The organism is Cryobacterium sp. M91 (genome assembly GCF_002929615.1).
GTDB lineage: Bacteria > Actinomycetota > Actinomycetes > Actinomycetales > Microbacteriaceae > Cryobacterium > Cryobacterium levicorallinum.
The window spans coordinates 1-57,671 of sequence record NZ_PJJT01000079.1 but is presented as its reverse complement, the minus strand read 5'-3'; the positions used below and the strand labels follow the sequence as shown (position 1 = coordinate 57,671).

General features: G+C 64.5%; 45 protein-coding genes, 2 tRNA genes and 2 pseudogenes (1 of these 49 running past the window's edge). 27 read left to right on the top strand and 22 right to left on the bottom strand.

Annotated features, from left to right (window positions below; translation table 11 throughout):
- Together CXY80_RS06740 and CXY80_RS06735 are read left to right on the top strand one after the other, a co-directional pair.
- Positions 1-539: the end of an ABC-F family ATP-binding cassette domain-containing protein gene (locus tag CXY80_RS06740; RefSeq protein WP_092451093.1), read on the top strand. It extends 1,057 nt beyond the left edge of the window; the window shows 539 of its 1,596 coding nt (coding positions 1,058-1,596); the start codon falls outside the window, past its left edge; it ends in the stop codon at positions 537-539.
- 161 nt (positions 540-700) lie between these two features.
- Entirely contained in the window at positions 701-1,699 is a 999-nt protein-coding gene (locus tag CXY80_RS06735; RefSeq protein ID WP_233195090.1) for a DMT family transporter, read from the top strand.
- A gap of 110 nt (positions 1,700-1,809) precedes the next feature.
- On the opposite strand, the gene CXY80_RS06730 is transcribed toward CXY80_RS06735, so the two are convergent.
- Together CXY80_RS06730 and msrB are read right to left on the bottom strand one after the other, a co-directional pair.
- Positions 1,810-2,424 carry a nitroreductase family protein gene (locus CXY80_RS06730; RefSeq protein WP_255411837.1) on the bottom strand — a complete coding sequence of 205 codons (615 nt, stop codon included), beginning with the start codon at positions 2,422-2,424 and terminating at the stop codon, positions 1,810-1,812.
- A gap of 37 nt (positions 2,425-2,461) precedes the next feature.
- Positions 2,462-2,863 carry a peptide-methionine (R)-S-oxide reductase MsrB gene (msrB, locus tag CXY80_RS06725; RefSeq protein ID WP_092451091.1) on the bottom strand — a complete coding sequence of 134 codons (402 nt, stop codon included), beginning with the start codon at positions 2,861-2,863 and terminating at the stop codon, positions 2,462-2,464.
- 181 nt (positions 2,864-3,044) lie between these two features.
- Here msrB and CXY80_RS06720 point away from each other — a divergent pair, with 181 nt between their 5' ends.
- From CXY80_RS06720 to groL, 5 genes are all read left to right on the top strand, one after another.
- A complete protein-coding gene (locus CXY80_RS06720; protein ID WP_092451090.1) occupies positions 3,045-3,317 on the top strand; it encodes a DUF3263 domain-containing protein in 273 nt (90 codons plus the stop codon).
- A gap of 84 nt (positions 3,318-3,401) precedes the next feature.
- Entirely contained in the window at positions 3,402-3,965 is a 564-nt protein-coding gene (locus CXY80_RS06715; RefSeq protein WP_092451088.1) for a LytR C-terminal domain-containing protein, read from the top strand.
- 284 nt (positions 3,966-4,249) lie between these two features.
- Positions 4,250-4,453, top strand: coding sequence for a cold-shock protein (locus CXY80_RS06710; protein ID WP_035834941.1), 204 nt, complete (start codon positions 4,250-4,252; stop codon positions 4,451-4,453).
- A 65-nt stretch (positions 4,454-4,518) separates the two neighbouring features.
- Entirely contained in the window at positions 4,519-5,568 is a 1,050-nt protein-coding gene (locus CXY80_RS06705) for a DUF3048 domain-containing protein (RefSeq protein ID WP_104132044.1), read from the top strand.
- A gap of 140 nt (positions 5,569-5,708) precedes the next feature.
- Positions 5,709-7,337, top strand: a complete 1,629-nt coding sequence (groL, locus tag CXY80_RS06700; RefSeq protein WP_092451084.1) for a chaperonin GroEL — start codon at positions 5,709-5,711, stop codon at positions 7,335-7,337.
- Between the two features lie 137 nt (positions 7,338-7,474).
- Here the strand turns inward: groL and CXY80_RS06695 are convergent, their stop codons facing one another.
- The 6 genes from CXY80_RS06695 to CXY80_RS06670 form a co-directional block, all read right to left on the bottom strand.
- Complete coding sequence (locus tag CXY80_RS06695) at positions 7,475-9,046, bottom strand: GMC family oxidoreductase (protein WP_104132043.1); 1,572 nt, start codon at positions 9,044-9,046, stop codon at positions 7,475-7,477.
- Between the two features lie 8 nt (positions 9,047-9,054).
- Entirely contained in the window at positions 9,055-10,551 is a 1,497-nt protein-coding gene (locus CXY80_RS06690; protein ID WP_104132042.1) for an aldehyde dehydrogenase family protein, read from the bottom strand.
- Positions 10,548-12,683: a choline BCCT transporter BetT gene (gene betT / locus CXY80_RS06685; RefSeq protein WP_092451078.1), complete on the bottom strand. Its 2,136-nt coding sequence runs from the start codon at positions 12,681-12,683 to the stop codon at positions 10,548-10,550. The genes CXY80_RS06690 and betT overlap by 4 nt, the downstream gene beginning before the upstream one ends.
- Positions 12,684-12,888: 205 nt before the next feature.
- A complete protein-coding gene (locus CXY80_RS06680; RefSeq protein ID WP_092451076.1) occupies positions 12,889-13,179 on the bottom strand; it encodes a WXG100 family type VII secretion target in 291 nt (96 codons plus the stop codon).
- Between the two features lie 130 nt (positions 13,180-13,309).
- Positions 13,310-15,037: a HAMP domain-containing sensor histidine kinase gene (locus CXY80_RS06675; protein ID WP_104132041.1), complete on the bottom strand. Its 1,728-nt coding sequence runs from the start codon at positions 15,035-15,037 to the stop codon at positions 13,310-13,312.
- A gap of 48 nt (positions 15,038-15,085) precedes the next feature.
- A complete protein-coding gene (locus tag CXY80_RS06670; protein ID WP_092112483.1) occupies positions 15,086-15,778 on the bottom strand; it encodes a response regulator transcription factor in 693 nt (230 codons plus the stop codon).
- Between the two features lie 143 nt (positions 15,779-15,921).
- On the opposite strand from CXY80_RS06670, the gene folP reads away from it, so the two are divergent.
- Entirely contained in the window at positions 15,922-16,836 is a 915-nt protein-coding gene (folP, locus tag CXY80_RS06665) for a dihydropteroate synthase (protein ID WP_092451072.1), read from the top strand.
- Positions 16,836-17,552, top strand: a complete 717-nt coding sequence (locus CXY80_RS06660; RefSeq protein ID WP_104132040.1) for a pyrimidine reductase family protein — start codon at positions 16,836-16,838, stop codon at positions 17,550-17,552. The genes folP and CXY80_RS06660 overlap by 1 nt, the downstream gene beginning before the upstream one ends.
- Positions 17,553-17,773: 221 nt before the next feature.
- Here CXY80_RS06660 and CXY80_RS06655 read toward each other — a convergent pair whose 3' ends face one another.
- From CXY80_RS06655 to CXY80_RS06645, 3 genes are all read right to left on the bottom strand, one after another.
- Positions 17,774-19,417 (bottom strand): DNA repair helicase XPB, encoded by a 1,644-nt coding sequence (locus CXY80_RS06655; RefSeq protein WP_092451068.1) that lies wholly within the window; start codon positions 19,415-19,417, stop codon positions 17,774-17,776.
- A gap of 91 nt (positions 19,418-19,508) precedes the next feature.
- Positions 19,509-21,371, bottom strand: a complete 1,863-nt coding sequence (locus CXY80_RS06650; protein WP_104132039.1) for a helicase-associated domain-containing protein — start codon at positions 21,369-21,371, stop codon at positions 19,509-19,511.
- Positions 21,371-21,643 (bottom strand): multidrug ABC transporter ATPase, encoded by a 273-nt coding sequence (locus CXY80_RS06645; RefSeq protein ID WP_134443801.1) that lies wholly within the window; start codon positions 21,641-21,643, stop codon positions 21,371-21,373. The genes CXY80_RS06650 and CXY80_RS06645 overlap by 1 nt, the downstream gene beginning before the upstream one ends.
- A gap of 93 nt (positions 21,644-21,736) precedes the next feature.
- Between CXY80_RS06645 and CXY80_RS06640 the strand changes: the two genes are divergently transcribed.
- Entirely contained in the window at positions 21,737-22,117 is a 381-nt protein-coding gene (locus CXY80_RS06640) for a cold-shock protein (protein WP_092451191.1), read from the top strand.
- Positions 22,110-22,799, top strand: coding sequence for a DUF3027 domain-containing protein (locus CXY80_RS06635; protein WP_104132038.1), 690 nt, complete (start codon positions 22,110-22,112; stop codon positions 22,797-22,799). The genes CXY80_RS06640 and CXY80_RS06635 overlap by 8 nt, the downstream gene beginning before the upstream one ends.
- A gap of 175 nt (positions 22,800-22,974) precedes the next feature.
- Here the strand turns inward: CXY80_RS06635 and serC are convergent, their stop codons facing one another.
- On the bottom strand, positions 22,975-24,093 hold the full coding sequence (gene serC, locus CXY80_RS06625; protein ID WP_104132036.1) for a phosphoserine transaminase: 1,119 nt from the start codon (positions 24,091-24,093) through the stop codon (positions 22,975-22,977).
- Between the two features lie 133 nt (positions 24,094-24,226).
- Here serC and CXY80_RS06620 point away from each other — a divergent pair, with 133 nt between their 5' ends.
- From CXY80_RS06620 to CXY80_RS06595, 6 genes are all read left to right on the top strand, one after another.
- On the top strand, positions 24,227-24,946 hold the full coding sequence (locus tag CXY80_RS06620; protein ID WP_092451056.1) for a metal-dependent transcriptional regulator: 720 nt from the start codon (positions 24,227-24,229) through the stop codon (positions 24,944-24,946).
- Positions 24,947-25,279: 333 nt separating this feature from the next.
- Positions 25,280-26,032 carry a C40 family peptidase gene (locus CXY80_RS06615; protein ID WP_233195088.1) on the top strand — a complete coding sequence of 251 codons (753 nt, stop codon included), beginning with the start codon at positions 25,280-25,282 and terminating at the stop codon, positions 26,030-26,032.
- 342 nt (positions 26,033-26,374) lie between these two features.
- Positions 26,375-26,872, top strand: a complete 498-nt coding sequence (locus CXY80_RS06610) for an HNH endonuclease (protein WP_092451054.1) — start codon at positions 26,375-26,377, stop codon at positions 26,870-26,872.
- A 172-nt stretch (positions 26,873-27,044) separates the two neighbouring features.
- A tRNA-Arg gene (locus tag CXY80_RS06605) sits at positions 27,045-27,116 on the top strand.
- A gap of 652 nt (positions 27,117-27,768) precedes the next feature.
- Positions 27,769-31,668 carry a Pls/PosA family non-ribosomal peptide synthetase gene (locus tag CXY80_RS06600; RefSeq protein ID WP_233195094.1) on the top strand — a complete coding sequence of 1,300 codons (3,900 nt, stop codon included), beginning with the start codon at positions 27,769-27,771 and terminating at the stop codon, positions 31,666-31,668.
- Between the two features lie 7 nt (positions 31,669-31,675).
- Complete coding sequence (locus tag CXY80_RS06595; protein WP_104132035.1) at positions 31,676-33,004, top strand: M1 family metallopeptidase; 1,329 nt, start codon at positions 31,676-31,678, stop codon at positions 33,002-33,004.
- Positions 33,005-33,257: 253 nt separating this feature from the next.
- Here CXY80_RS06595 and CXY80_RS06590 read toward each other — a convergent pair whose 3' ends face one another.
- Positions 33,258-33,899, bottom strand: a complete 642-nt coding sequence (locus CXY80_RS06590; protein WP_104132034.1) for a 4'-phosphopantetheinyl transferase superfamily protein — start codon at positions 33,897-33,899, stop codon at positions 33,258-33,260.
- Positions 33,900-33,946: 47 nt separating this feature from the next.
- Between CXY80_RS06590 and CXY80_RS06585 the strand changes: the two genes are divergently transcribed.
- The 3 genes from CXY80_RS06585 to CXY80_RS06575 all read left to right on the top strand — a co-directional run bounded on the left by CXY80_RS06585 (position 33,947) and on the right by CXY80_RS06575 (position 39,025).
- Positions 33,947-34,963, top strand: a complete 1,017-nt coding sequence (locus tag CXY80_RS06585; protein WP_104132033.1) for a magnesium and cobalt transport protein CorA — start codon at positions 33,947-33,949, stop codon at positions 34,961-34,963.
- 67 nt (positions 34,964-35,030) lie between these two features.
- Entirely contained in the window at positions 35,031-38,810 is a 3,780-nt protein-coding gene (locus CXY80_RS06580; RefSeq protein WP_092451047.1) for an ATP-binding protein, read from the top strand.
- Positions 38,807-39,025, top strand: a complete 219-nt coding sequence (locus tag CXY80_RS06575) for a hypothetical protein (RefSeq protein ID WP_092451045.1) — start codon at positions 38,807-38,809, stop codon at positions 39,023-39,025. Before CXY80_RS06580 ends, CXY80_RS06575 begins: the two co-directional genes overlap by 4 nt.
- A 169-nt stretch (positions 39,026-39,194) precedes the next feature.
- Here the strand turns inward: CXY80_RS06575 and CXY80_RS06570 are convergent, their stop codons facing one another.
- The 4 genes from CXY80_RS06570 to CXY80_RS06555 form a co-directional block, all read right to left on the bottom strand.
- Positions 39,195-41,189 carry a leucine-rich repeat protein gene (locus CXY80_RS06570; protein WP_104132032.1) on the bottom strand — a complete coding sequence of 665 codons (1,995 nt, stop codon included), beginning with the start codon at positions 41,187-41,189 and terminating at the stop codon, positions 39,195-39,197.
- A gap of 123 nt (positions 41,190-41,312) precedes the next feature.
- Complete coding sequence (gene mscL / locus CXY80_RS06565; RefSeq protein ID WP_233195086.1) at positions 41,313-41,804, bottom strand: large conductance mechanosensitive channel protein MscL; 492 nt, start codon at positions 41,802-41,804, stop codon at positions 41,313-41,315.
- Between the two features lie 3 nt (positions 41,805-41,807).
- Entirely contained in the window at positions 41,808-42,152 is a 345-nt protein-coding gene (locus CXY80_RS06560; RefSeq protein WP_092451042.1) for an FmdB family zinc ribbon protein, read from the bottom strand.
- Between the two features lie 109 nt (positions 42,153-42,261).
- A complete protein-coding gene (locus CXY80_RS06555) occupies positions 42,262-42,840 on the bottom strand; it encodes a 5-formyltetrahydrofolate cyclo-ligase (RefSeq protein ID WP_104132031.1) in 579 nt (192 codons plus the stop codon).
- A 34-nt stretch (positions 42,841-42,874) separates the two neighbouring features.
- On the opposite strand from CXY80_RS06555, the gene galU reads away from it, so the two are divergent.
- From galU to CXY80_RS06535, 4 genes are all read left to right on the top strand, one after another.
- Positions 42,875-43,768 carry a UTP--glucose-1-phosphate uridylyltransferase GalU gene (galU, locus tag CXY80_RS06550; RefSeq protein WP_104132030.1) on the top strand — a complete coding sequence of 298 codons (894 nt, stop codon included), beginning with the start codon at positions 42,875-42,877 and terminating at the stop codon, positions 43,766-43,768.
- Between the two features lie 51 nt (positions 43,769-43,819).
- Positions 43,820-44,479, top strand: coding sequence for a GNAT family N-acetyltransferase (locus CXY80_RS06545; RefSeq protein ID WP_092451036.1), 660 nt, complete (start codon positions 43,820-43,822; stop codon positions 44,477-44,479).
- 105 nt (positions 44,480-44,584) lie between these two features.
- Positions 44,585-45,514 (top strand): hypothetical protein, encoded by a 930-nt coding sequence (locus CXY80_RS06540; RefSeq protein WP_092451034.1) that lies wholly within the window; start codon positions 44,585-44,587, stop codon positions 45,512-45,514.
- A 65-nt stretch (positions 45,515-45,579) separates the two neighbouring features.
- Positions 45,580-45,655: transfer RNA gene (locus tag CXY80_RS06535), tRNA-Ala, on the top strand.
- A gap of 86 nt (positions 45,656-45,741) precedes the next feature.
- Here the strand turns inward: CXY80_RS06535 and CXY80_RS20700 are convergent.
- Positions 45,742-46,860, bottom strand: a complete 1,119-nt coding sequence (locus tag CXY80_RS20700) for a tyrosine-type recombinase/integrase (protein WP_369828651.1) — start codon at positions 46,858-46,860, stop codon at positions 45,742-45,744.
- Positions 46,861-47,582: 722 nt separating this feature from the next.
- On the opposite strand from CXY80_RS20700, the gene CXY80_RS06520 reads away from it, so the two are divergent.
- Complete coding sequence (locus tag CXY80_RS06520; protein ID WP_104132027.1) at positions 47,583-48,779, top strand: Fic family protein; 1,197 nt, start codon at positions 47,583-47,585, stop codon at positions 48,777-48,779.
- Between the two features lie 2,212 nt (positions 48,780-50,991).
- Positions 50,992-51,341: pseudogene (locus tag CXY80_RS06515) on the top strand (transposase); the annotation flags it as partial.
- A 1,397-nt stretch (positions 51,342-52,738) separates the two neighbouring features.
- On the opposite strand, the gene CXY80_RS20695 reads toward CXY80_RS06515, so the two are convergent.
- Positions 52,739-53,434 carry a GntR family transcriptional regulator gene (locus CXY80_RS20695; protein WP_146070695.1) on the bottom strand — a complete coding sequence of 232 codons (696 nt, stop codon included), beginning with the start codon at positions 53,432-53,434 and terminating at the stop codon, positions 52,739-52,741.
- Between the two features lie 339 nt (positions 53,435-53,773).
- On the opposite strand from CXY80_RS20695, the gene CXY80_RS06505 reads away from it, so the two are divergent.
- Entirely contained in the window at positions 53,774-54,076 is a 303-nt protein-coding gene (locus tag CXY80_RS06505; RefSeq protein ID WP_104132025.1) for a hypothetical protein, read from the top strand.
- Between the two features lie 572 nt (positions 54,077-54,648).
- Here CXY80_RS06505 and CXY80_RS20055 read toward each other — a convergent pair.
- From CXY80_RS20055 to CXY80_RS06495, 3 genes and pseudogenes are all read right to left on the bottom strand, one after another.
- Positions 54,649-54,975, bottom strand: coding sequence for a hypothetical protein (locus CXY80_RS20055; protein ID WP_233195084.1), 327 nt, complete (start codon positions 54,973-54,975; stop codon positions 54,649-54,651).
- 126 nt (positions 54,976-55,101) lie between these two features.
- Positions 55,102-55,911, bottom strand: a pseudogene (locus CXY80_RS20690) (zinc-ribbon domain-containing protein); the annotation flags it as partial.
- Positions 55,912-56,269: 358 nt separating this feature from the next.
- The gene (locus CXY80_RS06495) at positions 56,270-57,022 is read right to left on the bottom strand and encodes a helix-turn-helix domain-containing protein (RefSeq protein WP_104132023.1); all 753 of its coding nucleotides are present in this window, start codon (positions 57,020-57,022) and stop codon (positions 56,270-56,272) included.
- Positions 57,023-57,671: the final 649 nt, after the last annotated feature.

Sequence of the window (57,671 nt, the reverse complement as noted above, 5' to 3'; positions counted from 1 at the left end):
GCATTGTCGTGCTCGGCAGTAACGGCAGCGGAAAGACGACCCTGCTGCGGGTGCTCACCGGCGAGGAGAGCGCCGACCACGGTGACGTCGCCTGGGCCAGCGGCGCCGGCGTTGTCTCGTACAACCAGATTCTCGCCGAACTCGACGAGAGCGACACCGTCAGTCATGCCGTCAACGCCATGCCCGGCAGCCTCGCCCTCACCGCGACCAAGAAGTCGGTCAACCGTTTTCTGACCATGTTCCAGTTCAGCGAGGCCGACCTCAAACAGAAGATCGGTGCTCTCTCGGGCGGTCAGCGCGCCCGCGTCGCCATGGCGCAATGCCTGCTCTCCGGAGCGTCGGTGCTGCTGCTCGACGAGCCGACCAACCACCTCGACATGTCGAGCACCCAGGTGATGGAACGCGCCCTCGTGCACTTTCCCGGGGCCGTCGTGGTGGTTAGTCACGATCGCTTCTTCACCGACAAGATCGCCAACCGCCGCCTGGTCTTCGGCAGCGAGGGTGCAGCCCCCGGCGAAATCGAGGTGCGCGCCGCCTGACGCGCCAAGCCTCGCCCCGCGCGCTGTTTTCGACCGGGCCCGGAAACCGGGCCCATGATAGATCATGGGCCCGGCGACCTAAGGTGGGCCCCGGGCGAATCGGAGCCCGACCAGGCAGCACCGGGCAGAACCCGCACGCACCCATCTCGTAGTATTGCCAAGTGACAGAGGACAGCGCACGGACCCGAACGGATGCTTCGGCCGCGCCAGCGGCATACTCTGTGCCGATTTGGCTGGCGCTTCTGTTCTCGGTGCTGATCGGGGCCATGTATGCCGTGCAATCGCGCGTGAATGGCGAACTCGGGCATCAAATCGGCGACGGATTCACTGCCGCCGTCATCTCCTTCGGCTCCGGGCTGGTCATTCTCAGCCTTGGCCTCGTCGTGTTCCGAAGCGGGCGCCGCGGCCTGCAACTCGTCACTCGCGCGGTGCGAGCGAAAACCCTGTCCTGGTGGCACCTGTTCGGCGGCCTGGCCGGCGCGCTGTTCGTACTGTCGCAGGGCCTTGTCGCCGCGCCACTCGGCATCGCCCTGTTCACTGTCGCCGTTGTGGCCGGTCAGACCGTGAGCGGTGTGCTCATAGACCGGTTTGGCATCGGTCCGGGTGGGCGCCGACCGCTGCACGCGTCCAAAATAGTTGGCGCGGTGCTCGCCTTGGTCGCCGTAGCCTGGACGGTGAGCGGCGAATTGGGCGGCAGCGACGCGCTCTGGCTGCTCGTGCTACCCCTCGTGGCGGGTATCGGCCAGGGCTGGCAGCAGGCCGTGAACGGTCAGGTGCGGGTCACCGCGCAAAGTGCGCTCACGGCAACTTTTCTGAACTTTCTCACCGGATCCGTCGCGCTCGTACTCGCGGCGCTCGTGCACGGTGTGCTGGTCGGTTTCGCCCTCGATCTGCCGGGCAACCCGTGGCTCTATACCGGCGGGCTCATCGGCTGCATCTTCATCGCCGGCGCCGCGCTCGTCGTGCGTACCACCGGCGTGCTCATGCTCGGCCTGTGCATCGTCGCCGGCCAGCTGCTCTGCGCCCTTGCGCTGGATCTGCTCGCGCCCACTCAGGGGCATCCGGTCGGCGTAACGACCCTGGCCGGAACCGCGCTCGCCCTCGTCGCCGTGGTCATCGCCGCGGTGCGCTGGCACCGGCCCGGCCACGCCCGCACCTGACCGCAGCCCTTGAACGTCCTGTTCCTTCCGCCCGGGCCCGGAAAGGGGCCCCTGATAGATCACGGGCCGGCGCTCCAAGGTGGGCCGGGGAAGAAGCGTACGGCCCCGAGCTACAGCACCCCCAAAAACTCCTCCGGATCAATCGACAGCCGCACGCACGGTTTCGACTCCTCGGGAATTCCCCCAACGTAGAGCCAGCCAAGCAGCTCTTCCCCGTCGGCAAGGCCATGCAACGCTCGCACCGGCGCCGATCGCACCAACGGCCCGGTGCGCCACATCGCCCCCCAGCCGGCGTTTTCGAGCAGCAGCGTGAGAAGGTGCGCGACGCCCGCAGCCGCGGCATCCTGTTCCCAGCCAGCCACCTTGAAGTTCACCTGCCGTGACGCGACGATCGCGATCAGCAGCGGTGCGCGCAGCGGCTTGGCGGCCAGCTTGATCGCTTCGAGCCCCTCACAAGCGGATGCCGCCACAAACGCCGCTCCGAGCCGGTCGCGGGCGTCGCCGCGCAGCTCGAGCAGCCGCCACGGACGCAACGCGCCGTGATCCGCCACCCGCGCGGCCGCCGCCACGAGCGGCAGCAACTCCGCCCGGCTGGGGGCGAGTGTCGTCACCTTGGAGTAACTGCGCCGGTCAGCGACAGCTTTGAAGACCGCCGCGGTATCCGTTCTGAAACCGGTCGTGTCCCGGCCGGGAAGACCAGGATTCGCTCCGGCCGAACCTGCCACTTTCGAACTGGCAACCGCACCCGTCATCGACACCGCGCTACTCAGCGGGCGTGAAGTTGAGCGACAGCGAATTCATGCAGTACCGGTCGCCGGTCGGAGTGCCGAAACCGTCGGGAAAAACGTGGCCGAGGTGCGAGCCACAGTTCGCGCAGCGCACCTCGGTGCGCACGCTTCCCAAGGAGCGGTCCTCAAGCAGTTCGACCGCTTCGGGCCGAACCGACTCGTAAAAGCTCGGCCAGCCGCAGCCGGAATCGAACTTGGTGCCACTCTGAAACAGCTCGGCGTTGCAGGCGCCACAGGTGTAGAGGCCGGCCCGACCCTCGTCGAGCAGCTCGCCGGTGCCGGGGCGTTCGGTGCCGGCTTCGCGCAGCACCGCAAATTTCTCCGCGCCCAGTTCGGAGCGCCATTCGCTGTCTGACTTCTTGATTTCGTAGTCCATGTTCAGATCCCTTCGTTCCGGCGACCGGGCACTGGCCGCGTCTACTAAGCCTAAACTCGCTTGGCCCCGCGCGCATTCCACACGGCGTGTCCCACCGCGGCAGGGCGTGCCGGAGGCAACATTCAGCCGCCCGCAAATAGGATGAGCCTGACGGACAGCCAACCGGGGGAGGGATGCAGCAATGACTGAGCACGCCCCGACAACCCAGTTGAGCGAACGCGACCAGGCCGTGCTCGCCTTCGAACGGCAATGGTGGCGGCATGTCGGCGCCAAGGAGGAGGCCATCCGGGCCACCTTCAGCCTGTCGACCGCCCGGTACTATCAGTTATTGGGCGCACTGGTCGACTCACCGTTGGCGTTGGCTTTTGATCCCATGCTGGTGAAACGATTGCAGCGGATGCGTTCCGTCCGATCCGAGGCACGCGCCAGTCGTTCGCTGCCCACCCGCGACTAGGCACCCACCCGCTTTTCGGCCAGCACGGAACCTTGCGCTGCAGCTCGATTCCGGCCCGGCCGGCCAACCAAGGATTCCACCACCATGGCGAAAAAATTTGCGAAAGACCGTTTCGACACCCACACGCATGCCCTCGACCGGGTGGGAGCCCACCGCGCCCCCGGCAAGAGTGGACGCGGCTGGATCGGATTCTGGTGGGCGCTGGGGGCCACCGGGCTGTTGATCGCCATCGGTGCAGTCGGCATCCTAGCAATCAATAATCGCCTCGACTTCTCCAACATTCCCGGGCTGCCCGCGAGCAGCGCAACCGCGACGCCCGCAGCGACCGCCGTCCCCACTGCCGTTGCCACCGTCGACCCGGCGCAGACCATCAACGTGCTCAACGGGTCCGCGAACGACGGCGTCGCAGCATCCGTCAGGGACACACTCACCGCTGCAGGCTGGGTGGTCAATGCCACCGGGAACGCCAGCACGGACACTGAGGCGACCACAGTGATCTACTACGCCGATGCGAGCCAGGAAGGCGCCGCCCGCGGCGTCGCTGCCTCCCTTTCGGGAGCGCAGATCGTGGTCTCCACCAATTTCGTTGATTCCGGCGCCAGTATGACCGTCGTCGTCGGCAACGACTATGTTTCACCGGTTGACTGAGCAAAACGCGAAAGCCGTGGTCGTAGCGGCCACGATTTGATTCGTCAAGCCCCTAGTCTTCTGTTCCGATTTCAGTAATGTGCGTTTTGGTCACACATTTTGTTCGGGCAATACCCGCCCGGATCAAGAAAGCTCGCCCAAGGAAACTTGCACCAGTAGGTAACTTGTAACAGATGTCTTGCTCTCGGGGATTTGCTGCTCGCACAGGATGAACGCAGTCTCTGCGGCACGGCCCGGAACAGCCAATGGGCGGTTGCCGTTGAAAACTGAGCAAGGAGTGACACATGGCGAACGGAACCGTAAAGTGGTTCAACGCTGAAAAGGGTTTCGGCTTCATTACTGTCGACGGGGGAGGGCAAGACGTCTTCGTCCACTACTCCGCTATCGACATGAGCGGGTACAAGGTTCTTGAAGAAGGCCAGCAGGTCGTCTTCGAGGTCGGTGCCGGAGCGAAAGGCCCGCAGGCTGAATCGGTGCGACCGGCCTAACCCGCCTCGCAGTTCACACTAACGCCGCCCGCTGCAACGGGCGGCGTTAGTGTTTACCGGTGACTATGAAAAATACGGCCCGCACCGCTCGACCGCTTCGGGCAGCGGGGCTGCTCGCCCTCGTGCTGCCGGCACTGCTCCTGAGCGCGTGCAGCGGCAGCACCCCGGCCCCCTCCTCGACACCGACCAGCACGGCCTGGACCTCTGACTATGTCGCCCCGGCGGCGACCGAGATCGCACCGCTAACCGGGCTGAGCGTCGAAGGCGGCTCGTCGGCCCACCCGTCCCTGGCGGCCAAGATTGACAACCACGTTGCGGCCCGGCCGCAGGTTGCCATTGACCGTACCGACGTCGTGTTCGAAGAACTGGTCGAGGGCGGCATCACCCGCTATGTCGCGGTCTGGCAGTCAAGCATTCCCGATCAGCTCGGACCGGTGCGGTCGATTCGGCCGATGGATCCCGACATTATCGCGCCGTTCGGCGGCCTGGTCGCCTACTCCGGCGGCCAGCAGCGATTCGTCGACGCGATGAATGCGACCGGCCAGATCAGCGCCATCTTCGACTACGACACGAGCGGCTTGTTCTCGCGGTCCTCCGCTACTTCAGCCCCGCACAACGTGATCCTCGCCGCGTCGGAATTCGTCAACCGCAATGCCTCCGTCGCCCCGCCCGCCCAGCAGTACGCCTACGCGTCCACCCTCGCCGCGGCATCCGCTGCCACGGACGGTACGCCGATTTCGGTGATCAACACCAGATTTTCCAACTCCAGCGCCCGCAGCTGGACCTGGAACGCCGAGGCGGCCGCCTACCTGCGCGCTCAGGATGGCGCGCCCGACCTGACCCCCGAGGGGGCCCAGCTCAAGGCCACCAACGTGGTCGTACTGCGGGTCGATGTAACCGTCTCCGACAGTATCCCCAAGACCGAGTTGATCGCCTCCGGTGAAGCGTCAATCTCGTCCGGCGGCAAGACCCTCGCGGCCACCTGGAGCAAGGACGCCCAGACGTCGCCGATCCGCCTCATCGACGCCAACGGAGTGACAATTCGGCTGGCACCGGGCAATACCTGGTTCCAGTTGGTGCCCAACGGCACCGGCTCGGCCGATCTCGTTCCCTGACAGCTGCAGATAGCCCGGCATCACTCCGGATGCTCGCTTGCACTCTCGACCCCAGAGTGCCAGAATCGATCTAGCACTCTCGTCATCCGAGTGCTAACCCCATCATCGTTTGGAACGTCCGGGAGGGACGAGTTACACATATGGCAAAAATCATTGCATTCAATGAAGAGGCCCGTCGTGGGCTTGAGCGCGGCCTGAATATTCTCGCCGACACCGTCAAGGTCACCCTCGGCCCGCGCGGCCGCAACGTCGTTCTGGAGAAGAAGTGGGGCGCCCCCACGATCACCAACGACGGTGTGTCCATCGCCAAGGAGATCGAGCTCGACGACCCGTACGAGAAGATCGGTGCCGAGCTCGTCAAAGAGGTCGCCAAGAAGACGGATGACGTAGCCGGCGACGGAACGACCACCGCAACCGTCCTCGCCCAGGCTCTGGTTCGCGAAGGCCTGCGCAACGTCGCAGCCGGCGCCGACCCGATCAGCCTCAAGCGCGGCATCGAGAAGGCCACGGCAGCTGTCATCGCCGAGCTCATCGCCAGCGCCAAGGAAATCGAAACCAAGGAAGAGATCGCGGCCACGGCTTCCATCTCTGCCGGCGACACCGAAATCGGCGCGATCATCGCCGAGGCCATCGACAAGGTCGGCAAGGAAGGTGTTGTCACCGTTGAGGAGTCGAACACCTTCGGCACCGAACTCGAGCTCACCGAGGGCATGCGCTTCGACAAGGGCTTCCTGTCGGCGTACTTCGTCACCGACCCCGACCGTCAGGAAGCGGTCTTCGAAGACCCCTACATCCTGATCGTCAACTCCAAGGTCTCCAACATCAAGGACCTGCTCCCCATCGTGGACAAGGTCATCCAGACCGGCAAGCAGCTCCTCATCATCGCGGAAGACGTCGACGGCGAGGCCCTGGCCACGCTCGTTGTGAACAAGATCCGTGGCATCTTCAAGTCCGTCGCCGTCAAGGCTCCGGGCTTCGGAGACCGTCGCAAGGCTCAGCTGCAGGACATCGCCATCCTCACCGGTGGACAGGTCATCTCGGAAGAGGTCGGCCTCAAGCTCGAGAACGTCACGCTCGACCTGCTTGGTAACGCCCGCAAGGTCGTCATCACCAAGGACGAGACCACGATCGTAGAGGGTGCCGGCGACGTCGAAGCCATCGCCGGCCGCGTTTCGCAGATCCGCGCCGAGATCGAGAACACCGACAGCGACTACGACCGCGAGAAGCTCCAGGAGCGCCTCGCCAAGCTTGCTGGCGGCGTTGCTGTCATCAAGGCCGGAGCCGCAACGGAGGTTGAGCTCAAGGAGCGCAAGCACCGCATCGAAGATGCAGTGCGTAACGCCAAGGCCGCCGTCGAAGAGGGCATCGTCGCCGGTGGTGGCGTTGCACTGATCCAGGCCGGCAAGACCGCATTCGAGAGCGAAGCAGTTCTCGCTCTCGTCGGCGACGAGGCAACGGGCGCGAACATCGTGCGCGTCGCCATCGACGCTCCGCTCAAGCAGATCGCACTCAACGCGGGCATGGAGCCCGGCGTTGTCGCCGACAAGGTGCGCAACCTGCCCGTCGGATGGGGCCTCAACGCCGCCACCGGCGAGTACGTCGACATGATCGCTGCCGGCATCAATGACCCGGTGAAGGTCACCCGCTCCGCGCTGCTCAACGCCGCGTCGATTGCCGGACTGTTCCTCACCACCGAGGCCGTCGTTGCCGACAAGCCCGAGAAGAACTCGGCTCCGGCCGGCGACCCCTCGGGTGGCATGGACTTCTAAGTCCCCGCCAGCTGGCACCACACAAAAGTGGGCGTCTCCCTCGGGAGGCGCCCACTTTTTTCATGTTCCGCCGCCGAGGTGCGAGGCTGACCGCATTATTCGCAAAAATTGGGCCCGGACTCACACCTCGGCGCAGGTCAGCGGATGCTGCGGGCCGCCTTCACCAAGTCGGCGCAGCGCTCACCGATCATCATCGTGGTGATATTCGGGTTTACTGTGACGAGAACCGGCATGACCGAGGCGTCGGCGACGCGCAGGCCGGCGACTCCCTTGACCCGCAGCTCGGGATCGAGCGGCGCGAGCACATCGTCGACGGCGCCCATCCGCAGGGTTCCGGCCGGGTGGTAGACCGTGTTGTGGGTCTTTTCGATGTACGAGGTGATTTCGGCATCCGTTTGCACAGCGGCGCCCGGATACAGTTCCTCGCCGGCCCACTCGGCCATGGCCGGCTGACCCACGATCTCCCGGGCCTTGCGGATGCCGGCGACCATGACGCGCATGTCGTGCGGGTCGGTGAAGTAGCGCGGATCCACCATGGGCTTATCGCGGTAGTCGCTCGAGCGCAGCTTGACCGTGCCGCGGGAGCGTGCCCGGGTGACGTTCGGCGTCAGGCAGAACCCGTTCTCCGTCGTCGGGTAACCCTGACGGGCGGTGTGCATGTCGAAGGGCACCGAACCGTAGTGGAACATGAGGTCGGGGCGGTCGAGGCCCTCCTCGGTCGTCGTGAAGATGCCGGCTTCCCACCACTGGGTGGAAGTCTCGGGCATCGGCTGCTTCGCTTCCCACTGAATCACGCCCTCCGGGTGGTCTTGCAGGTTCTCGCCGACGCCGGGGGAGTCCGCTAGTACCTCGATGCCAAAGGAGGCAAGCTGCTCGGCCGGACCGACGCCGGAGAGCAGGAGCAGCTTGGGCGAATCGATGGCGCCGGCCGAGAGTATGACCTCGGCGCGCGCGGTGAGCTGGTGGGTCTTGCCGAAGCTGACATCGACGACCTGTACGCCGGTACAGCGCTTGTTCCCGTCGAAGGTGAGTTTGCGGGCTCGCATGCCGGTGAGCAGAGTGAAGTTGGCACGATCCCGAATCGGGTGAATATACGAAACGGATGACGACGCGCGCGTTCCGTCCGCCTGCCGGTTGATCTGGAAGAAATTCGCGCCGTTCACAACGGTCGTACCGGAGTTGAATGTTGTGCGCGGGATTCCGGTCTGTTCGCAGGCGTCGAGGAGAGCCACGCCGCACGGATCGGTGGCCGGCACGTTCATCAGGTGCACGGGGCCGTCCTGGCCGTGGTGCGGGGCCCGGTCCTCGTTGGTTTCCAGACGCTGGAACAGCGGGAAGGTGGTGGCGGCGTCCCAGCCGGTGGCTCCGTGCTTGAACGCCCAGTCGTTCAGGTCTTCGGCCGGAGCCCAGAACGCGATGCAGGAGTTGTGGCTGGAACAGCCGCCGAGCACCTTGGCACGGGCGTGGCGCATGAACGAGTTGCCGTGCTCCTGCGGCTCGATCGGGTAATCCCAGTCGTAACCGCTCTCCAGCAGCTCCATCCAGCGGTCGAGCTGGAGGATGACGTCGATGCCACGGTCGTCGGGACCGGCCTCCACGAGGGCCACCTCAAGGGCAGGATCCTCGCTCAGCCGGGCGGCGACAGCGGCCCCGGCGGAACCACCACCGATCACGATGTAGTCGAAGTCGGTCTGGGTCAGTAGGGTCATCGGTGGTCCTAACGTGCGGCGAACCAGCCGGTGACGGCCGGTGCGGTGTTCTGGTAAATGTGCTTAGTTTCCTGGTACTCGCCGAGGCCCATCGGGCCGAGCTCGCGACCAACGCCGGACTGGCCGTAGCCGCCCCACTCCGCCTGCGGCAGGTAGGGGTGAAAGTCATTGATCCAGACGGTTCCGTGCCGCAAGGCCTTGGCCATGCGCTGGGCCTTGCCGGCGTCCTGGGTCCAGACCGCTCCGGCCAGGCCGTAGACGGTGTCGTTGGCGATGCGCACGGCCTCGGCTTCGGTCTCGAAGATTTCAATCGTCACGACCGGGCCGAAAGCCTCGTCGATCACGACGGACATGCCGCTCGAAACCTGGTCGAGCACGGTCGGCGTGTAATAAAAGCCCTGCGCGAGGTCGCCTGCGCCCCAGGTTCCTCCGCAGCGCAGGCGGGCGCCCTCGGCGATGCCCTTCGCAACGTAGGCGGTGACTTTGTCGCGGTGCGCTGCGCTGATCAGCGGCCCGGTTTCGGCCTTCGGGTCAAACGGTCCGCCGAGACGGATCTGGTTGGCCCGGCGCACGAGCTCGTCGACGAACTTCTCGGCAACGGATGCTTCCACCACGATGCGCGCGCCGGCCGAGCAGACCTGCCCCGAGTGCACGAACGCGCCGTTCAGCGCGTTGTCCACGGCGGCGTCGAAGTCGGCGTCGGCGAAGATCACGTTGGGATTCTTGCCGCCGAGTTCGAGGGCGACCTTCTTGACCGTTCCGGCGGCGGCCGCTGCGATCTTCCGGCCGGTCTCGAGACCGCCGGTGAACGAGACCAGGTCGACGTCGGGGTGGCTGGAGAGCGGGGCCCCGGCCACAGCGCCAGCGCCGAGCACGAGGTTGGCGACGCCGGCCGGCAGGCCGAGGTCGTCCAGCAGCACCATCATGAGCATGCTGGTGTGCGGGGTGAGCTCGCTCGGCTTGAGCACGAAACTGTTACCGGCGGCGAGGGCCGGGGCGATCTTCCACGCGGCCTGCAGCAATGGGTAGTTCCACGGCGCGATCAGCCCGCAGACCCCGACGGGCTCGTGCACGATGCGGCTGACAACGTTTTCATCGCCGGCATTGACGATGCGTCCGCTGTCCTGCCCGGCGATCTTGCCGAAGTAGGCGAAGCAGTTCGCGATGTCGTCCATATCGATTTCACTCTCGACCAGACGCTTGCCGGTGTCGAGCGTTTCGGCGCGGGCGAACTCGGCCCGGCGCACGCGCAGTTCAGCGGCGACGCGCAGCAGAAAATCACCACGTTCGGGCGCCGGAACGCTGCTCCACAGGCCGCTGTCGAAGGCGGTGCGGGCCGCGCGGATCGCAGCATGGACATCCGTTGTGGTCGCCTCGCTGACCGTGCCGACCAGGCTCTGATCGGCCGGGCAGTGGATTTCGCGGGTGCCGGCGTCGCTCGCTGGTACCCAGGCGCCGCTGATGAACAGCGTGGCCGGCGGCGCGGTATCGATCGGTGTGTTCATTGCTTGACCTCGTCCGATTCAAAATCGGCTTCCCAATTGTCTTTAGCCACCTGGTCCTCGGCGAGGGCGGTGTTTCCCGGCTCTGCCCGGTTCAGGTGCAGAAAGTCGAGGTGGGTTTCGTAATGATCGAGCACGTCAGTGATGACCTGCTCCTTGCTGTAGCCCATGAGGTCGTAGCCGTGGCTGCCCTCGAGGGAGAAAACCTCCATGCGGTAATACTTGCCGCTGGCGCTCGCCGAACGCACCGCATAGGTCGGAGTGTCGAATTGCACGGGGTAGATCTGGTATTTGAAACCACGCTCGTCGCCCATCGACACGTTGAGGTCGAGGTGCGGAATCTGCAGACCATCGACCACGCCCTGCGATAGCGTCACCTCGGCACCCTGCGTCACGAGCTCGTCACGCACTTCCTGCAGGGCGGGCAGGGCCACGCTCGACACGAAGCGTTCGGCCTGGCGTGGGCCAGGGTAGCTCATGGCGCGGGTCAGCCGCTGACGCCAGTTGCGCGCCCGCGCCGGGTCGGTGCTGCGGCCAGACAACAGGCCGGGCAGGCTGGCCCGGTAACTGTCGGTGAGCGATTGCTCCAACCGAAGCGCCCGATACAGCCCGAGCATGACGAGCAGCAGCACCGCGGAGAAGGGCAGCCCCATAATGATCGTGGCATTTTGCAGGGTCGGGATGCCGCCCACCAGCAGCATTGCCATGGTCAGCACTCCGGTGGTCACCGCCCAGAAGATGCGCAGCCACTTCGGGCCGTCGGACTCGGAGTCCTTGAGATGCGAGGTGAAATTGGCCATGACGAGGGCGCCGGAGTCGGCGCTCGTGACATAGAACAGCAGTCCGGTGAAGGTCGCGATCGCGGCGGTGGCCGGGGCGAACGGGAACTCGGCCAGCAGCGAGTAAAACGCACGCTCCGGCGAATTCATGGCGACCTCGCCGAAGCCGGCATCTCCGCCGATCACGATAGCGAGGGCGCTGTTGCCGAACACGGCGATCCAGATCAGGATGAACGCGAACGGCACGATCATGGTGCCGGCGACGAACTCGCGGATGGTGCGGCCGCGGCTGATGCGGGCCAGGAACAGCCCGACGAACGGCGCCCAGGCGATCCACCAGGCCCAGAAGAACAGGGTCCACCAGTTGAGCCATTCATCGGGGCGGTCGTAGGCGAAGGTGTCGAGGGTCATGGCCGGGAACCGGCTCAGGGTGTCACCGATGTTGAGGACGATGGCGTCGAGCAGAAAGCTCGTGTTGCCGGCAATCAGAATGAACAGCATGAGGCCGACGCTCAGCAGAACGTTCAGCTCGGACAGTCGACGAATGCCCTTCTCGACCCCGGAGACGACGGAGATCGTGGCCATGACCACACTCAGGGCGATGAGCGAGCCCTGCACGAGCAGGGTCTCCGGCGTTCCGAACATAAAAGTGAGGCCGTAGTTGAGCTGGGCGACGCCGATGCCGAGGCTCGTGGCGATGCCGAAAATGGTGCCGAGGATCGCGGCGATGTCGACCACGTCGCCGATCGGGCCGTGGATCTTCTTGCCGAAGATCGGGTACAGCGCCGAACGGATGCTCAGCGGCAGGTTCTGCCGGTAAGCGAAGTAGCCGAGGGCCAGACCCATGAGGGCGTAGAGGGCCCAGCCGGTGAGGCCGTAGTGGAACAGGGTCCAGACCATGGCCTGGCGGGCGGCCTCAACGGAGCTGCCATCACCGGTGGGCGGAACGAGATACTGGGTGACCGGTTCGGAGACCGAGAAGAACATGAGGTCGATGCCGATTCCGGCGGCGAAGAGCATGGCGGTCCAGGTGAACAGGCTGAACTGCGGCCTGGAGTGGTCTGGCCCGAGGCGGGTCTTGCCGACCCGGGACAGCGCGACGACGATGACGAAGACCAGCACGACAGTGACGATCAGAAAGTAATACCAGCCGAGGTTGACCGACACCCAGCCGACGACGGCAGCAATGACGTCGCTCGCGTTGCTGGGGGCGAGAATCGCCCAGAGGGCGATGGCAATGATGCCGGAGGCTGAACCGAAGAAGACCGTCTTGTTCACCCGGGTTTTGTTCTCCGGGGGGAGGCCAGGCGGTCCGGTCGATGGTTCGGTGGCGGGAGTGTGGGCAGAGAGAGTCATCTCATCCTTGGTGCTTGGTGTGATGTCGAGGTGGCGCCGGCCGCGTGTGCGCGGGCTGGCTGTCCGAGTGGCCGCGGTGGCGGCGTACGCGCGTCTGTCAGTCTAGCAACCGAAAATCCGCGTCTTTCCGGGCTTTTTCGGGATGCGCTGGGTGCGGTAGTGCTATCCCGCGCGAGATAACACACTCCGACCGGCCACGAATCGCCTACCGCGCGAACAGCCGGGTGTTGGCTTGCTCGGTCTCGGCGTACTGCTGCCCGGCCAGGCTCAGCGCCTGGTTGAGCAGGGTCAGGCTCTCTTCCAGCTGCTGATGCATGCCGCGCCACTCGGCGAAAGCCCCCTGGAACGCGGCAGACGCCTGGCCGGTCCAGAACCCTTCGAGGCTGGTGAGCTGGGCGTTGAGCTCGGCCACATCGGCCTGCACCCGCCCGATCGTGCCGCGTGCGGTGTTGGCGGTGCTCTGCACCGCATCGCTGTCGACCTGAAAGCTCGTCATGGTGTGCCTTCCTGCTACTCAAACATGGATGTTGGTGACCATGAGCGTAGAAGGCGAGCGTGCAGCATCCGCTGCCCGGCAGTCAATTTGTGAATGGATGCCGCCTGCCGCGGCCGGTGCAGGAGGGCCGCTACGGAATGACGGGCTGGGCGTGCAGCGGCGCGCTCGGCGTGCCGGCGAGGGGGAGCGAGACCCGGAAGGTGGCGCCGCCGCCGGGGGTGTCGACGACGTCGACGGTGCCGTTGTGGCTGGCGACGATGGCGGCGACGATGGCGAGGCCGAGGCCGCTGCCACCGGTTTCGCGGGCGCGGCTAGAGTCGGCGCGCCAGAAGCGCTGGAAGATCTTCTCCCGAATCTGCGGCGGGATGCCCTCGCCGTGGTCGACGATGGCGATCGATGCCCGCAGGGTGCGCGGGTCGACTGCGACCTCGAGTTCGATCGGGCTGTCTGAGGCGGTGAACCGCATCGCATTGCCCATCAGGTTGGTGATGACCTGGCGAATCTTGTTCTCTTCGGCCATCACCACGGGCGGCAGCTGGGGCACGACGGGCAACACAGTCAGGCCGGCATCGGGCAGCACAGCGGTTGTGCGGCGCGGTTTGCGGGTGCGCAGCCGGGCCAGGGTGGCGCCGGCGAAGGCAATGGCACCGGTCGGAGTGCCCGTTCCGGACGGCCGGGTAATCGTGCCGGTGGTGACGCTCTCCGTTCCATCGTTGTCGATCTCGCCGGAGTCACCGAAGTGGTGGTCCAGATCGGCGTCAGCCTCGAGTGACACAAGCACGGGCGGGGGAATCACCACCGTCACCTGGCGGCCCGGTGAGCTGGCCATGGTATCGAGGGCGGCGTCGCGGGCCAGCGGAACGAGGTCGACCGGGGTGAGCGCGAGCGGCTTGGTCTCGTCGAGGCGGGCGAGTTCGAGCAGATCCTCGACCAGACCGCCCATACGAATGGCCTCTTTTTCGATGCGTTCCATGGCTTGGGCGACATCTTCGGGGGTCTGCAGGGCACCCATGCGGTACAGCTCGGCGTAGCCGCGCACCGAAACCAGGGGGGTGCGCAGTTCGTGGCTGGCGTCGCCGACGAAGCGGCGCATCTGGTCAATGGTGCGGGCGCGGTCTTTGAAGGCCCGGTCGATGCGGCTGAGCATGATGTTGAGCGAGCGGTTGAGACGACCGACCTCGGTGTTCGGCGTTGCGCCGCCGAGACGCTGGCTGAAGTCACCGTCGGCGATCGCCGCGGCGGTCTGCTCCGCCTCGCGCAACGGCACGAATGTTGTGGTGACGAGCACGCGGGTGAGCATGGCGCCGATCAGCACGACCCCGGCGCCGAAGCCCAGAAAGATCGTGAGGTAGGTGGCCATGGTGTTCTCGGTGGGCCGCAGCGACACGGCCATGACGAGGGTGCCGTAGGTACCGGTGGGGCTGATCACCACGGGAACCATGATCGCGTGAAACTCGGTGTCGTGGGCGGCGTCCCACAGAGTTTGAATCTGTCCGTCAAGCTGCGAGACCCGTTTCAGGTCGAGCGGCATGCCGACAACCGGCAGCTCGGCGTGGTCGCGTTCCTGCCAGGTGCGGGTGATCAGCGCGCCGTCTTGGTCGTACAGGGCCACGAAATAGTCCGAGGCGACGCCCTCGGTATCACCCTGCGAGAACACGCTCGACGAGTAACCGCTGAGCGCGGTCTGCGTGTCGACCTGCAGCTGGGTGTCGACCTGGGTCACCACATACTGCTTGAGCATGGCCATTGTGCCGATGCCGGAAACGAGCAGGCCGAGCGTGAGCATCAACACCGTGACACCGGTGATCTTGGAACGGAGGGAGATGCTGCTCCACCGCCTGGACAGGGTTTCGTGCATAAGGGGATTTAGTCTACGAAAGCTCGCTGTGTATAACGAACGCCGTGACTACGCCTTGGCGGCCTTGAGCATGTAGCCGAAGCCACGCTTGGTCTGAATGAGCGGTTCGCTCGAGTGCACGTCGACCTTGCGGCGCAGGTAGGAGATGTAGCTCTCCACGATTCCGGCGTCACCGTTGAAGTCGTATTCCCAGACGTGATCGAGGATCTGCGCCTTCGACAGCACCCGGTTGGGGTTGAGCATGAGGTAGCGCAGCAGCTTGAACTCGGTCGGGCTCAGTTCGATGGCCTCGGTGCCGACGAGAACCTCGTGGGTGTCCTGATCCATGGTGAGTTCACCGGCTCGAATGACGGCATCTTCATCGGCGTGCATGGTGCGACGCAGGATGGCCTTGATCCGGGCGACGATCTCGTCGAGGCTGAACGGCTTGGTCACGTAGTCGTCGCCGCCGACGGTGAGGCCGGTGATCTTGTCTTCGGTGTCGTCCTTGGCCGTCAGGAACAGAATCGGGGCCGTGTAGCCGGCCGAACGCAGGCGCTTGGTGACACCGAAACCGTTCATGTCGGGCAGCATGACATCGAGAATGATAAGGTCGGGTTCCTCCTCGAGCACGGCGGAGATAGCCTGCGCGCCGTTGCCCACTGCGCGTACGGCGAAGCCGGCGAAGCGGAGGCTGGTGGTGAGTAGGTCGCGGATATTGGGTTCGTCATCGACGATAAGGATGCGGGGGCCGTCAGTCATGCCCCCAGTATCTGCGTGTTAGCTGAAGCTTTACTGAGAGTGAGTCCGTGTGCGGGGATCGACGGCCGATGATCCGTTCCGCGGCAGGAGTTGGCGACATGATGGAATGGAACAATCGATTTGTTCCAATGGTGAGGACCGTTATGACACGCACGAGAATCAACTCCGCTCCGGGAGTGATGCTTCCTCAACTGGATGCTCCGCGCCGGTTGATCGGCGGCCGCACCTTCGATTTCGATCGCGAGGTGGCCGTGATGGCCATCGTCAATCGCACGCCGGACTCGTTCTACGACCAGGGTGCAACGTTCGCGCTCGACGCATCCGTTTTGGCGGCGCAGAAGGCCATTGCCGACGGGGCAGACTGGGTCGACATCGGTGGCGCCAAGTTCGCGCCCGGGCCAATCGTGCCGATCGAGGAGGAGATCGACCGGGTCGTTCCGGTGGTCGAGGCGCTGCGCGGCGCCGGCGTGGTCATCTCGGTCGATACCTTCCACCCGGCCGTGGCCGCCGCGAGCATTGCCGCCGGCGCGCACGTGATCAACGACACCACCGGCGTGCACGACCCGGCGATGGCCGACGTCGTCGCCGACAGCGATGCCACCCTCGTGATCACCCACAGCCTCGCGGCGCCGCGCATGCCCTATCCGGCGCCGCAGTACGACGATGTTGTCGGCGAGATCAGCGCGTTTCTGCTCGCCCGCGTCGACCGAGCCCTCGGGCGGGGGATGCGGGCCGACCGCATCATCATCGACCCCGGCCATGACCTCAACAAGACCACGCGGCACTCGCTCGAACTCACCCGCAGGCTCGGCGAGATTACCGGGCTCGGCCTGCCGACGCTGGTGGCCGTCTCCAATAAGGATTTCGTCGGGGAGAGCCTCGATCGGCCGCGCGGTGAACGGGTCGACGGGTCGCTGGCCGCCATGACGGTCTGCATTCTGCAGGGGGCGCGGATCGTGCGCATGCACAACGTGCGCGCGGCGGTCGATGCCGTGCGCATGACCGAGGCCATCCTCGGGCTTCGGCAGCCCGCCTACGAGCGTCACAACCTCGCCTGATGCGCGCCGAGCTGCCGCCGCGGGCGGAACTTATCGAGCACTACCGGGTGGCCGACCGCGGGGCGCCGCGGACGCGCGTCAACTTCATCGCGAGCCTCGACGGCGCCGCAACCATCGACGGCCTGAGCGGTGGCCTGAACAACGCCGACGACAAACTCGTGTTCGACACCCTGCGGCTACTGACCGACGTGATCCTCATCGGGGCCGGCACCGTTCGGGCCGAGGGCTACGGTGGCATTCGTTTATCAGCGGATGACGCGGCCTGGCGCACGCAGGCGGGTCTGGCCGCCCAGCCTCCGCTAGCCGTGGTGTCGGGGCGTCTGGATCTCGACCCGCGGCATCCGCTTTTCACGGAAGCCGTGACCCGCCCCATCGTGCTGACCCACGCCGCCGCCCCGTCAGACCGGCGGGCCGCGCTCGCCGCGGTGGCCGACGTGATCGTGTGCGGCGACGAAGAAGTCGAGCCGCACCGCGTGGTGGCGGCGCTCGCCGAACGCGGATTGCCGCAGATCCTGTGCGAGGGGGGGCCGCACCTGTTCGGCGACCTGCTCGCGGCGGACTGTGTCGACGAGTTGTGCCTGAGTTTCAGCCCGGTGCTGGTGGGGGGCTCTGCTGGGCGTATCGCCGTCGGCGCTAGTGCTGTGACCCGCGCTATGGAGTTGCTGCACGTGCTGCGCGCCGGCGACATGCTCTTTCTGCGCTACGCCCGATCCTGAGCGCGCGCTCGTTGCTGAGCCGTGAGTGTTGGGCGAATTAATCGTTTCAACGCCGCGAAACTCACGGCTCGGCGAGCGAAACTCACGGGTCGACTCTGCAAACTCACGGGTCGGTGGCCGTGGCGCTAGGCGGGATTATGCGCTGATCCCGGCGTCTGCATCCGCCTGGGCCCGCTTTCCGGGCCCGGGCCCGGGAGGTAATCAGGCGCGCGGGAGAGGAGCTAGGCGGCCTCGAGGCTGTGCGAGTCGAGGATCGTGTAGCTGTAGCCCTGCTCGGCGAGAAAGCGCTGGCGGTTCTGGGCGAAGTCCTGGTCGACCGTGTCGCGGGCGACGAGGGTGTAGAAGTTCGCCGACAGGCCGGACTCCTTCGGGCGCAGCAGCCGGCCGAGACGCTGGGCCTCTTCCTGGCGGGAGCCGAACGAGCCGGACACCTGGATGGCCACGGTCGCCTCGGGCAGGTCGACCGAGAAATTGGCAACCTTCGACACCACGAGCACCTTGACCTCGCCCACCCGGAACGCCTGATACAACCGTTCTCGCTCGTCGATTGGGGTGGCACCGGTGAGCTGGGGAGCGTTCAAGACCTCGGCGAGTTCGTCGATCTGGTCGAGGTACTGGCCGATCACCAGGATGCGTTCGCCCTCGTGCTTCTGGATCAGTGCCTGCACCACGCCAAGCTTGGCCGGTGCGGTTGCGGCCATGCGGTACCGCTCGTCGTCCGCTGCCGCGGCATAGCTGAGCCGCTCCGACTGTGGCAGGTCGATGCGCACCTCATAGCAGTTGGCGGGCGAGATGAAGCCCTGGGCTTCGATCTCCTTCCACGGTGCGTCGAACCGCTTGGGGCCGATCAAGCTGAACACGTCGCCCTCGCGGCCGTCCTCGCGCACCAGGGTGGCGGTCAGGCCGAGGCGGCGGCGCGCCTGCAGCTCGGCGGTGAGCTTGAACACGGGTGCTGGCAGCAGGTGCACCTCGTCGTAGATCACCAGGCCCCAGTCCATGGCATCGAGCAGCTCGAGGTGGGCGTACTCACCCTTGCGCTTCGCGGTGAGAATTTGGTAGGTCGCGATGGTGACGGGCTTGACCTCTTTGACCTGCCCGGAGTATTCGCCGATCTCGTCGGGCGTGAGCGTGGTGCGCTTGAGCAGTTCGTCGCGCCACTGTCGCGCCGAGACGGTGTTGGTCACCAGGATGAGGGTGTTGGTCTTCGCTGTGGCCATGGCTCCGGCACCGACCAGTGTCTTACCGGCGCCACAGGGCAGCACGACCACGCCGCTGCCACCGTCGAAGAAGCTCGCGACGGCCTTGTTCTGGTAGTCGCGCAGCGCCCAGCCGTCTTCGCGCAGGGCGATGTCGTGCGGGGTGCCCGGCGTGTACCCCGCGAGGTCCTCGGCCGGCCAGCCGAGCTTCACCAGCTCCTGCTTGAGCTGCCCGCGCGCCCACGGCTCCACCAGGTACGTTTCCGGCGACGGATGCCCGATCAGCAGCGGCGCGATGCGCTTGGCTCCTGCTATCTCGGTGAGAACGGCCTGGTCGCTGCTGTGCAACACGAGAGCGCCCTCGGAGTCGCGTTCAATGACGAGACGCCCGTAGCGACCGACAGTCTCGGTGATGTCCACGCTGACCGTCTGGGGTATGGCGAATTTAGAATATTTCTCCAGCGTGGCGAGCATGTCCGAAGCGTCGTGGCCGGCCGCCCGGGCATTCCACAGACCCAGCCGCGTGATGCGATAGGTGTGGATGTGCTCGGGGGCTCGTTCGAGTTCGGCGAAGACAGCGAGGTCGTGACGAGCATCCTCGGCAAGAGGGTGGGCGACTTCGAGCAACACCGTGCGGTCACTTTGGACAATCAGGGGGCCATCAGACATAGCGCCTAATCCTACTCGCGTCGGGTGACGTCCCTGGCACCCGGCTGGTTCCGCGCACTCAGCCAATGCTCGCGCTGGGTGTCCCGATCGGTCAGGGTGCCGGGGTGATGCTCAGGATGCTCTTGAGCGGCAGGGTGCGCTCGATGTCGGCGCGTCGGTCGCGAGCTCGGAAGCGGCCGTTGCTGACACTGGCCGGTTGCAGCAGATAGTCCACGACCGAGCCGCCGGGCATCGCGATGCTGACCAGGATGGTCTGCTTCGCTTTGATGGCGGAGTCGAGCTGGCGGGCGAGCCAGGCATCCGCGACCGACACGCCGTGGCCGTCGCCGGCGCGGAGTTTCTCGACCAGGTTCAGGGCCGGATCTTTCGGCGGCGTCTCGGTGATCCGGGCGACCTGGTGTCGCCGCAGGTGCACGATCTCACCGTGTTCATTCTCAGCGGCGACGGGATAGCGCGCATCGCTGAGCGCCCAAAACACCGCGTCGCCGCCGAACCGACTGAGCAGGCGCTCGCCGTCGTCGGCGCGCACCAGCCCGAGTGGGGCGAGGGTCTGATCGACCGCGATCGTGTTCAGCAGCGCGGCATCCGCTGAAGAAACGTAACTCAACGCGAGGGCGGCGTCCTCGGCCAGGGTACCCACCCGTACACGACCGTAGCGGGCGGCCGACTCGTTGATGAGGTAGTCCACCGGCTGGGGAATTCCGGTGAGCGAGATCGATGCCAGGAAGGCCAGCAGGGACTTAGCGTCCTCGCCCGCGGCCAGCGCACGATTGACGGATGCCGCGGTGATGCGATAGCTCGACGCCAGTTCCCGACTTTCCACGTCGGCCATCCCGCGCAGGCGGGCATCGATCGACGGGGCCAACGGGCCGGGGGACACCATTGACAGGTCGTGCTGGAGATACACGGCACCGACCTCGGTGGGCAGGGCGGCCACCATGGTCGCCACGGCCGCCTCGGGGTCGCCGCGCAGCACGCTCGCGCCGGCGGTGCTCGTGGTGTCGTGGGCGGTGATTCCGATCAGTTCGGCGTCACGGGCAAACTCGGCCAGCTGCGTCTGCATCCACTCGCCGCCTGCCGGGTAGAGCCAGGCTATGAATCCCGATAGCGCCTCGCCCCAGAACAGTCCAGCCTGCCGCGGCAGAATGTCGGCGACGATCGGCGGAAGGGCCGCCTGCCAGGCCGCAGCCAGGGCTGCCCAGCGGGAGGTAGTGCCCTCGAGCAGCCAGGCCTCGCCGGCCTCGGTTTCCATCCAATACCCGTCGGAGCGGGCCAGCAGGTCTGCGCGCGCGGCCAGAGCCACAATCGGGGCGACCAGCTCGATTTCGACGGTCATAATGGCGGCCAGGCGCTTCGTGTCGGGTAGGCCGAGTCCGCCGCGGCTGAGCTCGCGGGCCGGCTCGCGGCTGAGCTCATTGACCAGCTCGGCGATCGACGATACAACCGAGAAGGCGCGCTCGGCGGCGAGCTGGTCGATGAACGGGATATCGGCGTCCGGCACGGCGGCTACGGCAGCGGGGGAGACCGTGGTGGCCAGATCGGTGGCTCCCGGAAGGCCCTGGGCCGGCCATTTAGCCAGGTGAGCCGAGACGGCGTCGTAGGGGATGCAGCATCCGTCCGCGCGAACGGTGAGCAGCAGGGCGTCGAGGGAGTCGGCGCGGGCGGCCACATCGACGGCCGTGACCTCGGCGGAACTCAGTGCTGAGAGCCGCCCGGCGACGGCGTGCAGGCTGGGTGCCGAATCAGCGCTCGTGCACTCGCCGGCGACGGCCAGGACGGCCAGGACGGATCGGTCCAGGTGGCTGAGCGCCAGCTGGATACTGTCGGGGTGCAGCAGTGCCTCGGCGAGGTCAAAAAAATCGTGGATGCCGCTCGCGCTCACACCGCGCACCCCGATCACGTGCCGCAGCTCGGCATCGGACAGGGCCCGGAGTCGTGACGCGAGGCCGAGCATTACTCGCGGTCTCGTCGGGCTTCGCGACTGCGGCGAACTCCCACCGTGACCATGAGCGCGATGACCAGCAGGAATCCAACCGGCAGACCGAAGGTCGGGAGGACGATAACGGATGGCCAGATGCCCTGCCCGAATTGCGCCGCCTTGACGCCCATCGCCGTAGCCGCGATCACCGCGATGAAGGCGAGGATCGACAACCCGACCACGCTCGCGACCATGTAAGCGAGAACACGTTCTATCCGGCTGACGGGTCGTGGAGTTTGATTGGTCACAGCCTAAGGATACGGGCACGCAGCGGCCGCAACCGAATATGCTGGGTGCACACCCCGCACTTTTTCGTGCGCCCAAAACTCAGTGAGGTTCAGATGCCTACCGGCAAGGTCAAGTTTTACGACGAGGAGAAGGGTTTTGGCTTCATCACTTCCGATGACGGCCAGGAAGTCTTCCTCCACGCTTCCGCCCTGCCTTCCGGCGTTACCGTCAAGGCCGGCGCGAAGCTCGAATTCGGCATCGCCGATGGCAAGCGCGGTGCTCAGGCGCTCTCGGTGCGGGTGATTGAAGCTCCGCCAAGCCTGTCCAAGATCAACCGCAAACCCGCCGACGACATGGCGATCATCGTCGAAGACCTGGTGAAGCTGCTCGACGGCATCGGCACCAACCTCAAGCGCGGGCGCTACCCCGAGTCGAGCCATAGTAAGAAGATCGCGGCGATGCTGCGCAAGGTCGCCGAGGAACTGGATGCCTGACGTGCCCGACGTCCAGCCGACCGACGTCCAGCCGACCGACGCCCAGCCGACCGACGCCCGGCCGACGACGGCGAAACCGACCGACGCCACCCTGCTCGCGGCTGTCGATCTGGCCCGCGCTGCGCTTTTGGAGATCACCGACGAGGACACGATCGGCGAGGTGATCGGGCACCTCGATGAGGGCGAACTCGTGATCTCGCTACTATTCGACTGCCTGATGACGGGCTATCCGGGCTGGCGCTGGACGGTTTCCCTGGCCCGAGTCGATGAAAACGCCGCGCCGACGGTGCTCGAGACCGAGCTCACCCCCGGCGACGATTCCTTGCTCGCACCCGAGTGGGTGCCGTGGTCGGATCGACTGGTCGAGGACGACTCGGAGGCGGATGCCGACGATTCAGAATCAGAGAATTACGACGACTCTGACGACGACGACGACTCTGACGACGACTCTGACGACGACTCTGACGACGACGACTCAGACGACGACAACGACGATGAGTCCGACGGCGACGACGGCGACGACGGTGACGACGACTCGCTTGACGCCCTCGACGGCATCGATTTCGATGAGGCGCTAGCGGCGGCGGAACTGAACCCAGGCGAGACCGGCGAGTCCGAGTCCGACGCCGATCACAGCGCACCACAGCCACCAACCCGGTCCCGCCGCGCTCGCCGCCCCTGACGCCTGCGGCGCCGTGAACTCAACGACGAGTGCGGCGCCGAGGGCCATCAGCCAGAGCAGCGTACCCACGACCAGTGCCGTGCGGGCATCCGTTCTGGCGGGCAGCGGATCGGGTCGCCGTTCACTGTCTTTTAACCAGAGACGCATGGCCCGATCCTTTCGCCCGCGGTTCGCGCTAGTTGCCGAGGTGGCCCACGACGTGTTCGATCGACGCGACGAGCTTCTTGACGTCCTCAGGGTCGATCGCGGTGAAGGTCGCGATGCGCAGCTGGTTGCGGCCGAGCTTGCGGTACGGCTCGGTGTCGACAATGCCGTTGGCGCGCAGCGCCTTGCTGATCGCTGACGCATCGATGGCGTCGTCGAAGTCGATCGTGACGACGACCTGCGAACGGTGGGTCGGGTCCGCCACGAACGGGGTCGCGTAATCGACGCCTTCCGCCCAGTCATACAGAACGGATGACGATGCCTGGGTGCGCGCGGACGCCCACGCCAGTCCGCCGCTCTGGTTGATCCAGTCGATTTGGTTCTCCATCAGCAGCAGCGTGCTGAGGGCTGGAGTGTTGAGCGTCTGGTTCAGGCGCGAGTTGTCGACGGCGTTCTTGAGGCTGAGGAATTCCGGAATGTAGCGGCCGCTCGCAGCGATACGTTCGACTCGTTCGAGGGCCGCCGGGGAGAATAGGGCGATCCACAGGCCGCCGTCGGAGGCGAGGTTTTTTTGCGGGGCGAAGTAATAGACGTCCGCCTGGCTGGCGTCGAAGTCGATGCCGGCGGCGGCGCTCGTTGCATCGATGACGGTGAGGGCGCCGGCATCGCCGGCGACCCGGGTGACCGGGGCCATGACGCCGGTCGAGGTTTCGTTCTGGGGCCAAGCGTAGACGTCGATGCCGCCCTTCACGATGAAGTCGCTGCGCGAACCAGTGTCGGCCTTGATCACGTCGGGGGCGTCGAGCCACGGGGCGGCAGCCGCCTTGGCGAATTTGCCGCCGAACTCGCCGAAGACCAGGTTCTGCGCGCGCTTCTCGATCAGCGAGAACGCTGCGGCGTCCCAGAAGGCGGTCGAGCCGCCATTGCCGAGCACGACTTCATAGCCGTCCGGAATGCTGAACAGCTCGGCGAGGCCGCCACGTACTCGGCCGACGAGGTCCTTCACGGGGGACTGGCGGTGCGAGGTGCCGAGCACTCCCGTGCCGAATCCGAGCAGGTGGTCGAGCTGTTCTCGCCGGATTTTCGATGGGCCGCAGCCGAATCGTCCGTCGAGGGGGAGCAAATCGGTGGGTATGAGAAGGTCGGCCATGCCGTAATTCTAGTTGCCCTCCCACTGGCAGGTAGGCTTGTGACGCTGTGCGGGCCATTGCCGAGGCCGCCAACGAGGCACCCTTCCGTCACCAGATGAGCGGTGCGCGCACGAGCTGAACGAAGGGCTGCGGATGAGCGATCTGATCGACACCACCGAAATGTATCTCCGCACTATCCTCGACCTGGAGGAAGAAGAGATCGTGCCGTTGCGGGCGCGCATATCCGAGCGCCTCGGGCACTCCGGCCCCACGGTCTCTCAGACCGTCGCGCGCATGGAACGGGACGGCCTCGTCGTCGTCTCCGGCGACCGGCACCTGGAATTGACGGTGGCGGGCCGCAGTAAGGCCGTGCACGTGATGCGCAAGCACCGTCTGGCCGAGCGCCTGCTCAGCGACGTGATCGGGCTCGAGTGGGAGTTCGTGCACGATGAGGCCTGTCGCTGGGAGCACGTGATGAGCGAACAGGTGGAACGTAAGATTTTGGAGTTGCTCGGTCACCCCACCGAGTCTCCGTATGGCAATCCGATTCCGGGTCTGGACGAGTTCGGCGAATCGGCGGCCGTGGCGTTCATGGCGGGAGTGACCAACGTGGTGGCGGTGGTGGCGAGTTCACCCGAGCCGGTGACCGCGGTCATCCGTCGCCTGGGGGAACCGGTGCAGTTCGACCCCGAGCTGCTGCTGCAGCTCAAGCAGAGCGGCGTCATGCCCGGCGCCACCGGAGTCTTCTCGGTGGCCGGATCATACGTTCTAGTCCAGGTCGAAGGTTTTGGTGCTGGCCTGGAATTGCCCAGTGAGGTCGCCAGTCACATTTTCGTCAGCACACCGGATGGCTACATCCCGGTCGTTCACTGAGATCCAGCCCGCATCGCTGGTCGACGGATGCCGCCGGTCGCCTCCCGGGGACACGCGTTCCGTTACCAATTCGTTAGAAAAATGGTATTTCAGGGTGACAAATGGGTGTGCTTCTTGTAGCCTCGGGGAGTCCCACAGATCAGAAACGGTCGAAGGACTCTAGTTAGGACGCCTGTTCGCCCCGTCTCTTGACTAGGAACACACCCGCGATTAGCGAAGTGGACGGGACAACAACCTAGTGTTGTCGAGGCGCCGGAGGTTAAAACTTTGGCTGCATTAGGAACGAGAAGGTCCCGCCGCGGGCTGAGCCGAACATCCGATGCCCTGGCAGCAGTGGAATCGACGGCAGACACCCACCGAGCGCTGCCCCGCGCTGCCCCGAAGAAGCGCCGCAGCCGCCTCGGCAATGCCGTCGTCATGACCCTCGCTACCGGCATGATCGCCACGATGGCCCTCCCGGCCTATGCCTTCGCCCCCGGTTCGAACGAAGCCAGCTTTCAGGCCAGTGAATCCTCCGAGATGTCCAAGGCTCAGGCTCAAGCCGTTGAAGTCGACGCGCAGGCAGCGACCGTGAGTGTTGCTCGCGAGGGATTCACCGCCACCACCCCGGAGGAACTTGAAGCTGCCGTTGCTGCTGCCGCGGCCGAAACCCGCCGCATCGAAGTTGCCGCGCAGATGACCTCGTACGCCGCGAGCTACTCCGGCCCGAGCGTCGCCGACTACCTGGCCAACCCGACCTACCCGAATTTTGATCTCGCATCCGTTTTCAATGTGGCCTCGCAGTATCAGGGCGTGCCCTATGTCTATGGCGGCGCCACCCCGGCCGGCTTCGACTGCTCCGGCTTCATCATGTACGTCTATGCGCAGTTCGGTATCAGCCTGCCGCACTCCTCGACGGGCCAGGGTGCAGCCGGAACCAAGATCGCGATCGAGGATGCCGTGCCCGGCGACCTCGTGATCATGGACGGCCACGACGGTTTCTACGCCGGCAACGGCAACATTTTGCACGCGCCCTATACGGGCCAGTCCGTGCGGATCCAGCCCATCTGGACCAGCGACTACTACATCGTACGGATCGGCATCTAAGTCGCCCCCGCGGTGAACACTGGGTAACAGCTCACACCGATGGCGCACACAGGTTTCCCTGTTGCGCCATTTGTGGGTTAACCTAGTGCCCTGATGTAGTTGTAGGTCTTTAGGAGAGCCCATGCATGAGCGACGCACTATCCACACCATGGATGTGCGCGGTTGCGAGTGCTTTCGGCATAGTTGTCAGAGCGAGAAGAGCTGCGTGAGCAGCCGTAAGGCGTTGTCATTGTGACGGCGCCTTTTTTGTACCCTCTCTCGCGCTGTCACGCTCCTGTTCTGTACGCATCGGATGTAGTTCGAATGGCTGGAAGCCGTCCAGCCTCCTTCGAAAGGGAGCGCATGCGCACACTGGTACTCAATGCGGGCTATGAGCCCCTCGCCGTTGTCTCGTTCAAACGAGCACTCATTCTGGTGATGAACCAGAAGGCGACGATCGTGCAGTCCGATCAGAATCACCCCGTTTTCGCGGCGTCGGGCTCGTGGGATCGGCCGAGCGTTATTCTGCTCACGCGGTACGTGCGCATTCCCATGTCGAGACTCGTGCCGGTCAGTCGCCGCGGAGTGTTGCGCCGTGACGATCACCGCTGCTGTTACTGCGGTAAGTCCGCGGCCACGATCGACCATGTGCTGCCGCGCTCGCGCGGTGGCCGCGACACCTGGGACAATCTTGCCGCCTGCTGCCTGCGCTGCAATAACCTCAAGAGCGACCACACACCGGCCGAAATGGGGTGGGAACTGCGCTTCACCCCGCGGATGCCGCAGGGCACGACCTGGGTCGTGCGCGGTATCGAGCGACCGCTGGAGGACTGGGACGCCTATCTGGCACCCGCCGCCTGACGGCACCAAAGCGGATGCGCTGGCGTGCGCCCTTAAGGTACGTCCGAGCGACTGCTGCAGTGCGACTGCTGCAGTGCGACTGCTGCAGCGGGGCTACTGCAGCGTCCGCGGCACGTGGGGTACTGCGGGCTTTCGCGTCAGCGACGTTGCGCAGGCTAAACTTGCCCGGCCAGCCTCTGTAGCTCAACGGAAGAGCAGTTCCGTCCTAAGGAAACGGTTGGGGGTTCGAATCCCTCCAGGGGCACACCGGTTTACGACCCTGCATCCCTCGCAAAATCTGAGATGCAGGGTTTTTGTGTTTCTCGGGCGCCGGAGGCCAACACCTCGCTGCCACACGTTGCCGTGGAGACGCTCGCGTTGAAGGCCGCTGCGAGTCGCAACTCGCCTATTCGATGATTGTGCGGAAGGCTGCGAGGGTTTAGGAATCCACGGGGCGTTGCACTTGGATTGGCGAGGTTTCCGTGTCGTGGGCCGCTGCCCTCACGCCGCGCGCGTCATTATGTAGTTCGTCGTAGAGGTGAACGGCCGCCTCTTCCTTCAGACGTGTCCAGGTGGAGTTCGATGCGTGCTTCAAGGTCAAGTACTCCATTCGTCCCCGGATGGCGGGACGTTACCCAGTATCCGCGGCTGCGAGCCGGGAAATGCTGTTGCGACGCTCCCCGAGGTGTCGACCCAGGGGGAGCGGATGCGCAAGCACACTTCATTGAGACTCTGCACGCCACTGCCAGGCCGGACGACCCCCGGCGGGGGTTGTTCACCTGCGCGTTACCGGTGAGTTCTAGACTGGTGTTTTCGCGCCGTGCACCACTGCCACGACCTGATCAAGGAGCAGTGTGAGCGAGCACCAGAGCCAAAGTCACCCGATCGCGTCCGACCGGGGCGGGCGCGGCCAGGAGGTGCTGGCGGCGGGCCACCGGGCCAAGCCGGCCCGCACCCTCGCCGACATTATTGCGGAAACCGCGGCGCAGCATCCGGAGGCTTTGGCCCTGGAAGATGCGGCCGGAACGATCAGCTATCGCGGCCTGCTGCGACGCGTGCAGGCACAGGCGAATGCGCTGAGCCTGGCCGGGGTGCGGCGCGGCGACACCGTGGGAATTCGCATTCCCTCCGGCACCCGCGACCTGTATGTGTCGATCCTGGCCACGCTGCTGGTGGGTGCCGCCTACGTTCCGGTCGACGCGGACGACCCGGAGGAACGCGCCCGGCTGGTCTTCGCCGAAGCCCACGTGGTCGGCATCATCGGGGAGGGCGGCGTGTTTGCGCCTCGCGACGGCCTCGACGTGCAGGCCCTGCGCGCTCGCCGTGTCGGACCGCACGAGGATCCCGCGCTGGTCTTTCCGACCGGCAACATTCCGACGCCCGATGACGATGCCTGGGTCATCTTCACCTCCGGCTCGACCGGCGTGCCCAAGGGCGTCGCCGTCACCCACCGCTCGGCGGCCGCGTTCGTCGACGCCGAGGCCGGACTGTTTCTGCGGGACGAACCGATCGGGACCGGAGACCGCGTGCTGGCCGGGCTCTCTGTGGCCTTCGACGCGAGCTGCGAGGAAATGTGGCTGGCGTGGCGCAACGGCGCCTGCCTGGTTCCCGCCCCGCGCTCGCTCGTGCGCAGCGGCGCCGACCTCGGCCCGTGGCTGATCACCCACGGCATCACCGTCGTCTCGACCGTGCCGACCCTCGCCGCGCTCTGGCCGGAAGAGTCGCTCGAGGCCGTTAGGTTGCTCATCTTCGGCGGTGAGGCCTGCCCGCCCGAACTGGTCGCCCGCATTGCCACCCGCGGACGCGAAGTGTGGAACACCTACGGCCCGACCGAAGCGACCGTCGTGGCCTGCGGCGCCCTCGTCAACGGCATCGGCGAGATGCGCATCGGCCTCCCGCTCGACGGCTGGGACCTCGCCGTCGTCGACGCGGCCGGGCACCGGGTCGCCGAGGGGGAGACCGGCGAGCTCATCATCGGCGGCGTTGGTTTGGCCCGTTACCTCGACGCCGAGAAGGACGCCGAGAAATATGCGCAGCACCCGCAGCTCGGCTGGGATCGCGCCTACCGCAGCGGGGACCTGGTGCGCTTCGAAACGGCGGGCCTTGTCTTTGCCGGGCGCGCCGACGACCAGGTGAAACTCGGCGGCCGCCGCATCGAGCTCGGTGAAGTGGATGCTGCCCTGGGCGCTCTCCCCGGAGTCGCTGGCGGCGCCGCCGTGGTCCAGACCACCCCGGCCGGCAACCACATTCTGGTCGGCTATATCGCCCTCAACGCGGACGCCGCGTTCGATCGGCCGGCTGCGATTGACCGGCTGCGCGAGGAACTCCCAGCCGCACTCGTGCCGCTGCTGGCCATCGTCGACGCGCTGCCGACCCGTACCTCGGGCAAGGTCGATCGGGCTGCATTGCCCTGGCCGTTGCCTCAATCGGCCGATGAGACCGCGGCGCTGTCACCGACGGCCGAGTGGCTGGCCGAGGCGTGGGCATCCATTTTGGGCGTGCCGGTGACCGGCCCCGACGATGATTTTTTCGCCCAGGGCGGCGGTTCGCTCTCAGCCGCGCAATTCGTGTCGGCTGTGCGGGCCCGGCACCCCGAAACCACCGTCGCCGACCTCTACGACCACCCGCGCATCGGCTCCCTGGCCGAGGAACTCGACGCGCGCACTCCCGTGGAAGTCCCAGTCGTGCGCACCGTGCTGCCGACACCGGCGCGCAGCCAGCTCGCCCAGACCCTGCTCGGCATTCCCCTGCACGTGCTCAGCGGCGCCCGCTGGCTGGTCTACCTTGCCATCGCAAACAACCTGCTGAGCCTGGCCGGGGCGACCTTCGCGCCGACGCTGTCCTGGTGGTGGGTGGCGCTCGGTTTTGCGCTGTTCGTGACGCCGCCCGGCAAAATGCTGATCGCGGTGATCGCATCGAGGCTGCTGCTGCGCAACCTGGTGCCGGGTAACTATCCGCGCGGCGGCTCCGTGCACCTGCGGCTGTGGCTCGCCGAGCAGGTGGCGCTGCTCGTTGACGCAGCGAGCCTGGCCGGTGCCCCCTGGATCAGCTATTACGCCCGGGCGTTGGGCGCAGAGATCGGCCGCGACGTCGACCTGCACTCGCTGCCACCGGTCACCGGTCTGCTCACCATCGGCGCCCAGGCCTCGATCGAGCCCGAGGTCGACCTGGCCGGCCATTGGATCGACGGCGACGTGCTGCGGATCGGCCACCTGCACGTCGGTGCCGACGCCCGAATCGGCTCGCGCAGCACCCTGCTCGGCGGGGCCCACGTCGGGAACGGCGCGGAGATCGAACCCGGCGCTGCAGTTTCGTCCCGCGTGCCACCGGGGGAGCGCTGGGCTGGTTCCCCGGCCCGCCGGGCGGGGTCGGCAAGGCGTCCGTGGCCGGCCGAGCGGCCGGCAAGGGCCAGCCGGTGGCTCGGCGCGTTCGCCACCGGGTCCGTCGCGATGACGGCCATTCCCACGCTGGCCCTCGCGCTGGGCGCCGTCATCGTCGGCGGTGCCGTCGGCGACGCCGGCAGTCTCGGTGTCGCCGCGCTGCGGGCAGCGCTGATCATGCCGGTCGCGGTTCTGGCCGGTGGACTCGCCTACGCCCTGCTCGTGATCGCCTTCGTGCGAGCCCTCGGTATCGGGCTGCGCGAGGGCTACTATCCGGTGCGCAGCCGCATCGGCTGGCAGGTCTGGATGACCGAACGTATCCTGGACGGCGCTCGCAACGTGCTGTTTCCGGTCTACGCGAGCCTGCTCACCCCGACCTGGCTGCGCCTGCTCGGCGCCAAGGTGGGCGCCGACGTCGAGGCGTCAACCGTGCTGCTGCTGCCCTCGCTGACGACGATCGCGCCGGCCGCTTTTCTCGCCGACGACACCATGGTCGCCTGCTACGAACTCGGCGGCGGCTGGATGCACATTGGCCCGGCCAAGATCGGCCGCAAGGCTTTTCTGGGCAACAGCGGCATGGCCGGCCCCGGTCGTACCGTGCCGCGCAACGGGCTCGTCGCTGTGCTCTCCTCGACGCCGCGCAAGGCCAAGCGCGGCTCCAGCTGGCTCGGCAACCCGCCGGCCCGCCTGCGGCGCAGGCAAACGGATGCCGACGACTCGCGAACGTTCCACCCTCCCGTACGCCTGAAAGTCGCCCGGTCACTCTGGGAACTGCTGCGCATCGTGGCCGGCGTCACCGCCGCGTGGATCGCGCTGCTCGTACTCGCCCTGCTCGACCTGGTCTGGCTCAGGCTCGGACTTGGCGCGGCCATCGCCCTGTCCGGCGTGGTCATGCTCGTGGCCGGCGCGGTCGCCGCCGGGGTCACGACGGTGGTCAAGTGGACGCTGGTCGGGCGGATCGACGCGTCGGAGCATCCGCTTTGGTCATCGTTCATCTGGCGCAACGAGGTGTCGGACAGTTTCGTGGAGATGGTGGCTCGCCCGTGGTTCGCCGAGAAAGCATCGGGCACGCCGGCGCTCGCCGTGTGGCTGCGCACCCTCGGCGCCACGGTGGGGCGCGGTGTCTGGTGCGAAACGTATTGGCTGCCCGAAGCCGATCTCGTGCGACTCGGTGCCGGCAGCACGGTGAACCGCGGCTGCGTCGTGCAGACCCACCTGTTTCACGATCGGATCATGCAGCTTGACGCGGTCGAACTCGCCGAGGGTGCCACCCTGGGCCCGAACGGTGTCATTCTGCCAGCGGCGTCAATCGATGCCGGAGCGACCGTCGGCCCCGGCTCGCTCGTGATGCGCGGCGAACGCGTGCCGACCGGGTCGCTCTGGTCCGGCAACCCGATCACGCCGTGGCACCAGCCGCCGTGGTCGAGCGTGGAATAGTTGACTGATGGGCCAGACTCTGCAGACCACTCACGGTGCCGCCAGCGCCGGCGACCCCTATATTCCCACCTCCGGCAACGGCGGCTACAGCGCCGAGCACTATGAGCTGACCCTCGACTACCGAGTGGCCACCAACCGGCTGAACGCCACCGCGATCATCACCGCGCGGGCGCTGATGCGGCTGGACCGATTCAGTCTCGATTTCGCCGGGCTCAGCATGGAAAAAGTCACAGTGAACCGCGCGCGGCCGGCGAAGGTGACGCACACGGCCCGCAAACTCGTGATCACGCTCGCCACACCGGTGGAAGCCGGGGCCCTGTTTGAGGTCGTGGTGCGTTATCGCGGGGCGCCGCATCCGGTGCGCAGCAATTGGGGTGATGTCGGCTGGGAAGAACTCGACGACGGCGTACTCGTCTCCGGGCAGCCCTGCGGGGCCCCCTCCTGGTTTCCGTGCAACGACCATCCGAGCAACAAGGCCACCTTTCGCATCACCGTCGGCTGTGAATCCGGGTACACCGTGGTGTCCAACGGGGCGCTGTCGGCACAGTCGAGTCGCTCTGGGCGCACCAGCTGGACCTTCGACGTGCGGGAGCCAATGGCCACCTACCTCGCGACCGTGCTGATCGGTCGGTACCGCCGCCGCGACCTCGCCGCCCGGCCGGTCGCGCACAGCCTGTACTTTCCGGCTGAACTGGCCACCCGGGTCGGCACCGACTTCGCCCGCCTCACCGAGATGATCGCGTTCTTCGCCGACCGATTCGGGCCGTATCCGTTCGCGTCATACTCCGTCGTCGTCACCGAGGACGAGCTGGAGATTCCGCTCGAGGCGCACGGCCTGGCCGTGTTCGGCAGCAACCACGTCGACGGCAACCACGGCGAAGACCGGCTGATCGCCCACGAACTGGCGCACCAGTGGTACGGCAACAGCCTCACCGTGGCCCGCTGGCAGGACATCTGGCTGCAGGAGGGTTTCGCCTGCTACGCCGAATGGCTCTGGGAGGAGGAACGCGGCGGTCGCACCGCCGACGTTCTGGCCGCCCTGCACCGCGGCAAGGTCGCTGCGCTGCCCCACGACATCGTCGTCGGAGACCCGGGCCCGCACGCCATGTTCGACGACCGCGTTTACAAACGGGGAGCGCTCGCCCTGCACGCCATTCGCAAGTCGCTCGGCGACGAGGCCTTCTTTTCAGCCCTGCGCGCATACACGTTGGCCCGGCGGCACGGGTATGTCTCCACCGATGACTTCATCGAGTTCTTCGCCGAGCACACCGGCAGTCGGGCGATCGGCGGGTTCGTGGCTCGCTGGGTGCAAGAGCGGCCCCTGCCAAGCCTCTAGCTGCGCTGGGTGCGGTAGCGGGCTCTGCCGAGCCGATAGCCGCGCTGGGCGGGTGGCCCGGCTCGTGCGCTCCGCTGGAGTCGTGCCAGTGCGCGGGGTGGTGAGTGGCCTCGGGGTCGCGCGTATCGCGGGTGTTGCGCCGCTGCGCGGTAGTTGGGCCTCCCGCGCAGCGGCGCAAGTCCCGCGCAGCATGAAATGGATGCCGGCGGCGGCGCCTGTGGGCACCAGCAACAGGCATCCGTTACGCTGCGCCTCACGTTTGGGGGAGCAGCACGATCCGGGGCGCTTCCGGGCCGAGGGTGGCCACCGTGCCGACCAGGCCTGGGCCGGCGTCGAAGCCCGCCAGGTGCAGGTCGGCCAGATCGAGGGAAGCGCCCGGCCAACTCAGCAGCTGCCACCGCGGCTCCATCACGAGAACGGATGCCGCCGCTTTCGGGTATACAGCGGTCAGCTCCCGCGGGTCCACCGTCAGCCCCGCCCCGGACAGCTTGAGCACCGCTTCCTTCGCCGTCCAGAGCGTCGCGCGCACCCGGTCGCGTGCCGCCATCGGCACCGCCCACAGGGCTTCTTGCTCGGGCCCGTTGAACGCGACGTCGTCGAACCCGGCCCAGCCGACCGCGCTGACGCTCTCGATATCGACACCGATCGGCCCGGCCAGCGACACGGCGACGGCGACGGTCGAGGCGGCGCGGCTCAGGCTCACGAAGGTGCCCGGGGGCCGCAGCACGCGGGGTTTCCCGTGTGCGCCACCGCAGCGCTCGCAGCGCTGCGCGATGGTGACCTCGGTGAGCTCAACCCGGCAGACCCGGGCGACGGCCTCGGCCAGGTGCAGACGGTCGGTCTCAGGGAGCGGCGCCCGCGGAGCCAGGAAGAGGGAGACATCCGTTTGCGTCACTCTGCAACCGTACGCGGTGGCAAACTAGGAGCGAACAAGGAGAGCCCATGGCCCTGGTGGACAACGCGGTTTACGTGGACGGGCATCGGGTTTCGACACCGCCCAGCCTCGACGAGACCTTCGAGGTCATGAAGAAGCATAAGGGCTTCGCCTGGATCGGACTGTACCGGCCGAGCGAGGAGGAAGTGCGGGCCGTCGCCACCGAGTTCAGCCTGCACCACCTGGCCATTGAGGATGCTTTCAAGGGCCATCAGCGGTCGAAGATCGAGCGGTTCGGCGATATTTTGTTCGTGGTGCTGCGCCCCGCTCGCTATATGGACGACGAGGAACGCGTTGAATTCGGTGAGCTGCACGTCTTCGTCGGCCCGGACTTCGTCGTCACCATCCGTCACGCGGAATCGCCCGACCTCGCCCAGGTGCGCCAGCGGATGGAGCAGGCACCGCACCTGCTCGCCCTCGGCCCGGAAGCCGTGCTGTATGCGATTCTTGACCAGGTCGTCGACGAGTACGGGCCGGTCGTGGCCGGCCTCGAAAATGACATCGATGAGATCGAAGACCAACTTTTCGACGGTGACCCCGAGGTCAGCCGACGCATCTACGCCCTGTCCCGCGAAGTGATCGAGTTTCAACGAGCCACCCAACCGCTCGTGGGTATGTTTGAGGCCATGCAGCGTGGCTTCGACAAATACAACGTCGACCTGGAACTGCACCGGCACCTGCGCGATGTGCTCGACCATACCCTGCGCATCGTTGAACGCGGCGACGCCTTTCGGCAGCTGCTGCAAAACGCGCTGACCGTGCACAGCACCCTCGTGGGACAGGCCCAGAACGACGAAATGCGGCACCTGTCGGAGACCAGCCTGGCGCAGAGCGAAGAGGTCAAGAAAATTTCCAGCTGGGCGGCGATCCTGTTCGCACCGACCCTGGTCGGAACCATCTACGGCATGAACTTCGACCACATGCCCGAACTACATTGGACCCTGGGCTACCCGTTCGCGCTCGCCCTGATGCTCGCGATGGGATGCGCCCTGTACATCGTCTTCAAGCGTCGGGACTGGCTGTAAGGGCCAAATCACGCGAAACCCCGGCCGCCTCAAACAAAAACAGTGGTTTCGCAATTAGGGTATCCCTGTGTGGCACCTCGATAGAAAACAAGACGACGACGACGTGCTTTCCAAGTACCTGGACGTCGTCCCCATCGACCCGCAAAACGTGACCAGTCCCCACAACCTCAGTCTGGGCGACCCGGCGTTCACTGCCGGTAACATCGCCGAGCCGGTCTGGCAGCGCTGGCGCGATGAACTCGCCGCGCTCGGCGGGCGCTCCCCGCTGCTGCACTTCACCGACGAAGCCCGCACCCGCATCGAGCTCAGCGCCACCCATCCCGGGGGCCTGCCGCAGTTCATCATCGGCAAGACCACCCTGCTGTCCAACCTCATTCGCGATGAACTCGCGCTCCGCAACGCCCGGTTGGCCGCGAACGAGATCACCCAGAAGGGCATCGAACTGCGCTCGATGCGCGGCATCGAGTCGGTCAACCTCGCCATCGGCCTCGCCGAGTGGCGTTACCAGGACGTCGAGTACAGTGCCCCGGTACTGCTGCGCCCGCTTGCGATCCGCCGCTACGGCCGTGACTACGAGCTCAAGCTCAAGGGCCAGCCCTTTCTCAACCCCGAACTGGCCCGCGCGCTGAAGGACCAGTTTCAGATCGTGCTCGACGCCGACGCTTTTGTGGCGCTCGCCGTCACGAACGGTGCGTTCAAACCGCAGCCGGTCATCGACCGCCTGCGCGGCCTGACCTCCCATCTGCCCTGGTTCAACGTCGTGCCCCGGCTCGTCGTTTCGAGTTTCGCCTCCTGCGGCCAGGCACTCGCCGCCGACGCCTCGAACCTCGACCACCCGCTGCTCGACGCCGTCGCCGGCAATATGACCGCCAAGCGCAATATCGGGTCCGCCTACAACCCGGTGGTGCCGATCGGCCAGGATGCCCGTCCGCCCGCCACCGACACGCTGCTCGGCGACGCAGACCCCGAGCAGGAGAATGTCGTCGCGCAGATCGCGGCGGGAAACTCTCTGGTCGTGAAGACCCTGCCCGGAACCGGCGGCACCCAGACCATCGTCAACGCGATCGGCTCGCTCGTCGCCCAGCATAAGCGCGTGCTCGTGGTCAGCGCCCGCCGCTCCAGCCTCGACGGAATCGCCGGTCGCCTGGTGCAGGTGGGCCTTCCCGGCATCGCCGTGACTCCGCGCTCGCTGCGCCGCGACCTGATCCAGTCGATCACACGCAACGAGAAGGCCACCCAGCCGCGGGTCGGCGACGTGGACGATGCCCTGGTGCGCTTGCGCAAGGTGCTGCTCGACTACCGCGCGGCGCTCACCCGCCGCGATTCGGCGCTCGGCGTCTCTGTCCTCGATGCCCTGGGTGAGCTCGCGCGCCTCGCGCAGCTGCCGCAGCCGCCGTCGACGACGGCCCGGCTCGACCGGCACGCTCTCGAGCTGCTCGCTCACTCCCGATCCGCCGCCGCCAATACGTTGATCAAAGCCGCTATTCTCGGCGAGTTTCGGTACGGCCCCGGCGACTCACCCTGGTACGGCGCTTCCTTCACCTCCTCAGCGGACGCCTCCAACTCGCATCAACTCGCCAAGCGCATCAACCAGGTTGAACTGCCGCGGTTGCTTGAACGCGCCAACGGTCTGATCGGCCAGACCCGGCTGCGCCCGTTCGAGACGATCAACGAACTCGGCATCTACCTACGCCTGCTGCTCGATATTCGAGAAACGCTCGACAAGTTCCAGCCGGGCGTCTACGACCGCTCGCTGATCGAGCTGATCGCCGCCACGTCGTCGCGGCGTGAATCCTCCGAGATGAGCTCGGCCAGCCGGCGCCGATTGCGCAAGCTCGCCGAGGAGTACCAGCGCCCCGGCGTGCGGGTCAGCGATATGAACGAGAGCCTGCGCCGCATCCAGGACCAGCGCACGCTCTGGCAGCGCTACGCCGCCGCGGGAGTCACGCCCGAGGTACCGGTCGGCATCAACGACGTGCACGTCGCTTTTCAGCGCGTCTCCGAAGACCTCGGCCTGCTCGACGTTCCCCTCGGCACCGTCGGCACGCCGCGCACCCTCGCCGGGCGTCAGCTCGGTGAACTGGTGTCGATGATCTCCGGCCTCGCCGCCGAGAGTGAGGTGCTCGCCAACCTGCACGAGCGCACCGCGCTGCTCGCAACGCTGCGCGAGCACAACCTCGACCCGCTGATGACCGACCTGTCCCAGCGGCACGTGTCTGAGGAGAACGTCGCTGTCGAGCTCGAACTCGCCTGGTGGCAGTCCGTGCTCGAGATTATGCTGGCGAGCGACCGAGCCCTTCTCAACGCGAACACGCAGGTACTGGACCGCCTCGAGGCCGATTTCAAACTCGTCGACGAGGCGCACGCATCCGCTTCGGGCAAGCTGCTGGCTTGGCTACTGGCCGAAACCTGGAAGATCGGCGTCGTCGACTTTCCCGAGGAAGCCGATCAGCTGCGCCGCCTGCTGCGCGCCGACCGGGCCACGCCAGCCCGGCTCAACGAGGTCGCCCCGCACCTCGGGAGGGTGCTCGCGCCGGTCTGGCTCGCCTCGCCGTACGAGATCGCCGACATCAGCGACCAGATCACCTTTGACACAGTGCTACTCGTCGATGCCGGAGCGACGACCCTCGCCGAAAACGTCGGCGCGATTCGCCGCGGACGCCAGATTGTCGCGTTCGGTGACCCGGTCACCCAGACGCCGTCAGCATTCGAGACCGGAATTTCGGCCTCGGGGGAGGCCGCGCCGACGCCCGATGTCTCGGTCGATGCCCTGCACGCCGACTCAGCGCTGGCCCGCCTCGGCGAACTGCTGCCGACCCTGACCCTCACCCGCAGCTATCGGGCCGGCGGCGAAGACCTCGCCGAACTGGTCAACCACCGCTTCTACGGTGGCCGTATCGACTCGCTGCCCTGGGCCGGAAGCTTTCTCGGCCACGGCAGCTTGACCATTAACTATGTTGCCGGTGGCCGTGGCATGCCCGACGCCGACAGCGGTGCCATCGAGAGCGTGGACGCTGAGGTCGTGAAGGTTGTCGACCTCGTGCTCGACCACGCATCGAAGCGCGCGCGCGAATCGCTCATGGTGATCACCGCGAGCACCCGGCACGCCGTTCGCGTTCAGCAGGCGGTGCTGGCCGCGTTCGCGAAGCGCACCGACCTGTCCGACTTCATCCTGAAGGATCGCAGCGAACCGTTCACCGTGCTCACCCTCGAGCAGGCCGTGGCGCAGAGCCGGGACCGGGTAATCTTCTCGATCGGCTACGGCCGCACCCCGCACGGGCGTCTGCTGTCGAACTTCGGTTCGCTCGGCGAACCCGGTGGCGAACGCCTGCTCGCGATCGGCATGACCCGGGCCCGCCGCGCGCTCGACATCGTGTCCTGCTTTCGCCCGGCTGACATCGACGAGGATCGTCAGCGCTATGGCATCCTCGCGTTGTCCCAGGTGCTCAGTGAGACCGAGGCCCGCCGCGACGAGGTGCAGGTTCCAGACGCGAGCGAGGCCATGCTCGTCGACCTCGGCGGCCGCCTCGAAAAGCTCGGCCTCAGCGTGCGTCTCGGGCACCGCGGCAAGCTCGCCCTGGCCGCCTCCTACGGCACGCGCGCCATCGTGGTTGAAACGGATGCCGTGGTCGGCCGCGCGAGTCTGCGCGAGTCCCTGCGCCTGCGTCCCGAAGTGCTGCGCCGCCTCGGCTGGCATTACCTGCGCGTGCACAGCTTCGAATTGTTCAGTAACCCAGACGCCGTGGCGGCGCGCGTCGCCGCCATCGCCGGTGTTCCTCAAACGGATGCCCCGCCCTTTGCGTCCGGCGACGCCTCCACGATCGCGCCGAAGCGGCCGGGCGCGTGAGCGCTCGGGACGATGCGCCGCGTCTAGGTACCGAGCGTCAGCCGATCGTGAAGGCCGCGGGCACGGCTCGGCGCGCCCGGCTGCTGCCGGCACCGGACACCGACCCGAACCCGCATCCGCCGGTGTTACGGGAAGAGGGCGGCGTCGCGCACACCGGAAGCGCACCCAGCGCGAACGAGACACAGTTGCTGCAGGATCGCCCGCCGCATTGGTAGTTGTGGGGTGCCGCCGCCGCTTGCGTCCGGCACGGCTCGCTTCGTGTCGAGGTGGTGACACCCCAGGAGCGGGTCAGCTGCTTCTCAGCTGAAACACCTCGACACCCCGCAGATAGCCTGCACCCGCGGCTACGTACGGGTTTCGGAACTACGGTTGCTGGTTGCGGCTCTAATACTGCGTCGCGGTTCGACGGCGATTGAGCAAGAGAACGGCCCCGAGGAGTACGAGTGCAAGTGCCGAGCCGATCGGTGCGGAGGCGTTCACTCCGGTCCCGGCTAGTGTGCTCGTCGCGCTTGTACTTGCGGCTGCGGCTGCGGCTGTAGTGCCTGTGCCTGTGCCCGTTCCGGGTGCGGGCTGCACGGTGATGTTGAGTACTGAGACGGCGCCGCTAGTCTGGCCAATCAGGACGAGGTGGTGGGCGCCGGTTGACAAGGCGGCGAGGTTGACGCCGTTGATGATGACCATGCCATTTACGACGGGGAACGTGCCGAGCAAAGTCGGTGAGGAGTACGCGTAGACATCGACAAAGCTGTCCGTGGGATCGGACCAGGGCAGGTTTCCTGAGAAGGGTTCGCTGGTGTCGAGCGAGTCGAGCGGGTTGCCGACTGTGGCTCCGGTGGCGATGAAGGCTGCGGAGGTGGCAGCGCTGTCGAGGCTGTTGTCGACGATGAAGGTCTCGAGTTCGGCGGTGGTGCTGGCCGGCGGTAACGCTGCGGGGTTCTGAGAGTTGACCCGCAAGGACTGGGTGGCGGTTCCGGTGTTGCCGGCCTCGTCGGTAACGGATGCTGAGATGGTGTAGCTGCCCGCAGTGACCGTGGGGGAGATTGCCCAGGTTCCGGTTCCGGTCGCTGTCGTCGTCAATGTCTGATCACCGAGAGCCACGGTGACGGTTGTGCCGGCGGCTTCGCCGGTGGTACCGGTGATCGCCGGTGTCAGATCGAGTGTGGTCACAAAGGCGCCGCCATCGATCGTGACGGTTGGCGCTGTGACATCGCGCACGACGGGCGTCGTGGCGTACCCCTGCCAGGGGTTGGTGAAGCCGGTGCGGTCCGAGAAATATGACACCGTCAGGCCGGTACTGAAGCCGAGCGAGCCTTGGTTCTGCTCAGAACCGGCAGTGAACACCGTGGGGGCATTGCCCGCGAAGGACACAGAAGTCAGATCGTTGACGAATTCATGGGACATAAAGTCTGATTGGTTGGAGAACGCCTGGTTACCGATGCTGGAAACTGACGCGCCGATGCTCACCGAGGTCAGGTGCCCATAAGCGAAGGCGAAGTCGCCGATTTCGGTGACGGAATTGGGAATGGACACCGACGTGAGCGCCGTCTGCTGGAACGCGCCTGCGGCGATTGTGCTGACCCCGCTACCCAAGGCCAACTCGGAAAGACGCCCGTTCACTGCAAATGCATACGGTCCGATGGTCGTGACTGAATCGGGGATGCTGATCGATTCAAGATTGTAGGAGAAGCCAAAGGCGTATTCACCGAGAGTTTCAACCGAGTCGCCGAGTACGACCTCGGTCAGATTGTTCAGGTGCTGGAAGGCGCCGTCGCCAATGGTGATGACGGAGTTGGGGATCACGACAGAGCCGATATTGTTGTCGGTGCCGTTGCCCTGCAGATGACCGCTGAAGGCCGTGCCGCCGATGTCGACGATAGATTCACCCAGATCGAGTGTGATGAGTTTGTTGGCAAAGAAGGAGAAAGCGCCGACGGAGAGCACCGAGTCGGGCAGCGTGAGGGTGGTCAGGTCGTTGTCGGCGAATGCGAATGCCCCGATGGTGATGACCGATCCAGGGATCGCGATGGGGTTCAGAGCATTGTTTTGGAATGCACCGTCCTCAATGGCGAGGATAGAACCAGGGATGGAAACGGAACTGAGTTTCGTGGACGTGGTGTCTTCGTACGCTACCCGGAAGGCGTCCACGCCGATGCTCGTTACCGGATACGAGCCGACGCTGGACTCAATGGTCACGCTCGCCGCAGAGTGGTCGTAGTCAGTGACCGAGGCGGTATTGGCCGCGTCGTCGAGCGTATACGTGACGCCGCTGATGATTTGGGTGGTCGTCGCGGCCGAGGCCGGGCCAGCCATAAGGAGGGAGGCAGCGATGAGCGCGAGCGCTGCGGCGCATCCGCTCGCGCGCAAGAATAGCTGGTTCATCTGACCGCTCCTGTAATTCGTTCACCGTGCGGCCAGTCCGCGCGAATTGCCGGGGGGCGTGCTCACATTACCCCAAAGGGGGGGGGGGATAGGTGTTCCCCCGACAACGGGGCAGACGGTATTTTAAGCGGTGTGTTTGGAGCCCTCGTCGGAAGCGGCTGTTGCGGCGTTCCTGGCCAGCAGGTCGCGGATCTCGGTGAGCAGGTCGAGCTCGGTCGTGGGGTCGGCGACGACCTCGGAGGGAACCCCGGCGGCGCGGCGACGGTCCTGGGCTTCCTTGAGCTTGTTCAGCGGCAGCACGATCGCGAAATAGACAACGGCGGCGATCAGCAGAAAATTGATCAGTGCGCCGATGACGGCACCGAATAAGATGCCGTCGCCACCACGTAGAGGCAGGACGAGCGAGTCAGCCAAAGACTCGGCGCTGAAGATCGACGCGATGAGCGGGTTGAAAATGCTCGTAACGATCGACGTGACGAGGGCGGTGAACGCCGTGCCGATGACGACGGCGACGGCGAGGTCGATGACGTTGCCGCGCATGATGAATTCTTTGAAACCGTTGATCACGGGGTGCTCCAAACGAATGACTTGGGCGACCGTCTTGGTCAGCGCCATGCTCTAAGACGCCTTGGCGGTCGGAACGGAGGGGGCCGCGGACTTGGCGGGTGTGCTGTCCGCCTTCTTCTCGGTCTTGGTTTCGGCCGGTTTACTCGCCGAGGAGTCGGACTTGTCGCTCGAGCTTTCGCTCGGCTTGCGGTCGAGATTCGGGTTGGACCGCTTCGCATCCGATTTAGAGTCGTTGCTGTAGAAACCGGAGCCGCTGAAGGTCACGCCGATCGAGGAGAAGACCTTGCGCAGTTTGCCCTGGCAGGTCGGGCACACCGTGAGCGAGTGGTCGGTGAAGGCCTGCTGGATGTCGAAGGCGGTGTCGCACTCGGTGCAACGGTAAGAGTAGGTAGGCACTGCATCTCCAGCTGGTTGAGCCGACAGGCAAAATGCCCGCCAGAACTAAGGTTAGGCGCGCTGGCGCCCCGTCACATGCAGAACGGGGTTCACGGGCGGTATTAAATGGTCAGAACGCGATGATTCTGGTCGGGGTGACGAGCCCGTTGACCGGTTGGTCGTGCACCTCGCGGGGAACCTCGTCGAGGTATTCGCTGTCGAAGACGACGGCGTAGACCGGCGGGCACTTTTCCATCGAGCCGAGGGTCTTGTCGAAGTAGCCGCGGCCCCAGCCCATGCGCAGACCGGACTCGTCGATGGCCGCTGCCGGCACGATGATGAGGTCGACATCGTTGATGGCGATCGGGCCGAGCAAGGTTCCGACTGCTTCGGGAACCCCGGAAATGCCGGTGAATTCTTCTTCGCCGTCGCCGACGGTCCAGTCCAGCAGACCGTCTTCGCGAGAAATGGGAAACAGAATACGGATGCCCTCTGTCGTTGCCCAGTTGAGAAAGGGCCGGGTATCGGGTTCATTGCGCGCCGACAGATAGCAGGAAATCGATCGGGCGGAGAGATCCACGACGAGGCTTTGCAGGTTTGCGGTGAAGCCGGCCGTGGCGGATTCACGCTCCGACGATGTCATGTTCTGGCGACGTTCGCGCAGCTCCGCTCTCAGCGCACGCTTTCGATGACCAATGTCGGAGTCCATATAAGGCATCCTACTTGCCACTAACCTAGGGCCCATGGGTACCCCGATAACTAAAGCCGTCATTCCCGCAGCTGGGCTGGGAACACGATTTCTGCCAGCGACCAAGGCCATGCCGAAGGAGATGCTGCCCGTCGTCGACAAACCGGCCATCCAGTATGTCGTTGAGGAAGCCGTTGCGGCCGGGCTCAGCGACGTGCTGATGGTCACCGGGCGCAACAAGAACGCCCTGGAGAACCACTTTGACCGCATGACCGAGCTGGAGGCCATGCTCGAACGCAAAGGCGACCAGACCCGGCTCGCCAAGGTGCGCGAATCCAACGAGCTTGCCGATATCCACTACGTGCGTCAGGGCGACCCGCGCGGCCTCGGCCACGCCGTTCTGCGCGCCCGCATGCACGTCGGCAACGAACCCTTCGCCGTGCTGCTCGGTGACGACATCATCGATGCCCGCGACCCCCTGCTCACCCGCATGCTCGAGGAGCAGGGCAAGCGCAACACCAGCATCGTGGCGCTGCTCGAGGTCGACCCGTCGCAGATTCACCTGTACGGCGCGGCCGCGGTCGAAACGACCGACGACCCGGACGTCGTGCGCATCACCGGGCTGGTCGAAAAGCCCAGCCAAGAGGATGCTCCCTCAAACCTCGCCATTATCGGCCGCTATGTGTTGCGTCCGGAGGTGTTCGACATTCTCGAGCACACCGCGCCGGGCAAGGGCAACGAAATTCAGTTGACCGATGCCCTGCAGGAGATGGCCGTCAACCCCGAAACCACCGGCGGCGTGTACGGCCTCATTTTTCGTGGGCGTCGTTATGACACCGGCGACCGGCTCGACTACATCAAGGCCATCGTGCAACTCGCCGTCGATCGCGAAGACCTCGGGCGCGACCTCAAGCCCTGGTTGCACGAATTCGTCGCCACGCTCGACTAACGTTTTACAGAGCCCCACCGGGGTTTTCAGCCCACGACAGACAGGCGAACCGTGCCGATCGCTATTCCCACCCTTCGCGAGGGGGCCGTCACCCTGCGCCCGATCCGATTGCGCGACGCCCGCGCCCTCGAGGGCGAACTTCTGGCCAACCGTTCCTGGCTGCGCAAGTGGGAGGCGACGAACCCGTACGCGCCGATGTCTTTCGACACGCGCGCGAGCATCCGGAGCCTGTTGACGCATTCGCGGTCGGGTAACGGTCTGCCATTCATCATCGAAAGCAACGGCGAACTGGCGGGCCAGCTGAACGTGTCGTCGATCACCTGGGGATCACTGTCATCGGCGACCATCGGCTACTGGGTGAGTGAGAAGTTCGCCGGCCAGTCGATCACGCCGATGGCCGTGGCGCTCGCGACCGACTACTGCTTCTATCAGCTCGGCCTGCACCGCATGGAGATCTGCATCCGCCCGGAAAACAAGGCGAGCCTGCGGGTCGTGGAGAAACTCGGCTTTCGCTATGAGGGATTGCGTCGCCGCTACATTCACATCAACGGTGACTGGCGCGACCATTTCTGCTTCGGTTTGGTCGCCGAGGAACTCACCCAGGGCGTGCTGCGCCGCTGGCACGATGGTCTGGTCCCAGCGGATGCCGCCACGGTCACCGCGGCCGATCTCGAGTCGGCCGCGCATCCGGTGCGGGTCATCGTTCGATGATCGCCCCGATTTGCCCCGTTCGGGGGCGGAATCAGCGTATTAACTTCGGTGACACGCCACCGGTAATCATCGGCTCTGGCCGCTGCGCCTCTTACCGTTGTCAACATGAGTAATGAGGCATTGGGTGGCGGGGTCATGGTGGCGGTGGCCGCCGTGCTCTGGGTCGCCTACCTGATGCCCACCTGGTCGCGCCGCAAGCAGTACCAGGCGACCGAAAAAAACGCCGTGCGGCTGCAGCAAACGCTGCGCATCCTGGCCGAAACCGCCGAGGTGCCGCACCAGGTGCGACTCGAAGCCACCGCCCGCACCGTGGCCGAGCAGCAACGTGTTCTGGCGCGCGCTGAGCAGAGCGAACGAGCCGAAGCGCAAGCGGTGGCGGATGCTGCCCGCGACGTTCGCCGCGCCGCTGCGGCCGTCGCTGCTGCCGCTGCGCCGCGCGTGGCGGAGTCGCCCGTTTCGAAGCTCCGGCGCCTGCGCCGTTTCCGCGGCCTGGTGTCGCTGATTCTGCTGGCCGGATTCGTGCTGGCCGTGACTGGGATCGCTCCCGCCCTGGCTGGCTCGTTCACCGCCTTGGTCGGTGGCGCAGTTGTCATGGTGGCCGCGTTCGGCATTCTCGGCCGGCTGGCCACGGTTGCCCGTTCGGCGCGTGTGGTGCGCGTGGACGCCCCGGTGGTGTTGCCCGTTCTGGTCGGCCAGGCCTTTGAGCCCGTGCAGCTTGAGGAGACCCCGGTTGCTGCGGCGACCTGGACGCCGCAGCCGGTGCCGCGAGCGATGCATCTCTCGCGCGGATCCATTGCGCAGACGGCGATGGCATCCGTTGAAGCGGCCAATCAGCTGCGCAAGGCCGCCGCCGAGGCGGAGGTCACGCGCCGCGCCGCAGCGCTCGCCGAGGAAGCAATCCGGGCCGCCACGCCGATCGCCAGGCCCGCGGTGGCTGCGGTGCCGAGCCGTTTCGCGTCGATGGGAATCGTCGGCGAAACCAGCCCCGGCATGACCGACCTCGACGCCGTGCTGCGTCGTCGCCGCGCCGTCTAATCGGCGGCTCGGGCGGGAAGCGGCGAAAGTGGCGGCCAGCCCGTGATATTCTTCAAAGGCAGTTTGGGGCTATGGCGCAGTTGGTAGCGCGTCTCGTTCGCAATGAGAAGGTCAGGAGTTCGAATCTCCTTAGCTCCACCACACTAAATACCCGGTCAGAACCGTTTTCGGTTCGACCGGGTATTTTTCGGTTTTCGGCGGCGTGCACAATTTCTTGCACAATCTGCCTACATTAGGCCGTTTTTCAGTCTCTCGGGGTCTGTCTCAATCCAAGCCTCGAACATGGCGGAGAGCCGTTCGGGGAGGCTGAGCGCCGTGTTCGCCCGAATGCTCGCTCGTGCGGGCGAATGGTGCTGCGATTCCAAGGGTCGGGAATAGTATCGGTCAGTCGTTCGAGGGTCACCGTGTCTGAGATGTGCACTGGTTTCTAGTCGTGAGGCGCCGGCATCGATCAGGAAACTGGCTGCCGAAGCGCGCAGATCTTTGGGCGTCAGGTGGCGCCGTCGGGGGTCGAGGGTGGGCCGGGTCATGTCCCCGTTCAATCCAGCAGCTATTCGAGCTGGCTTGAACACGTTTCGGGTCCAGTTGGAGAGATCAAGCAATTCGTGGCTCCCAGGTCTTGGTCGGGGTGCGCGAAAGAGAAGGCGCCCCGTGAGAGAGTTTCTTTCGTGAGGATGACCGTCTGCGTGATCCAACAGTGCGGTCAATAGGCGAGTCGGTAAAGTCACGCTTTCACTCACGCCTGCCTTCACAGGTTCGATCACCCAACCTCGAGTCTCAGACTTGATAAAAACCTGAGTGATCGCGATTGTTCCAGCCTCAGGGTTCATTGATTGAATGTCCAGACCGATCGCCTCACTCCAACGAAGGCCGCCCCAGGCCATCAGCATTATCAGAAGTCGATCAGCGCGCTCAGCCGGGTTGAGGGCCAATTCCGTGAGTTCCTGCCACGACGGGATGAGAATGTCGTTTCCTGTTTGCCTCTTTGCGCGGGACGCCTTCGTCGAACGGGTCCGAAGGGCGGCCGCGGCGTTGAACCGAGCCCCTCCGTTCTCGGTTTCCCAGCTCAAGGCTGCTGCAAGCAGCCCCCGAGCATATTTTCTTGACGAGTCCGTGACCCCCGCACGTTTTAAATCACTCAACCAACCAGTCACACTCGGAGCGTCTAGTTTCGTCACGCTGACTGCGCCGACGTTGGCAGCCTTGTGCAAAATGTGGTTCTTCAGCGCACCTCGATAGCTGCGAACAGTCTTCGCGGCCAATGGCGAGTCCGCATCGGACTCTCTCGACGAAATATATGAACGAACGACGTCTTTGACCTTCCGGGTGGGGCCATATCTCGCCATCGGAATTCGCCCGAAACCTTGATCAGTTTCTTCGATATGGTCAGCCAATGCCGTGGCCGCCTCAAGCTCGGTTCTCCACCGCCCGGGGATCGCCGAACGTCCCGGGGACAATCGCAGGGGCAGCAACGCCATCCAAACCCCTGAGCCTTTCCGTGGAGTCTCCCTCACCGTACCTTCGGCTCGCGGTGATTTAGGGTCAGCCTTCGGTGTCATGACGCCAACCTATCATTTGCACAGTGCATCGAGACGGTTGACTGTCAGAGCGTGCGAGCACCCATCGTGTGGGCGGTACAGCCGAGTGAGGGGGTTTGCTGGCAAGATTTTCTCGTGCGCGAAACGGACGGGGTCGCGCCCTTCCTCACAGAAGGCGCCCACCAGTTGCAAGCCGGTGAGATTCACACCACGATACGGCGACCATGGGCGAACTCGAACTCGATCTCGAACTCGAACTCGAACTCGATCTCGATCTCGAACTCGAACTCGAACTCGAACCGCCCCGGACGCGGATGTGACTGAGATGTTGGAGGCTCGTAAGAACATCGAGTCATTAATGAACGCTGTCTGTGTGGACGGGGGCCAACGCACCGCCGCCATGACGGCACAGAGCGCGGTCGTAAATCTCGAAGTTGAACGAAGGGATTAGTTCCTGAAAAGGGAACCTAAGTCAGAATAGCCTGAGAGCATACCGACGGAAATGCAAAGAAGCATTGGTTGCTCGTCCCATGGCTACCTTTACGGAGAAGTTGCCCTGGCCGGCGGTCGGCTATGAAGAACGGCCGTGGCACGGCGCCCAGGATGAGTTCGGCCCACACCCACCGAGCCGACGGGCTTTAGGGCCGTACCTGGCCTCGGCGCCCGCGTTCATCGCCGATCTCGACATCTCGCTTGACGGTGACCTGAACGCGCTCACTGAAGACGTTGCGAGCGAGATGGCGCGTTTTGATGCCGAAGTCGGTCACCTCTCGGCACCATTCGCTTCCGTTCTCCTTCGTGCTGAGAGCGCTGCAAGCTCGGAGATTGAGCACCTGCGCAGCGGCGCACGGGAGATCGCTATGGCGGAACTTGATTCGAGGTCCTCGGAGGATGCGCAGCTCATCGCGGGTAATACGCAGGCGATGCAGGCGGCGCTCGCGTTCTCCGAGTCCATCGACGACCGCACAATCCTAGAAATACACCGTGCCCTCCTCGAGCGCATTAACCCCCAGATCGTTGGCCGCTGGCGGCACGAGCAGGTCTGGATCGGTGGCGGGAGCCGCGGGCCGCACCTCGCACGGTTCGTGCCCCCGCATCACGATCGGGTGCCCGCGCTGATGGACGACTTTGCCGACTTCGCCAATCGCACCGATCTTCCCCTGCTCGCTCAGTCAGCCGTCGTGCACGCGCAGTTCGAGACTATCCATCCGTTCTCTGACGGCAACGGCCGGGTCGGTCGCGCCGTCATTCAATCGATGTTGCGCGGCGGAAGACTCACGCGAGACGTGCCTGTTCCGATCTCGGCAGGTCTCCTTCACGACACCGACCAGTATTTCGATGCCCTGAATGCCTACCGGGCCGGCGATTTCGCCCCGATAGTGCGCTGCGTCGCACATGCAGCATCCGCCGCGATGAACCTTGGTCACCACCTCGTGAAAGACCTGCAAATAGTGCAGGTCGATTGGCGGGGGCGCATCACCGCAAGGCAAGGCTCAGCAGCACGCCGGCTATTGGACGTTCTTCTTAGCCAACCCGTGATCGGCGCTGCAGCGGCCGCGGCGGAGCTTGGGATCTCAACCGTCAACGCGCAGGTCGCTATCGATCGGCTTGTTGACGCCGGCATCCTGACTCAGATCACGGAAGGGCGACGCAACCGGATATGGGTAGCACAGGACATCGTGGAGACCCTCGACGGCTTCGCTGCCCAAGCCAGGCTGCACCGATAGGGGCAGGCCTTGCGAGCCGTTTGCGAAGCCTCCTGGGTGACTTGGTTGCGGACGTCGGCGCGTCGCCGCTAAAGGGAGCGCCCGCGTTAGGAATTAACGCATCGCCCAGAAGGAGGGCGAGGTCGCCGCGGAACGCGCAAGGTGTTACCGAACATTCGAGCCATGTCTTACCCCACTCTTTCTCTTTGCGAGTCGGCTTTCTGAGGACGACGGCAGCCCACTGGCCGGGACGCATGGAGATGGCGAGAGCACGGCTGACGCTGCCCGGGTCGATGCCCGCTTGCGTGTCACGGCTGATGAGTGCAGGGTGACGTTCGGTGGCCAGCCAGGCGACGTGGTTCACTTGTGTCAGGTCCGGCATTTTGAGCGCTAAATCTGCTCGAGCGGCGACAGCATGCGCCAGGTGTTTGGCGCTCTGCTCGGCCTTCTTCGACTCTGGCGACAGCACGTAGTGTGAGAACCCATTGTCGTCGCGGGTCGTCAGAAGTGTGGTGCCGGCAACGACGGCTGACGCGAAAATTCCGGCGGCAGCGGCGAACATTGTGCCGTCAGGGTTCAGCGTCCCACTGCGGGTGAGTTTGTAGGCCATCATCGGGCTGTGGCGGTTGCTCATACCCACAAGACATGCGGCGAACGGCTGGCGTCGGTGTGCGGCAAAATGTGTAGCGTGTTTCTGCGGCTGCCGAAATGTTAAGCCTGATGAGAGGCGATTTCGGGACGATGAAAAGTGGGCGGCGGCCCGCGCAACTATCGTGCGTATTTGTGCGCTATGCGCAGAAAACGTGCACCAAAACTCCACAATCTCCGAGACCGCGAGCCGAACCAGGCAGAGAACTGAGAAAAGCCCACAACGCCGCTATCGCCGGGCCCGCACTCCCTCCCATAATCAGAACCCTGTTCTTCACACAATGTTCGGTCCTCTCACAGCTCTCCGTTTCACTTCAAGCTCTGACTTCCCGGTGCCCGGTAAGCGTTCTGTGTGTGCTCAACGCTGGCGCGTCGCCCATCACCTTCATTCCGATGCCTCGCTCGCTCGGTCACGTCACCCCGTCGCCGGCGCGGAGAGTCGAACCTCGTGAGGTTCTTCTGTCCTCCGTCGACGCTGGGAGCGTCTCCGTGGATTCTTCGTACATCGGCAAGCCGCTGCACTCATAAACGACTACCTGCCGGCGGCGTCCTGTGGTTGGTTTCAGCGGACAAGGCTGATGTTGCCTGGCGCAAAGTTTTGCGTGCCGTTCCCCGAACAGATGCTCTTGTCATGTTCTTCGAGCAAAGAAACTGGTTGTGGTTCGGGTCGAAAAACACGGGGATGTGGACCAGCCCACAATAGCCGGACACCACCACCCCACACCCGCACTTTCACACACGAATGCAGCCATAGAATGCCCCCGGCAGGGAACATGTGAGCGCAGCAAACGACCACCAAGACGAAACAAAAACATGGTTCACCTGAATGGTAGCCACACACCAGCAGGAAGAGGCCCGCCAGCGCTCGGACACACCCGAGTCGACTAATAAGCCGATGACCGAGCCGAGCAACGTTCCTAAGCGCACGAACACAAACGCAACCGCGAGACGCCCTCGGCAGGGGGAACATGCGCAGCGAAAGAAGGACATCACGATGACACAAGACGTGATCCACCTGAGCGGTGGGCGGCCAAGCGAGAATATGTCGAGGGTGCGCCAGCGACCGAACCAGACGCACGGGGAAAGCGCACCAGCGCCCTGAGACAAGAGGGCTATAGCGCGGCCACGCACGTGACCGCCTATCGCAAAACGCAGGCGCGGCCTGCCCTGCGACCGAAAAGAAACGCAGCCACAGATCAGCTGACCGAAGAGCAAACAGCGAAGACTGAGAAGAGCAACAAACCGTTCGGGGAGGGCCGACAAGCTCGAACCTCTTAGCGCGCATTTCAAACAGCTTTCTGGTCATTCACCAGCCAGCTTCACAACCAGTTTTGGCTATCGCCGGCTCGGCTTGTCAGCCTTGGTTCTCGCTTCGCTCGTTCTGTTTCTGGGCGGGGCGATCGCCGGTAACCGCGGGTCCTTCAAATCGTGGCTTCGGATCAAGCTGCAGGAGCGCTTACCTCACTGCTCGCCGGTCACGTCCCGTTGAGTGGTCTGGTTTCCCCAATTTTAGCGTTGCTTTCCCGACGTTAGGAGCCATCGTGCGATGGTCAATGAGTACCGAGTCACGAAGGGCTGCGGCGAGCGCACCACGTACCGCACCGGCACCCGGCCACGGACCTCAAGCGCGACCGCCGGAGAGCTCGATTCCAAACCTGCGCGCCGGGTCGTTCTTCCCTGCCCTGCTCGAGCGGTGCCGCCGCGTAGACCAGGTTCTGTTCGCCGTCGTGCTGGAGGCCGATGTCCACGGTGTCGACCCGAAAAGTCGACGACCATGTTAAAGCGCTCGGCGCTGAAACGGGGATTTCCAAGTCGGAAGTGTCCCAGATCTGCGGCCTCGACACGGAAGTGGCAGCGTTCCGGGACCGGACCCTAGCCGCCCAGGACTTTTACTACGTGTTCCTCGACGCCACGTACTGCACGGCTCGCGTCGGGCACGCATCAAACCTTGGGTAGGTATCCGAACTTGGTCTTACGTTTCTCCAGTTGGCGTTTCGGAGACGCATTGGGATCACGGGGAGACCCGCCTGCGGGATATCCGGCGATGCCCCTAGGGCCTTGACGGGCTTGAGACCGCGGGAGCGGCGTTAGCGACCCTGTTCGTGTGTGGTTGATCCAACGGAGACTACAGGCCCTGTGCGCTGATCTGACGCTTCAGAAAGACTGGGACGCGTAGGAGTCCGAAAATGGTGTTTCCGCGGTCACACGGGGCATTCTAAGGCGTTTAGAGGCATGCTGGCACACCGGCGTCCGTCAAATGTGTCGACAATCACCATAAAAAGCGATACTTCGATCCTAATGCCGATCTGCGAGAAAAGCGTTGCAGGCGCCAATCGAGTCGGAAGCGGCAATTTTCTTCGTGCCACGAGACGCGCAAAAGCTGGACGGTCGACGAGGATTTCTTACACCAAGTTGCCGGTGGCGCGAATCGTTCGGGAGCGCCCATTTTCGCGAGAAGAGAATCCGCTACCGCATCACTGCGGTGGCTCCTTATCGCGGGCAACATCTGCAGACTTGCGAATAAACTGCGATAGCTGAGGTTCTCTCTTCATTACCAAGATTACCAAAGATTACCAGAGCTTGGTAATCTCTAGATCCCAGTAAAACACTGGCCAACAAGGCCCTTAATCAATTAAATTACCAGATTACCAGATATAGATATATACATTAAGGGAATGGGAAGGCATGTCTCTATGGATACATATGCCTCCCTCCTTCTATATAGCTTGCACCCCCAATTCTGGTAATCTGGTAATGTCCCTCTATTTTTACGGTCTGACCAGGTATTTTTGCGTTACCAGGGGCTGGTAATCAGCTGGTAACTGGGTAATCTTCGGCCCAAAACTCCTGATTCAGGTCCAGGAAGGGGCCTCACGTGGTACGTTTCAGCGGAAAACGTGTCACTCCAGTGACACGAATCGTTTCTGTATTAGTGTGGTGATACGCATTTGATCGTGTCCGAATTTAAGACAAACCCAGTTTTGTATCACTGGAGTGACTCGAAATAAGCTGCGTATCACTCCAGTGATACGAATCGTTTTTGTGCCAGCGTGGTAATGCGCAGTTGGCGATCTCTAAAATTTGATAAAAAGATAGTTTTGTATTACTGAAGTGACACGAAGTAAGCTGCGTTCTACTGACGAAACACGAGATGACTGATGACGGTCATGCGATGTACGTCGCGGTCACGTCATTTCCGATACAGATTCCGCGTATCCAAATCATTGGGAAACGTCGCCGAACCCGTGAGTTCCACCCAAGACCGCCGCGCTCTGTAGCGCGGTGCCCGAAAACTCCGTCGGCATTGGTCGCAGTCAGCGAATCTCATCACCTCAAAGATTAGATGACGAAACCTTTGTCTGCTCATGCAGAACTAGCAAGCGTACGCTGGCCTTAGAAATCCCATGAGTCATCTTCAGGGCTCGAGTGCTGATCAGCAGGAATCTCATACGGCTCATCCACCGGTGCCTCCTCCCAGTAGTCGTCGTCGCCCCATTCGGGCCGCGATGCCTCGACCTTCGCCGGCGCGCGGTCGACCGGGGTTGATGTCTCGCTGCCGAGCGTGACAGCGGTTGCGTTCTTAGGACGTGTGATCTCCGCTTCATGGTGGGAGGTGCTGCCATCGATGGCAGAGTGGGCGCCTGAGTAGGTTGCTCCGCAAGAGTGCGCCTAGAGTCCTCGCTAGGCTCTGTCGTCGGTGCGGTTTCACGGTCTCGATCGACCTGTGGCTCCGGCGCCGGCCACAGACCCCTAATCAACAACACCGTGTGGTCGAGCCCGACGCCGTCGCGCAGCGACTCTTGGATGAGCGCACGGGCGGCTGATGCAACGTCGGCGGCCACGGCTGCGTCTGGTGCTACGAATCGTTTGCCATTGTGATTCGCGAAGACCAGGCCCTCGGCCTCCAACCTCTTGTACGCCGAAGACACGGTGTTGGGTGAGACTCGTCGCGCGTCCCCAGATGGCCGGATGGGAGGGAGCTTGGTCGATGCGGGCAGCTCACCAGCCAGGATGCTGGAACCGAACATTTCGTAGACCCCAAGCACTGTAGGTGCTTCTGATACAGCATTCACAAACTAGCCCTCCTGATGACACAGCGTCTCCGATGCTACCGGCCGGAGGCATCTATACGTGGAACCGTGACCGGTAAGTTGACAGGGTCGGCACGCCAGCGAACGTCGCAAACGACCTCATGCTAACCGAGGTGAGACTGAACGCTCGGCGATACCCGCTGTCTGACGCAGCCGGCAGAGTACGCCGCACACGCATAAGAAATGTTCCCTTATACGAGTTATGCGGCCGCCCATCGAGACCGTCGCGGTCGGTTCATTCCTCGAGTACCTCGCCTTCCCGAGCCGAATGTCGAATTGCGTTCAGCAGAGCCCGCCGCCCCCGACGACCTCACCCTCCAAGGCCGGGTTAAAGCCAACTATGGTGCACCTGCCCAGGAGCCGGCGGAGAACCTTCGCATGGACGACGGGTCCTCGGGGTGGGGGCAACAGTTAGGTACTGAGGCACGCGACCTCTCCGCCGCCCGCCTCCGTGCCCGCCGCCACGCCCGGCTGCACCTCCAGTTGGGCCGTACCGGCAGCGACCCCTTCGAGATCTTTGCGGCAATGACCGAGGCTGGCGGCGGGCAGGATGTGCCACGCCGCAGCGGGGATAGATGAAGCGGCCAGCTCAGTGGCGCATTCCGTGTTTCGTTTCTGGGAGTCGGCTTTCTCACGTGGACTAACAAATTCGACTTAGCAGCACTAGTTCCTTTAGCCACGTTTAGGAGTTTTTCTCCTTTGTCTGTATTGACGGGGAGCTTGGCGACCTGAGGCGAATCGGCAGAAATACGTTGGGCCCCTTCGTTTTGACCTATAGCAGATAGCGAGGCTACCCGACGCGACCGCGTGATGGGCTACCGCTCTGGGACCGCAGAAGCGCGCTTCAGCCCTTTCTCACTCGCGGCAATTCGTGTGCAATGCTCTTGAGGGCCAGTCACGGTTAATGCTCGCGCAGACCTGATCGCCAGTAGTCCTCATGACAAACCCCGGGGGCAGCCGCCGCGGCATGGACAGGGCGCGTCGCCGGGGGCTGGCGCTTGCCCCGTCTGGATGGGTTCGGGACTCTGGCGTTTGTGAGGAGGGGGACTGCCTCGACAGTCACTCTGCCCGCCCGCGGATGATCCCCATGGGCATGGTCGACGCGAAGATAAAGAAAGTCCGGGAAGTTGTTATCGCGGGCTTTCGTCTTTCTAGTCATCACTTTCCCTCGGTGTAGCACCCGCGCGAACCTCGCACCACGACATGATCACGGCAACTCCGGGCGCGAGATCGGCCTCTAACTGGGCGTCGGGTCCGTACCTGTAGTCGTGGTCGATTTGGATAAGGTTCGGGTGTTCGATGTTCAAGTGCTGGAGACCGTACTCACGGATGCGGGCGACGAGATAACCGGCCTCTAGTAGGGCTAGGGTTTTTTCGGTGTCTCTGGCGCCGCTTAGTTCGCTCCGGTGGTAGTACAAACTGTCGTATTCGAGCACCACGTCGCGGCCATGAAAATGTCCGAAAACGTCGAGGTTCATGAAGCGGTGTTTCCGCCAGGGGACACTCATTTTGACGCCGCCTTGAGCTTTAGTCAGAGAAGTTGCACACACGCTGAGAAGCGTCTGTTCCACCTTTGACGTGCCTTCTTTCGAACACCTCTTGCAACCTGAGCCAGCGGCTCGATCGGACACTCTCGCCGACCAGTCGTGATTCCGGGCACAGGTCCAGATGCGCGGCTTGTTGCTCTTACCTCCAATGATCATCTCGGCAGTGCTCCCCCCGTTCTTCCGGGGGTCAAGCTCGCAAACTAATTTTGGGTTGGTTGTCGCAAGATCATTGAATCCGCGCAAGAGGACCCGAAATGCGCACACGCCACATCCCTTCCCCAGCGATCGGGTGTCGACCGTCGCCGGCCAGTCATGACCGAGGCTGCAAGTCCATATATAGGAAATCGTGCTGCGTCCACCGTGAACCATGCTTGCGGTGCGCCCTCCGTTTTTCTCCGGTAGGAATTGACACACGAGGTGAGGGTGGATGGTTGCCAGGTCGTTGAAGCCGATGAGCAGGACCTTGCCATCGCAGACCCCGCAACCGGACCCGCGTGTCCTTGAATAAACAGGTGCCCACCAGTAATGGTCAGCGCGGTCTTCGACATGGCACGTCCACCAATATGACGCGTTGCTTTGGCCACCGATGACCATGCTCGCGGTCACTCCGCCGTTCCGTCGCGGATCAAGCTGGTACGAATGCTCCGGATTCGCAGTGGCTAAATCGTTGAATCCGATCAGGAGGACTCTGAACGCACAGATACCGCACCCTCTTCCGGCCGATATTTTCGCGGGTGTGGTCCGGCGGAGGTGCCCGGCGCAGTCCCAGAAATACGTCTTGTTCGATGAGGCGCAGATTTCCCATGCTGTCACTCCGCCGTTATGTTGTGGTGATAATTTTGCTGCCGCGTGTGGATTTATCTCCATTATCGAGGGCCTATTCCTCCACGTTTTGCGGCGTGGATCGACACCAGGCTCAGTGAGGATTCCAGTCGCCAAAATGGTCATTTGTGCTCCTTCTAATTCCCCATGCCGCTAATTCGGGTGAGATAAGGCACGGGTAGCGCATTAAACGCATGCGCTGAGTCTGCATGGCGCCACCGACATTGCGATCCGGGACAGCTGGGCCATTTCACCTGGAAGCGTCCCGTCCAAACGGGCTGTGGCGATGGCGGGGGTTCCTTGGCTCGCCGCAGGACTCTTGCCGGTGAAGCGGCATCCATTGGCAGGCCTGAAGCAGCTTTGCAGCGACAGAAATGGGTTGCTGGTTAGCCAGCCGACGCCCTTAATCCTCGGCCGAAGCAATGCTCCGGATGAGGATACCGGCCATGAGGTTGCCCTCGCCGTGGCGCCGGCAGGCGACTAGTGCGCGTCGGTATGCGATGCCGAGAGTCTTGGGGACCCGTAACCAGGGGTAACCATGATGAGCGAGGAAACCACCGGTGAGATGTCGTGTGAACGCTGGATCAGCACCGTGCTGCGTTGCGCGCACAAGAAAGTCGATTCCCCGCAGGGCAGGCGCCAAATCACCGTTCGCGATGACGAGGCCATGGGGTGTAACGACGGCGAGCCGGGGTTCGTGACCGGATTCCATCCCGTGAAGAATATTTCGGACGTGTTCGCTGAGCTCAGTGACCCGCCAAACAGATAATTCATCACCGAGGACGGTGATTCCGCTGACCAGCGATGTCACTTGGCCCCAGCTGACGTCGAGACGCTCAGCAATCGCGTCAGCTTCGACGATCAGAGTTTGATCCCGGTGGGCCTTGTCCACCATGGCTTGTCGATCCGGTTCCCTGTCGAGCAAGGGCTTGAGAATGTCATCGTCGAGTCTCACAGGCCATCGTCGCGGGTAATCGAGAGCAACGTAGGTTCTGCCAAGAATCCCGAGAAGGTGTTGAGAAACGTCGAAGCGCGGCACGCCCCGTCCCGCTTCATAATCTTCGAGAGCTGAACGGGATGTGCCGGAGTCTTCTGCAAGCTGTTTGAGAGTGAAGTTGGCGTTGAAGCGAGCATCGCGCAGGTCATCAGCGAGCACAGGTCCTCCTGTTCATAAGCGATCGGAAGTATATGGTGCTCGCATAATAGATACTTTCTCAACAGACAGAGGAGCCGTATCTGCGGCGCACACGAACGCCGAAGATACGGCGTTCTCGTTCAAACACCGGCGGATTCTCATCGGCAGGGACGGTGATTCTGCCTCATGCCATAAGACCTGCTCCGCAGAGTCTATTTTGCTTAGGTTCAAGCAGGCAGACGGGTTATCGACATGACGGTGCTGCTCACCGCCCACAGTTCCGTGCTCAACAGGCCACCAGCCGTGTCGAATCTTGCACTTTCACCGACGCGGCATTCAAGGTGGTGGATCGGGCCTCCATCGTCGATCCATAACGCTCCCGCTGCCGGTGCAGGAAGTCGCTTCACCCACCAAGTGTCCGCGGACGTTGCACGACTCATGTCATAAGAAGTGCCCGACGACGTCTGCGCTCTAAAGTGCCCGACGTCGTCGAGGACGTTCAATTCCCTCATTGGTTCCATAGATCCATTCTTCCTAGAGCTCCTGACACTCACTTGCGACCCACCTACGAGTTCGAACACCTAGGGCGTGTCTCCTAACCCAGTGGGTTGGTTGTGAGAGCATTTAGATGTGACTCGCACCGTTTTCCTTACTGATTCGCAGTGGTCGT

Excerpts from the sequence above, each read along its gene's own strand:
- CXY80_RS20055 (WP_233195084.1), bottom strand. The coding sequence starts at position 54,975 with ATGAACCTCGACGTTTTCGGACATTTTCATGGCCGCGACGTGGTGCTC.
- CXY80_RS20700 (WP_369828651.1), bottom strand. The coding sequence starts at position 46,860 with ATGGCGAGATATGGCCCCACCCGGAAGGTCAAAGACGTCGTTCGTTCA.
- CXY80_RS06705 (WP_104132044.1), top strand. The coding sequence starts at position 4,519 with ATGAAAAATACGGCCCGCACCGCTCGACCGCTTCGGGCAGCGGGGCTG.
- CXY80_RS06670 (WP_092112483.1), bottom strand. The coding sequence starts at position 15,778 with ATGACTGACGGCCCCCGCATCCTTATCGTCGATGACGAACCCAATATC.
- CXY80_RS06640 (WP_092451191.1), top strand. The coding sequence starts at position 21,737 with ATGCCTACCGGCAAGGTCAAGTTTTACGACGAGGAGAAGGGTTTTGGC.
- mscL (WP_233195086.1), bottom strand. The coding sequence starts at position 41,804 with ATGGCGCTGACCAAGACGGTCGCCCAAGTCATTCGTTTGGAGCACCCC.
- CXY80_RS06675 (WP_104132041.1), bottom strand. The coding sequence starts at position 15,037 with ATGCACGAAACCCTGTCCAGGCGGTGGAGCAGCATCTCCCTCCGTTCC.
- CXY80_RS06635 (WP_104132038.1), top strand. The coding sequence starts at position 22,110 with ATGCCTGACGTGCCCGACGTCCAGCCGACCGACGTCCAGCCGACCGAC.
- CXY80_RS06520 (WP_104132027.1), top strand. The coding sequence starts at position 47,583 with ATGGCTACCTTTACGGAGAAGTTGCCCTGGCCGGCGGTCGGCTATGAA.
- galU (WP_104132030.1), top strand. The coding sequence starts at position 42,875 with ATGGGTACCCCGATAACTAAAGCCGTCATTCCCGCAGCTGGGCTGGGA.
- CXY80_RS06585 (WP_104132033.1), top strand. The coding sequence starts at position 33,947 with ATGGCCCTGGTGGACAACGCGGTTTACGTGGACGGGCATCGGGTTTCG.
- CXY80_RS06610 (WP_092451054.1), top strand. The coding sequence starts at position 26,375 with ATGCGCACACTGGTACTCAATGCGGGCTATGAGCCCCTCGCCGTTGTC.
- CXY80_RS06555 (WP_104132031.1), bottom strand. The coding sequence starts at position 42,840 with ATGGACTCCGACATTGGTCATCGAAAGCGTGCGCTGAGAGCGGAGCTG.
- CXY80_RS06655 (WP_092451068.1), bottom strand. The coding sequence starts at position 19,417 with ATGTCTGATGGCCCCCTGATTGTCCAAAGTGACCGCACGGTGTTGCTC.
- CXY80_RS06570 (WP_104132032.1), bottom strand. The coding sequence starts at position 41,189 with ATGAACCAGCTATTCTTGCGCGCGAGCGGATGCGCCGCAGCGCTCGCG.
- betT (WP_092451078.1), bottom strand. The coding sequence starts at position 12,683 with ATGACTCTCTCTGCCCACACTCCCGCCACCGAACCATCGACCGGACCG.
- CXY80_RS06695 (WP_104132043.1), bottom strand. The coding sequence starts at position 9,046 with ATGACCCTACTGACCCAGACCGACTTCGACTACATCGTGATCGGTGGT.
- CXY80_RS06680 (WP_092451076.1), bottom strand. The coding sequence starts at position 13,179 with ATGACGAGCTTTCAGGTCGACAGCGATGCGGTGCAGAGCACCGCCAAC.
- CXY80_RS06540 (WP_092451034.1), top strand. The coding sequence starts at position 44,585 with ATGAGTAATGAGGCATTGGGTGGCGGGGTCATGGTGGCGGTGGCCGCC.
- CXY80_RS06660 (WP_104132040.1), top strand. The coding sequence starts at position 16,836 with ATGCGCGCCGAGCTGCCGCCGCGGGCGGAACTTATCGAGCACTACCGG.
- CXY80_RS06710 (WP_035834941.1), top strand. The coding sequence starts at position 4,250 with ATGGCGAACGGAACCGTAAAGTGGTTCAACGCTGAAAAGGGTTTCGGC.
- CXY80_RS20695 (WP_146070695.1), bottom strand. The coding sequence starts at position 53,434 with ATGTTCGGTTCCAGCATCCTGGCTGGTGAGCTGCCCGCATCGACCAAG.
- CXY80_RS06620 (WP_092451056.1), top strand. The coding sequence starts at position 24,227 with ATGAGCGATCTGATCGACACCACCGAAATGTATCTCCGCACTATCCTC.
- groL (WP_092451084.1), top strand. The coding sequence starts at position 5,709 with ATGGCAAAAATCATTGCATTCAATGAAGAGGCCCGTCGTGGGCTTGAG.
- CXY80_RS06690 (WP_104132042.1), bottom strand. The coding sequence starts at position 10,551 with ATGAACACACCGATCGATACCGCGCCGCCGGCCACGCTGTTCATCAGC.
- CXY80_RS06720 (WP_092451090.1), top strand. The coding sequence starts at position 3,045 with ATGACTGAGCACGCCCCGACAACCCAGTTGAGCGAACGCGACCAGGCC.
- CXY80_RS06650 (WP_104132039.1), bottom strand. The coding sequence starts at position 21,371 with ATGCTCGGCCTCGCGTCACGACTCCGGGCCCTGTCCGATGCCGAGCTG.
- CXY80_RS06715 (WP_092451088.1), top strand. The coding sequence starts at position 3,402 with ATGGCGAAAAAATTTGCGAAAGACCGTTTCGACACCCACACGCATGCC.
- serC (WP_104132036.1), bottom strand. The coding sequence starts at position 24,093 with ATGGCCGACCTTCTCATACCCACCGATTTGCTCCCCCTCGACGGACGA.
- msrB (WP_092451091.1), bottom strand. The coding sequence starts at position 2,863 with ATGGACTACGAAATCAAGAAGTCAGACAGCGAATGGCGCTCCGAACTG.
- CXY80_RS06595 (WP_104132035.1), top strand. The coding sequence starts at position 31,676 with ATGGGCCAGACTCTGCAGACCACTCACGGTGCCGCCAGCGCCGGCGAC.
- folP (WP_092451072.1), top strand. The coding sequence starts at position 15,922 with ATGACACGCACGAGAATCAACTCCGCTCCGGGAGTGATGCTTCCTCAA.